34 protein-coding genes (1 of these 34 running past the window's edge) are annotated in these 44,164 nt (G+C 72.0%); 14 read left to right on the forward strand and 20 right to left on the reverse strand.

Translation table 11 applies throughout. The features are described 5' to 3' along the window. On the forward strand, positions 1-1,066 hold the 3' portion of the coding sequence (locus tag K7C98_RS14250; protein ID WP_224192189.1) for a three-Cys-motif partner protein TcmP. Its footprint begins 50 nt before the window's first position; only the last 1,066 of its 1,116 coding nucleotides appear in the window; the start codon falls outside the window, past its left edge; it ends in the stop codon at positions 1,064-1,066. A gap of 149 nt (positions 1,067-1,215) precedes the next feature. Here the strand turns inward: K7C98_RS14250 and argH are convergent, their stop codons facing one another. From argH to K7C98_RS44780, 8 genes are all read right to left on the reverse strand, one after another. After that, positions 1,216-2,511 (reverse strand): argininosuccinate lyase, encoded by a 1,296-nt coding sequence (gene argH, locus K7C98_RS14255; protein ID WP_224192190.1) that lies wholly within the window; start codon positions 2,509-2,511, stop codon positions 1,216-1,218. 24 nt (positions 2,512-2,535) lie between these two features. Further along, complete coding sequence (argC, locus tag K7C98_RS14260) at positions 2,536-3,495, reverse strand: N-acetyl-gamma-glutamyl-phosphate reductase (protein ID WP_224192191.1); 960 nt, start codon at positions 3,493-3,495, stop codon at positions 2,536-2,538. A 112-nt stretch (positions 3,496-3,607) separates the two neighbouring features. Continuing rightward, positions 3,608-4,936, reverse strand: coding sequence for an acetylglutamate kinase (locus tag K7C98_RS14265; protein WP_224192192.1), 1,329 nt, complete (start codon positions 4,934-4,936; stop codon positions 3,608-3,610). Positions 4,937-4,949: 13 nt separating this feature from the next. Further along, entirely contained in the window at positions 4,950-6,101 is a 1,152-nt protein-coding gene (locus K7C98_RS14270; RefSeq protein WP_224192193.1) for an acetylornithine deacetylase, read from the reverse strand. Beyond that, the gene (locus tag K7C98_RS14275) at positions 6,098-7,324 is read right to left on the reverse strand and encodes an argininosuccinate synthase (protein ID WP_224192194.1); all 1,227 of its coding nucleotides are present in this window, start codon (positions 7,322-7,324) and stop codon (positions 6,098-6,100) included. The genes K7C98_RS14270 and K7C98_RS14275 overlap by 4 nt, the downstream gene beginning before the upstream one ends. A gap of 34 nt (positions 7,325-7,358) precedes the next feature. Next, positions 7,359-8,363, reverse strand: coding sequence for an N-acetylornithine carbamoyltransferase (locus K7C98_RS14280; RefSeq protein ID WP_224192195.1), 1,005 nt, complete (start codon positions 8,361-8,363; stop codon positions 7,359-7,361). Positions 8,364-8,721: 358 nt separating this feature from the next. After that, positions 8,722-9,021 (reverse strand): hypothetical protein, encoded by a 300-nt coding sequence (locus tag K7C98_RS14285; RefSeq protein ID WP_224192196.1) that lies wholly within the window; start codon positions 9,019-9,021, stop codon positions 8,722-8,724. Between the two features lie 348 nt (positions 9,022-9,369). After that, on the reverse strand, positions 9,370-10,359 hold the full coding sequence (locus K7C98_RS44780; protein WP_224192197.1) for a zinc-ribbon domain-containing protein: 990 nt from the start codon (positions 10,357-10,359) through the stop codon (positions 9,370-9,372). Positions 10,360-10,550: 191 nt separating this feature from the next. Here K7C98_RS44780 and carA point away from each other — a divergent pair, with 191 nt between their 5' ends. From carA to K7C98_RS14310, 4 genes are all read left to right on the forward strand, one after another. Further along, entirely contained in the window at positions 10,551-11,777 is a 1,227-nt protein-coding gene (carA, locus tag K7C98_RS14295) for a glutamine-hydrolyzing carbamoyl-phosphate synthase small subunit (RefSeq protein ID WP_224192198.1), read from the forward strand. Position 11,778: 1 nt separating this feature from the next. Continuing rightward, the gene (gene carB, locus K7C98_RS14300; protein ID WP_224192199.1) at positions 11,779-14,928 is read left to right on the forward strand and encodes a carbamoyl-phosphate synthase large subunit; all 3,150 of its coding nucleotides are present in this window, start codon (positions 11,779-11,781) and stop codon (positions 14,926-14,928) included. 114 nt (positions 14,929-15,042) lie between these two features. Beyond that, entirely contained in the window at positions 15,043-15,852 is an 810-nt protein-coding gene (locus tag K7C98_RS14305; protein ID WP_224192200.1) for a hypothetical protein, read from the forward strand. 535 nt (positions 15,853-16,387) lie between these two features. Then, complete coding sequence (locus K7C98_RS14310; RefSeq protein ID WP_224192201.1) at positions 16,388-17,143, forward strand: hypothetical protein; 756 nt, start codon at positions 16,388-16,390, stop codon at positions 17,141-17,143. Positions 17,144-17,270: 127 nt separating this feature from the next. Here K7C98_RS14310 and K7C98_RS14315 read toward each other — a convergent pair whose 3' ends face one another. From K7C98_RS14315 to K7C98_RS14325, 3 genes are all read right to left on the reverse strand, one after another. Next, positions 17,271-18,944 (reverse strand): hypothetical protein, encoded by a 1,674-nt coding sequence (locus K7C98_RS14315; protein WP_224192202.1) that lies wholly within the window; start codon positions 18,942-18,944, stop codon positions 17,271-17,273. A gap of 67 nt (positions 18,945-19,011) precedes the next feature. Then, positions 19,012-20,268, reverse strand: a complete 1,257-nt coding sequence (locus K7C98_RS14320; RefSeq protein WP_224192203.1) for an FG-GAP repeat domain-containing protein — start codon at positions 20,266-20,268, stop codon at positions 19,012-19,014. A 279-nt stretch (positions 20,269-20,547) separates the two neighbouring features. Continuing rightward, the gene (locus tag K7C98_RS14325; RefSeq protein ID WP_224192204.1) at positions 20,548-21,207 is read right to left on the reverse strand and encodes a hypothetical protein; all 660 of its coding nucleotides are present in this window, start codon (positions 21,205-21,207) and stop codon (positions 20,548-20,550) included. A 334-nt stretch (positions 21,208-21,541) separates the two neighbouring features. Here K7C98_RS14325 and K7C98_RS14330 point away from each other — a divergent pair, with 334 nt between their 5' ends. Next, positions 21,542-21,928: a DUF5335 family protein gene (locus K7C98_RS14330; RefSeq protein ID WP_224192205.1), complete on the forward strand. Its 387-nt coding sequence runs from the start codon at positions 21,542-21,544 to the stop codon at positions 21,926-21,928. After that, positions 21,925-22,689 (forward strand): hypothetical protein, encoded by a 765-nt coding sequence (locus tag K7C98_RS14335; RefSeq protein WP_224192206.1) that lies wholly within the window; start codon positions 21,925-21,927, stop codon positions 22,687-22,689. The genes K7C98_RS14330 and K7C98_RS14335 overlap by 4 nt, the downstream gene beginning before the upstream one ends. A 98-nt stretch (positions 22,690-22,787) precedes the next feature. Here K7C98_RS14335 and K7C98_RS14340 read toward each other — a convergent pair whose 3' ends face one another. The 6 genes from K7C98_RS14340 to K7C98_RS44785 form a co-directional block, all read right to left on the reverse strand. Beyond that, positions 22,788-23,738 carry a hypothetical protein gene (locus K7C98_RS14340; protein ID WP_224192207.1) on the reverse strand — a complete coding sequence of 317 codons (951 nt, stop codon included), beginning with the start codon at positions 23,736-23,738 and terminating at the stop codon, positions 22,788-22,790. Positions 23,739-23,741: 3 nt separating this feature from the next. Next, entirely contained in the window at positions 23,742-25,304 is a 1,563-nt protein-coding gene (locus tag K7C98_RS14345; protein ID WP_224192208.1) for a hypothetical protein, read from the reverse strand. 2 nt (positions 25,305-25,306) lie between these two features. Then, positions 25,307-27,103, reverse strand: coding sequence for a YncE family protein (locus tag K7C98_RS14350; RefSeq protein ID WP_224192209.1), 1,797 nt, complete (start codon positions 27,101-27,103; stop codon positions 25,307-25,309). A gap of 20 nt (positions 27,104-27,123) precedes the next feature. Continuing rightward, positions 27,124-27,261 (reverse strand): hypothetical protein, encoded by a 138-nt coding sequence (locus tag K7C98_RS14355; RefSeq protein ID WP_224192210.1) that lies wholly within the window; start codon positions 27,259-27,261, stop codon positions 27,124-27,126. A gap of 2 nt (positions 27,262-27,263) precedes the next feature. Next, entirely contained in the window at positions 27,264-29,018 is a 1,755-nt protein-coding gene (locus K7C98_RS14360) for a hypothetical protein (protein WP_224192211.1), read from the reverse strand. Positions 29,019-29,332: 314 nt separating this feature from the next. Beyond that, on the reverse strand, positions 29,333-31,234 hold the full coding sequence (locus K7C98_RS44785) for a CASTOR/POLLUX-related putative ion channel (protein WP_224192212.1): 1,902 nt from the start codon (positions 31,232-31,234) through the stop codon (positions 29,333-29,335). Between the two features lie 638 nt (positions 31,235-31,872). Between K7C98_RS44785 and K7C98_RS14370 the strand changes: the two genes are divergently transcribed. Then, positions 31,873-33,684 (forward strand): hypothetical protein, encoded by a 1,812-nt coding sequence (locus tag K7C98_RS14370; RefSeq protein WP_224192213.1) that lies wholly within the window; start codon positions 31,873-31,875, stop codon positions 33,682-33,684. A 26-nt stretch (positions 33,685-33,710) separates the two neighbouring features. Continuing rightward, positions 33,711-34,613, forward strand: coding sequence for a crotonase/enoyl-CoA hydratase family protein (locus tag K7C98_RS14375; protein WP_224192214.1), 903 nt, complete (start codon positions 33,711-33,713; stop codon positions 34,611-34,613). A 245-nt stretch (positions 34,614-34,858) separates the two neighbouring features. Here the strand turns inward: K7C98_RS14375 and K7C98_RS14380 are convergent, their stop codons facing one another. After that, a complete protein-coding gene (locus tag K7C98_RS14380) occupies positions 34,859-35,578 on the reverse strand; it encodes a hypothetical protein (RefSeq protein ID WP_224192215.1) in 720 nt (239 codons plus the stop codon). A 467-nt stretch (positions 35,579-36,045) separates the two neighbouring features. On the opposite strand from K7C98_RS14380, the gene K7C98_RS14385 reads away from it, so the two are divergent. The 4 genes from K7C98_RS14385 to K7C98_RS14400 all read left to right on the forward strand — a co-directional run bounded on the left by K7C98_RS14385 (position 36,046) and on the right by K7C98_RS14400 (position 39,859). Then, complete coding sequence (locus tag K7C98_RS14385) at positions 36,046-36,666, forward strand: DUF4331 family protein (RefSeq protein WP_224192216.1); 621 nt, start codon at positions 36,046-36,048, stop codon at positions 36,664-36,666. A 9-nt stretch (positions 36,667-36,675) separates the two neighbouring features. Beyond that, on the forward strand, positions 36,676-37,458 hold the full coding sequence (locus K7C98_RS14390) for a DUF4331 family protein (protein WP_224192217.1): 783 nt from the start codon (positions 36,676-36,678) through the stop codon (positions 37,456-37,458). Between the two features lie 79 nt (positions 37,459-37,537). Continuing rightward, on the forward strand, positions 37,538-38,845 hold the full coding sequence (locus tag K7C98_RS14395; protein ID WP_224192218.1) for a tetratricopeptide repeat protein: 1,308 nt from the start codon (positions 37,538-37,540) through the stop codon (positions 38,843-38,845). A 270-nt stretch (positions 38,846-39,115) separates the two neighbouring features. Then, complete coding sequence (locus K7C98_RS14400) at positions 39,116-39,859, forward strand: hypothetical protein (RefSeq protein ID WP_224192219.1); 744 nt, start codon at positions 39,116-39,118, stop codon at positions 39,857-39,859. 98 nt (positions 39,860-39,957) lie between these two features. Here the strand turns inward: K7C98_RS14400 and K7C98_RS14405 are convergent, their stop codons facing one another. Further along, positions 39,958-41,382 (reverse strand): phospholipase D-like domain-containing protein, encoded by a 1,425-nt coding sequence (locus K7C98_RS14405; protein WP_224192220.1) that lies wholly within the window; start codon positions 41,380-41,382, stop codon positions 39,958-39,960. Between the two features lie 193 nt (positions 41,383-41,575). Here K7C98_RS14405 and K7C98_RS14410 point away from each other — a divergent pair, with 193 nt between their 5' ends. Then, positions 41,576-42,541 (forward strand): dienelactone hydrolase family protein, encoded by a 966-nt coding sequence (locus K7C98_RS14410; RefSeq protein WP_224192221.1) that lies wholly within the window; start codon positions 41,576-41,578, stop codon positions 42,539-42,541. Positions 42,542-42,591: 50 nt separating this feature from the next. Here K7C98_RS14410 and K7C98_RS14415 read toward each other — a convergent pair. Next, the coding region (locus tag K7C98_RS14415; protein WP_224192222.1) for a hybrid sensor histidine kinase/response regulator at positions 42,592-44,164 on the reverse strand (1,573 nt) is incomplete at its 5' end.

Here is a 44,164-nt window from a genome sequence, read left to right on the forward strand (position 1 = left end):
CGAGATCGTCCGAAAGTATTTCGATGCGTGGGCAGGTATTATTTCTGGAGCGCAGAGACAATATAGCGGCGCGGTGCAGAAGTTAGGGTATGTGGATCTTTTTGCGGGTCCAGGTCGATACAAAGACGGAGCAGTGTCGACGGCGCTTCAGGTCTTGGACCTGGCGGTCAAGAAATACGCTGATCGCATGGTTACGGTGTTCAATGACCGAGATTCCGAAAATGTTAGTACCCTGCGCCAGCAGATAGATGCTCTTGATGGGATTCAAACGCTTCGCTTCCCTCCGCTTCTTTGGAATGAAGAGGTCGGCGACAAGATCGCAAAGCAGTTCGCCGAGATGCGTACCATCCCGATTCTCGCCTTTGTGGATCCCTGGGGCTATAAGGGGCTTACGCTGAAACTTGTGGATGCGTTCCTCAAAGACTGGGGGTGCGATTGTATCTTCTTTTTCAACTACAATCGCATTAATGCGGGACTTTCGAATCCGCTTGTGCGTCAACATATGCAGGCGCTCTTTGGCGAAGTCAAGGCAACTGAGCTTGAGCGAGAGCTCAGTGGCATGAAACCACATGAGCGAGAGGCTACAATCGTCGAGGCTTTGACGCAGTCGCTGAAACGCTCGGGACACCGATATGTGCTGCCTTTCTGTTTCAAGAATGAATCAGGAAAGCGCACGACTCACCATCTTATTCTGGTTACAAAGCATTTTAAGGGCTATGATGTGATGAAGGAAATCATGGCTAAGGCGAGTTCTTTGGTGGAGCAAGGCGTCCCGTCGTTTTCGTACTTCCCGGCAGCGAGCCAACGCCAAGAACTGTTGTTCGAGCTCAATCGCCCCCTCGACGATCTCAGTGATATGCTGCTCCTGCATTTCGCGGGTAAGTCCGTAACGGTCGAACAGATCTACAATGATCATAGCGTAGATCGTCCCTACTTGCGCAGAAATTACAAGGATGTTCTGCTTCAATTGGAGCGGACCGGGAGGGTGAGATGTGAACCTGCAAAGCGCAGGGCGGGGACGATGGCTGAGCACGTTACTGTGAGTTTTCCCCGCGAGGCCTTGTAGAGCCTCGGCGGAGGCCGGTCACGACGCACTACGTCGGACGGATACAGTTTTCCTTGAAGCTGGCTGCACGCGCCGCGCCGCTCAGCGCAGCGTGTCCAGGCGGACGCGCTGGCGGTCGGGGCCGAGGTTGCCGGGGTGTGCGCGGCGATTCAGCGCAGGGCGTCGAGGCGGGCGCGCAGGCGGTCGAGGCCGAGGTTGCCGGGGCCGCCGAGGCTGACGCGGGCGCGCAGGCTGGCCTCGGGTGACCTGTCCTTCAGGTCATGCATCTCGGCGGCGGCCTGGCGGTAGGCGTCGCGGAACGGGACGCCGGCGCGGGCGAGCTCGACGGCGCGGTCGGTGGCGTACAGCTCGGGGTCGATGGCGGCGCGCATGCGGGCGACGTCGAGCTCGAGGGTGTGGACGAGCGCGGGGACGAGGGCGAGGCCGGCGAGGCCGCGGGTGAAGGCGCGCAGGACCGGGGCCTTGGTGGCCTGGAGGTCGCGGTGGTAGCCGCTCGGCAGCGACAGCAGCGACGACAGCTCGGACATGGCGCCCTCGGTGACCGAGGGGACGGCGCGCAGCAGCTCGACGACGTCGGGGTTGCGCTTGTTGGGCATGATCGACGAGCCGGTGGTGTAGGCGTCGGGCAGGCGCACGAACGCGAACTCGGCGGTCGAGAACAGCGAGAGGTCCCAGGCCAGGCGCCGGACGTCGAGCAATGCCTGGTGTAATGATTGGACCGCCAGCAGCTCGAGCTTGCCGCGGCTGTTCTGGGCGTAGATCGGCGAGACCTGGACGCGCGAGAAGCCGAGCTCGCGGGCGACGCCGTCGCGGTCGAGCGGGAGGTTGACGCCGTAGCCGGCGGCGGTCCCGAGCGGGCTGCTGTCGAGGGTGCGGGCGGTCGCGCGGGCGGTCTCGGCGTCGTCGAGGAAGGCCTCGGCGTGGCCGGCCAGCAGGGCGGCGAGCGAGGAGGGGACGGCCCGCTGCAAATGCGTGTAGCCGGGCAGGGCGACGTCCTGCGTCGATTCGGCGCGCTGCAGGCAGGCGTCGGCGCAATCGAGGCAGCGGTCGCGCAATGTGGCCAGCGACGATTGCAGGTAGAGGCGGACCGCCACGAGGATCTGGTCGTTGCGGCTGCGCCCGGTGTGGACCTTGCGGCCGACGTCGCCGAGCCGCTCGCCGAGGTACCACTCGATGGCGGAGTGACAGTCCTCGAAGCGCTCGTCGAGCACGAAGGTGCCGGCGCGCACGAGGCCGTCGAGGTCGGCGAGGCCGGCGACGAGCGCGTCGGCCTCGGCGCCGGTGAGGACGCCGATCCGCTGCAGGCCGCGCACGTGGGCGGTCGAGGCGCGGATGTCGTGGCCGATGAGCTGGCGGTCGAGGACGACGTCGTCGCCGGCGCAGAACTCCTGGGCGGCGGCGTCGAGCGCGGCGTGGCCTTTGTCCCACAGCGGTCGGGTGGTCATGCGGGCTCCTTGAGTGCCGTGCGGTCAGGCGGCGGCGAGCGGGGGATCGTGCGGGAGGCCGTGCCGCTCGGGCAGGCCGAGGGCGAGGTTCAGGTTCTGTACGGCCTGCGAGGCGGCGCCCTTGAGCAGGTTGTCGAGGGTGACGACGACGACGGCGTGGCGATCGTCGACCTGGAAGCCGCCGATGGTGACGTCGTGGCGATCGGCGGCGGCGCGGACCTCGGGGACGTCGGCGACGACGCGCACGAGCGGCTCGTCGGCGTAGGCGTCGCGGTAGCGGGCGAGCAGCGCGGCGCTGCCCTCCGGCTGCGCGAGCGGGAGGGTGATCGTGAGGGTGATCCCGCGGAAGAACGGGGCGACGTGCGGGACGAAGCGGACGGGGTGGCCGAGGTGGTGGCTGGCCTCGCGCTCGTGCAGGTGGCCGGTGAGGGCGTAGGGCATGAGGTTGTCGCGCAGGCGCTCGGGGTCGTTGCGCGGCGAGGGGGTGGTGCCGGCGCCGCTGTAGCCGGACACGCCGAAGGCCTGCGGCGGGCCGGCGAGCAGGCCCAGGAGCGGGGCGACGCCGAGCTGGATGCCGGTGGCGTAACAGCCGGGGTTGGCGATCCGGCGGGCGCCGCGGAGCTGCTCGCGGTGGCGCTCGGGCAGGCCGTAGACCCACGCGGGATCGAAGCGGAAGTCGGCCGAGAGATCGACGAGGACGGGGGCGCGCGGGCGGGCGGCGAGGGCCCCGGCGTAGCCGGCCGCCAGGCCGTTGGGCAGCGCGAGCACGACGGCGTCGACCGGCCAGGCGGCGATGGTCTCGGGGGACATGTCCTCGAGGACAATGTCCGCGGGGGCATGCGCGAGGTGGGCCCGCAGCGGCTCGCCGACGCCCTGACGCGAGGCGGCGCGGGCGAGGCGGAGGCCGGGGTGGCCGGCGAGCAGGCGCGCGAGCTCGCCGCCGGCGTGGCCGCGGGCGCCGACGAGGCCGAGGGTGTAGGTCATCGCGGTCCTCCGGTGTGTACGAATGGACATGTCCGAGCGGGCATGGCGAATGCGACCTGTTCGATGCGACATGCCCCGTGAGCCAGGCGCGGGCGAGGCGGCACCGGGGCGCTCACGCGGCGCCTCCGATGGTGTGGGCCGCCTCGAGCGTGGGCGGGGCGGCGAGGGCCCGCTCGACGCACTCCTGGATGGTCGGGAATTCGGTGACGCCGGTCCAGAACACGGTCCAGGTGCCGCCGGTGTAGCTGCCGTCGGCGCGCTGGAAGTACCAGGGGTTGATCGGGTTGTCGACGCGGGCCCGCCAGAACAGCTTCGGCGTCTCCCGGGTCATGCGCAGCCACAGCGAGCCGCCGATGCCCTCGCCCTGGGCCTCGCCGGTGACGGCGAACTTGTCGAGGTAGGGGATCGGGCCCTCGTCGGTGAGGATCGCGGCGGCCCGGTAGCTGTCGGCGAGGTAGATCCGGCGGAACGGCTTGCGCGTGAAGTAGTCGGCCACGGGCGGGCGGCCGAACGCGGCGGTGAGCAGGTCGGCGAGCCGCGGCAGGTCGACGCTGGCCAGCGACTGGTGGAGGATGATGCGCTCGCCGCGGCGCACGAGGGTGCCCGAGCCCTTGTGGGTGAAGAGCTCCATGGCCAGGAGGTCAGGCGAGGTGATCGAGACCGAGGAGGCGCGCGGGAGCTTGCCGAGGAGGTCGTGGATCAGCTCGAGCTTGTGGCGGGTGGCGGCGGACAGCCACGGCTCGGCCAGCAGCGGCTCGTAGTCCTCGGCGAGGTTGACGGCGGAGATCAGGTCGCCGTACTCGTCGCGCAGGCCGCCCTGGGCGCGCAGGAGGATGATCTTGTAGGGCTGGAGGCGGAGCGCGAGGGCGTGCGCGGCGAGGTCGGGGCCGAGGTCGAGGATCTGGCCGCCGGCGGTCTCGCCGATGCTGGCGAGCACGGGCATCGAGCCGGCCTTGAGGCTCGAGTCGATGGCGTCGGTGTCGACGCGGACGATCCGGGCCCGCTGCTCGCCGCCGCGCCCGCCGTCGTCGAGCTCGGCCGCGAACACGCCGCCGACGACCGGCCGACCGCGCGCGCCCATCTCCTCGAGCATGTCGACGAGGCGCAGGTTCTCGGCGCGGAACACCCGACGCACCTGCTCGAGCGCCCGCGGCGAGGTGCGCTGCTGCCAGTCGGTCGGGTCGACGCCGGCGGCCTCGAAGGCGGCCTGCAGCTGCGGCCCGACGCCGTGGACGACGACCGGGTGGAGGCCGACCTGGTGGAGGAAGTTGAGCGAGGAGGCGAGGCTCTCGAGGTCGTCGGCGAGCAGGCCGCCGCCGACCTTGATGACGGCGAAGCGCTTGTGCTCGACGCTCGAGAACTGCTTGAGGTACTGCTCGACCTCCTTGCGGCCGCCGAGGTTGCGCAGGAGCTTGACGATCAGCTCGCGGGGGTGGGGCATGGGCGTGTGAACTTCAGGACAGGATGGCGCGGTAGCGGGTCGCCGCCTCGACGAGGTCGGCCAGCGGGACGTACTCGCCCGCGGTGTGGGCCTGGTCGATCGAACCTGGCCCGTAGACCAGGACGTCGCGGCCGGCGGCGGAGAACAGGGCGGCCTCGGTCCAGAAGTCGACCGGGTCGCCGGGCGGCAGGCCGAGGCGCGCGGCCAGGGCGGACGCGGCGGCGCGGGCGTCGGCGAGGCGCGCCGGGCCGCCGGCCGGCAGCGGCGGGGCGAGGAAGCCGGGGGTGAAGCGGACGCGCGCGGGGTCGGGCGCGAGCGCGTACAGCTCGGCGAGGGCGAACTCGGGCGGGAGCTCGGGCGGCGGCCGCACGCCGAAGCGGACGGTGGCGGCGCTGGCGATCATGTTGGCCTTGAGGCCGCCCTCGACGGCGCCGAGGTTGAGGCGCAGGCCCCGGAGCGGCCCGGCGGCGGCGTCGGCCTCGCTCTCGCCGGCGCGGGCGAGGGCGAGGCTGGCCCAACGGACAGCCTCGTGCACGGCGCTGTCGCGCAGGGCCCGGGCGGCCGAGGCGTGGCCGCCGGTGCCGGTGAACAGGGCGGTGGCGGTGCCGATCCCGCGGTGCTCGAGGACGGCGCGGCAGCGGGTCGGCTCGGCGACGACGACGCTGCGGAGGGGCGGATGAGATGTCCCGGAGGACATGTCGGCTGTCTGGGCGGACAGGTCGGAGCGAGCCAGGAATTCGCGGACGCAGCGGCTGCTGCCGGCCTCCTCGTCGGACGAGAAGAGGACGGCGGCGGGGCCCTGGGTGGTCTCGAGCACGCTCAGGAGGCAGGCGGCGGCGCCCTTGATGTCGCAGGCGCCGAGGCCGATCGCGCGGTCGTCCTCGACGCGCAGGCGGTGCGGGTCGGCGGTCCAGCCGGGGTCGGCGGGGACGGTGTCGACGTGGACGTTGAAGAGCACCTGCGGGGCGCCGCGGACCGCCAGGAGGTAGACGCAGCCGTCGCCGAGGTCGACGGTGTCGCAGCGCAGACCTGTCCCCTGGAGCATGTCCCGGAGGTAGGCGAACAGGCCGGCGTCGCCGGCGATGGCGCGCGGCGGGTTGCGGGTGTCGAACGCGACGAGGCGCTCGAGGTGCTCGAGGGTGCGCCGGAGCGTGGCCTCGGTCATCGCTGTCCGGGGCGCCGGCGCGGGTTGACGCGCGCGGACAGGGTCGAGCTCATGCCGAGCAGCTTGATGAAGCCCTCGGCCTCGCGGGCGTCCCAGTCGGCCGACTGGGCGTAGACGGCGCCCTTGTTGCGCAGGATGTGCTCGGAGCGGACGGCGACCGGGGTGACGACGCCGCCGGCGGTCTCGAGCGTGACGGTGCCGCTGACGAAGGTCTGCGACGAGCGCAGGAACGCCTGCAGGTCGTCCTTGAGCGGCTCGAAGAAGAAGCCGCGGTAGACCAGCTCGACCCACTTCTTGGCGACCAGCGGCTTGAAGCCGTTCTGGTGGGCGGTGAGGATCGCCTCCTCGAGCGCGCGGTGGGCCGTCATCAGCCCGGTGATGCCGGGGCACTCGAACACGATCCGGCCCTTGAGGCCGATCGTGGTGTCGCCGGTGTAGATGTTGCGGCCGACGCCGTAGGCGCCGAGCTGGGCGTTGAGGCGGCGCAGGATCTCCGGGCCGGGCAGCGCCTCGCCGTCGAGCTTGACGGCGACGCCCTGCTGGAACTCGATGTCGACGCGCGCGGGCTGCTTCGGCCAGCTCTCCGGGCGCGCGCACATCTGCCAGGTCTCGGGGCCGGGGGCCTCGAACTCGTCGATCTCCGAGCCGGAGGCGGTGACGCCGAGCAGGTTGACGTTGATGCTGTACTTGGCGGTCTTGGGCCGCACGTGGTGGCCGAGCTTCTGCAGGTACTCGGCCTCGTAGGCGCGCACGGCGTGGTGCTCGTGCTGGATGTCGCGGATCGGCGCGAGGATGTCGTAGTCGCCGAGCGAGCGCACGGTCTGGTCGAAGCGGACCTGGTCGTTGCCCATGCCGGTGCAGCCGTGGGCGAACGCGCGGGTGCCGAGCGCGTCGCACAGGGCGAGCGCCCGCTCGACGATGATGTAGCGGTCGCTGACGAGCAGCGGGTAGACGTCCTGGTAAAGCTGGCCGCCGATGACCAGCGGGACGACGACGTCGTCCCAGATCGGCTGGGCGCCGCTCTCGGTGACGTGCTGCACGGCCCCGAGGTCGCGCGCGCGCTGCTCGATGTAGGCCCGCTCGGCGTCGTCGACCCCGCCGGTGTCGACGAACAGGGTGACGACGTCGTAGCCGCGCTCGCGCAGGTAGGGCACGCAGAAGCTGGTGTCGAGGCCGCCGGAGAAGGCGAGCACGACCTTGTTCGAATCTGTACTTTTGGACATGGCTTTTGAAGCTCCTGGGAGCGGAGCGAGCGAGCTACAGGACGCCGCGCAGGAGGGCGTCCATCAGGGCCTTCTGGACGTGCAGCCGGTTCTCGGCCTCGTCGATGTGGATCGCGCGCGGCGAGTCGAGGACCTCGTCGGTGACCTTGACGTTGCGGCGGACCGGGAGGCAGTGGCTGAACAGGGCGTCGGGGGTCAGCGCCATCTTCTCGGCGTCGACCATGAAGCGCCGGCTGGCCTCACGGACCGGCCTCTCGTCGTCCCAGCGGCCGAAGTACGGCAGGGCGCCCCAGCTCTTGGCGTAGACGATGTCGGCGCCGCGGTAGCCGGCCTCGATGTCGTGGGTGACGGTGAGGGTGCGGCCGGCGGCCCTGGTGTACTCGGCGGCGGCGTCCATGTAGCGGCGGTCGAGCACGTACTCGGGCGTGGGGCACAGCAGCGTGACGTCCATGCCGAGCTTGGCGGCGATGATCAGCGCCGAGTTGGCGACCGCGGTGTTGAGCGGCTTGGGGTGGTACGTCCACGTCAGGCACATCTTCTTGCCCGCGAGGCTGCCGAGCTTCTCCTGCAGCGTGAGCGCGAGGGCCAGCTCCTGGCACGGGTGCGTGATCGTCTCCATGTTGATCACGGGCACGGTGGCGTGGCGCGCGAACGACTGGATCACGCGGTCCTCGCGGTCGACCTCCCAGCGCTGGAACTTGGGGAAGGCGCGCACGGCGATGGCGTCGACGTAGCGCGACAGCACGCGCGCGACCTCGCGGACGTGCTCCTCCGGCTCGCCGTCCATGACGACGCCGTCGTCGAACTCGATCGGCCAGGCGCCCTTGCCCGGCTCGAGCACGATGGCCTTGCCGCCGAGCTGGTGCATGCCGAGCTCGAAGCTGGTGCGCGTGCGCAGCGACGGGTTGAAGAACACCAGAGCGATCGACTTGCCGGCGAGCGTCTGGGCGTGCGGCCCGGCCTTGAAGGCGCGCGCTGCGGCGAGCAACGCTTCGATCTCGGCGCGGCTGAAGTCGAGGGTCGAGAGGAAGTGGCGCACGCGCGCTCCTCTAGCACAGGGGGGCGGTCGGCCAAATAGGCGCGGGGGCCGACGAGGGGCGCGGGGGTCGAGCCGGTCGTGAACTTCCTCTCGCGTTCGGCGCGGGCGAGGGCGGCGTGGCAGCGGCGCAGGCGCCGTGGGGCGGCGGTCGGGACCGGCGGTCGAACGCGTCGAGCTGCGGCGCCGCCGGGCGCAATGATGATACGCGTGGAGGCGGCCGCGCGGCGAACGGGGCCGGGGAAGATCAGCCGATTGCTGCGCTGTCGCTATTGACGGCGATGGCCCCGAGGTCGCGGCGCGCGGTGGCGGTGGCATCGTTCGCGCCGGCGAGCCTCGGGGATCGGCGAGCCGCAGGCGGCTACTTGTTGCCCGGGCAGCCCGGCGGCTCGTTGACCTTCTTCTTGCAGGGCTTCGAATTCGGCGGGGGATGGTGCGGGTTGTCGCGCTCGACGAGGCCGTCGTCGCGCGACTCGAAGGTCTTGAAGTCGGGGTCGGCGGGCTCGAACTCGTCGAACTCCGCGTCCCAATCGGCGGGCTCGAGGGCGAGCGGGGCATCGAAGGGACCGCGCGGGCCGGCGTACTCCGGGGCGGCGAGCGCGGCGAACACCGCGAAGAGCGAGGTCGGAAGCATGACGAGGCCATTGTTCTTGAATCGCATCACTGTCTCCTTGCACCCCGGACTCAGGTCGGGGCGGCGTCGGAAACATGGTTCCGAGGCGGGGTGCCGTCGAGCGAGAGACCGCACGAGATCGGGGCCCGCCCGGGGACATGTGCGGCTCGTCGGGCCGCTGCCGGCGCCGGCACGGTGTGGAGCGAGGCGCACATGCGTATTCGTGGCCGAGGGCGTATCGCGGCTTCGATCGCCCGAGGCGAGCACGAATGCGGTCGGTGACTCGCGAATGTATGTAGGGATGTCGCGCTGGGCGAGCTCGTGAATGTGCCGAGTCGAATGGAGCTCGATTCGTCGCACGCCGCCGGGGATGGCCAGACGAACACGTCGTCGGCCTCAGCGGCGGTCCTTGGCCATGGACTTGAGGTGGGCGCGCCGGGCCTCGTGGGCGCAATCGGGGCACCAGGTGTCTTGATAGCGGATGTTGCCGGGGCGGGCCCACCAGCGGTGGCCCTCGGCGCACTCCCACTGCAGGGGGGTGTTGCGATTGACGTAATGGGTGGAGATGCACTTGCCGGCCCGGGCGGCGGCCATCCGGCGCATCTCGTCGATGCCGAGGCGGGTGTCGGCGCAATGCGGGCACCAGCGATCGTTGAGGATGTTGCCGGCGGTGCTGCGCCACTCGTGGCCCCGGGCGCAGCGCCACAGCAGCTTCTTGTGCGACTGGAGGTTGCGCTCGCTGAGGAGGGCGCCGCCGCGGCTGGCGGCGATCTCGCGGACGGCGGCGACCCAGCCGTCCTCGCGGCGACACGCCCGACACCAGGTGCCGAGCCGGATGTTGCGCGGGCGCGAGGTGAAGCGGTGGCCGCGCGCGCACTCCCAGCGCAGGGGCGTGTCGAAGTCGACGTATTTGGTGGAGACGCAGCGGCCCCCGCGATCGGCGACCATGGCGTCCATGTCGGCCAGCGAACGGCGGCAGCGCGCGCACCAGTGGCCCTCGCGGATCTTCCGCGCCTCGGCCTCCCACTCGTGGCCGCGCTCGCAGCGGAACTTGAGCTTGTCGCCGTGCCAGGGGTACTCGCTGGACAGACAGCGGCCGCCCCTGTCGCGCGCGATGGCCTGGATCGCGGCGAGCTTGGCAGGGTTGCGGTAGCGACAGTCGGGGCACCAGCCGCCGCCGAGGATGATCGCGGAGGTGGTGGTCCAGCGGTGGCCCAGCTTGCACACGTAGTCGGCCCGGCCCTGGTAGCCGGGATAGGCGCGCGCGAGGCAGCGGCCGCCGCGCTCGCGGGCGATGGCGCGGAGGGCGGCGAGGCGCGCGGCAGGGTCGTTCCGCGGCGGACGCGGGGGCCTGGGCCGGGCGGCGGAGCGAGTCGCGGTCGCCACGACTCGCGACCGTATCACCCGCGAGCGCAGGCGCGCAAGCGCGCGCGACGCTGCGTGAAGTGTCCTTCAGGGCAGGTGCGCGTGGCCGGCGAGGCGGGCGCCCGCGTGGCGAAGCGCGCGAGGCGAGGGGGAGGCGGCCGCTTCCCCTCCGGGCGGGAACGCGCTAGCTAGCGTCCCCGACACGGAGGCCCATGGCTGCAGCACTGGCGAGGATCGACCCACCGAGCACCCCGGGCCTCTTGGCGCTGGCCGACGGGACCCTGTTCCGCGGCCGCGCGCTCGGAGCCCACGGCCGGACGTGCGGCGAGGTGGTGTTCAACACGGCGATGACCGGGTACCAGGAGGTCGTCACCGATCCGAGCTATCACCAGCAGATCGTGACGCTGACGGCGGCCCACGTCGGCGTGGTCGGGGTCAACCCCGACGACGAGGAGGGGCGCGGGCCGCAGGTGGCGGGGCTGGTGGTCCGCGACGCGCCGCGCATGTTCGCGTCGTGGCGCGGGCGCGAGAGCCTCGACGCGTACCTGCAGCGGGCGGGGATCGTGGCGGTGTCGGAGATCGATACGCGCCGGCTGACGCACCTGCTGCGCGAGCGCGGGGCGATGGCCGGCTGCGTGGCGGCCGGCGAGGCGGCCCGCGACGAGGCGGCCTGCGTGGCGCTGGCGCGCGCGTTCCCGGGGCTGCAGGGGGCGGCGCTGGCCGAGGCGGTCAGCGTGCCGGAGCCGGCCGGCTGGGCCGCGGGCTCCGTGCGCTGGCTGGAAGGACAGGGCCCCGAGGGCATGTCGAAGCAGGCAGGTCTCGAAGGGCAGGTCCCGGGGGACATGTCGAATCGGGCAGCTCCGCACGTGGTCGCGTTCGACTTCGGGATCAAGCGCAACATCCTGCGCCTCCTGGTCGACCGCGGGCTGCGGGTGACGCTGGTGCCGGCGGCGACGACGGCGGACGAGGCGCTGGCGCTGCGGCCGGACGGGATCTTCCTGTCGAACGGGCCCGGCGACCCGGAGCCGCTGGTCGCCCAGCAGGCGGCCATCCGCGCGCTGGTGGCCGCGGGGCTGCCGGTGTTCGGGATCTGCCTCGGGCACCAGCTGCTGTGCCTGGCCCTCGGGGCGCGCACGTTCAAGATGAAGTTCGGCCACCACGGGGCCAACCACCCGGTGCGCGAGCTGGCGACGGGGCGGGTGCTGATCACCAGCCAGAACCACGGGTTCGCGGCCGACCCGACGACGCTGCCGCCCGCGCTGCGCCCGACCCACGTGTCGCTGTTCGACGGGTCGCTGCAAGGAGTCGAGCTCGCCGGCGCGCCGGTGTTCTCGTTCCAGGGCCACCCGGAGGCGTCTCCGGGGCCGCGCGAGCTGGCAGGTCTTTTCGACAGGTTCGCCCGCGAGGTTCGGGCGGGCCGGGCGACGAGGAGCGAGTGAGATGCCCAAAAGGACAGATCTGAAGTCGATCCTGATCCTCGGCGCGGGCCCGATCGTGATCGGCCAGGCGTGCGAGTTCGACTACTCGGGGGTGCAGGCCTGCAAGGCGCTGCGCGCCGAGGGCTACCGGGTGGTCCTGGTCAACTCGAACCCGGCGACGATCATGACCGACGCCGAGACGGCCGACGCGGTCTACATCGAGCCGGTCGAGTGGGAGACGGTGGCGCGGATCCTCGAGCGCGAGCGACCCGACGCGCTGCTGCCGACGATGGGCGGCCAGACGGCGCTCAACTGCGCGCTCGACCTGTGGCGAAACGGGGTGCTGCAGCGCCTCGGGGTCGAGCTCATCGGCGCGAAGGTCGAGGCGATCGAGAAGGCGGAGGACCGCGAGCTGTTCAGCAAGGCGATGCGGGCGATCGGGCTCGAGATGCCGCAGGCGGTGTTCTGCCGCTCGGTGGCGGAGGCGCTGGCGGCGGGCGAGAGGGTCGGCTTCCCGGCGATCGTGCGCCCGTCGTTCACGCTCGGCGGGACGGGCGGCGGGATCGCGATGGACGCGGCGGAGCTGGCGGCGGTGGCCGGCCGCGGGATCGAGGCCAGCCCGATCGGCCAGGTGCTGGTCGAGCAGTCGGTGCTCGGCTGGAAAGAGTTCGAGATGGAGGTGGTCCGCGACCGCGCGGACAATTGCGTGATCGTGTGCGCGATCGAGAACGTCGACCCGATGGGCGTGCACACCGGCGACTCGATCACGGTGGCGCCGGCCCTGACGCTGACCGACAAGGAGTACCAGCGGATGCGCGAGGCGTCGTTCGCGGTGATCCGCGAGATCGGGGTCGAGACCGGCGGGTCGAACGTGCAGTTCGCCCTCGACCCGAAGACCGGGCGGATGGTGGTGATCGAGATGAACCCCCGGGTGTCCCGCAGCTCGGCGCTGGCCAGCAAGGCGACCGGGTTCCCGATCGCCAAGGTCGCGGCCCGCCTGGCCGTCGGCTACACGCTCGACGAGCTCGGCAACGAGATCACGCGCGTGACGCCGGCGTCGTTCGAGCCGGCGATCGACTACGTGGTGGTGAAGTGCCCGCGCTTCGCGTTCGAGAAGTTCAAGGGCGCGCAGACGCGGCTCGGGACGCAGATGAAGTCGGTCGGCGAGGTGATGGCGATCGGCCGCACGTTCCAGGAGGCGCTGCAGAAGGCGCTCCGCGGGCTCGAGATCGGGGCGGCGGGGCTCGAGCGGCGCGGGCCCGAGCTCGACGAGGCCGGGCTGACGGCGGCGCTGGCCGAGCCGGGGCCGGAGCGGCTGTTCGCGGTGGCGGAGGCGCTGCGGCGAGGCTGGTCCAAGGGACAGGTCGAAGGGCTGACGGGGATCGACCCGTGGTTCGTCGACCAGCTGGCGGAGCTGGTCGAGGTCGAGCAGGCGCTGGCCGGGCGCTCGCTGCAGGAGCTCGACGCCGGGCGGCTGCGCCGGCTGAAGCGGATGGGCTTCGCGGACCGCCGGATCGCGCAGCTGGTCGGCGCGAAGGAGGCGGCGGTGCGCGAGCACCGGCAGGCGCTCGGGGTCCGGCCGGTGTTCCTCCGCGTCGACACGTGCGCGGCCGAGTTCGCGTCGGAGACGCCGTACCTGTATTCGAGCTACGAGGAGCAGTGCGAGGCGCGGCCGACGACGCGCGAGAAGGTGATGATCCTCGGCGCGGGGCCGAACCGGATCGGGCAGGGCATCGAGTTCGACTACTGCTGCGTGCACGCGGCGCTGGCGCTGCGCGCGGCCGGGATCGAGACGATCATGGTCAACTGCAACCCGGAGACGGTGTCGACCGACTACGACACGGCCGACCGGCTGTACTTCGAGCCGCTGACGCTCGAGGACGTGCTCGAGGTGATCGCGGTCGAGAGACCCCGCGGGGTGATCGTGCAGCTCGGCGGGCAGACGCCGCTGAAGCTGGCGCGCGGGCTCGAGGCGGCCGGGGTGCCGATCCTCGGCACGTCGCCCGACGCGATCGACGTGGCGGAGGACCGGGCCCGCTTCCAGGCGCTGCTGCACGCGCTCGGGCTCAAGCAGCCGGACAACGCGACGGCGACGACGATGCCGGAGGCGATCGAGAAGGCGGAGGCGCTCGGGTTCCCGCTGGTGGTCCGGCCGTCGTACGTGCTCGGCGGGCGGGCGATGGCGATCGCGCGCTCGCGCGAAGAATTGACGGGGTACCTGGCGGAGGCGTTCGCGGCGGCGGAGGAGCAGCCGGTGCTGCTCGACCGCTACCTGCGCGACGCGATCGAGGTCGACGTCGACGCCCTGTCCGATCGGACAGACGTGGTGATCGGCGGGGTGATGGAGCACATCGAGCAGGCGGGGGTGCACTCCGGCGACTCGGCGTGCGCGCTGCCGCCGTACTCGCTGCCGCCGACGATCCAGGCGGAGATCCGGCGCCAGACGGTGGCGCTGGCCCAGGCGCTCGCGGTGGTCGGGCTGATGAACGTGCAGTTCGCGGTCGCCGGCGGCGAGGTCTACGTGCTCGAGGTGAACCCGCGCGCGGCCCGGACGGTGCCGTTCGTGGCCAAGGCCACGGGACGACCGCTGGCGAAGCTGGCGGCCCGGGTGATGGCCGGGGCGACGCTGCGCGAGCTCGAGGTGACGGAGGAGCGGCTGCCGACGATGGCGAGCGTGAAGGAGGCGGTGCTGCCGTTCCGCCGCTTCCCCGGCGCGGACCCGATGCTCGGCCCGGAGATGAAGTCGACCGGCGAGGTGATGGGCAGCGGCGAGAGCTTCGCCGAGGCGTACGCGAAGGCGCAGCTCGGCGCAGGGGTGCGGCTGCCGCTGGAGGGGCGCGTGGCGATCGAGGCGGCGGAGGAGGACGCTCCCGGGCTGGTGCCGGTGGCGGACCACCTGCGCCTGCTCGGCTTCGAGGTGCTGGCCGGGGCGACGACGGCCGAGGCACTGGCGGGGATCGGGTACCCGATCGGGAAGGTGGCGCCGGACCTCGAGGGGGTGACGCTGGCCCTGGCCTCGGGGACAGGTGCGGCGGAGCTGCGCGCTGCGGCGACGGGCCGCAAGATCCCGTGCTACACGACGATCGCGGGGCTGGCCGCGGGGGCGCGGGCGATCCAGCGGATGCGCGAGGGGCCGCTGCCGCCGCGCTCGCTGGCCGAAGTCGCGGGGTGAGTCCAGGGCGAGCAGCGTCGCCGGGCGACCTGCTCGTCGCGCCCGCTGGCCCGGGCCACCCTCGCGTTTTCGCGCGAATGTGTATTTTCGCGCGAGATGGTGCTAGCGGGGGGCATGCAGGACAGCCGGGCGCCGCAGTCGATCGATCCCGAGGTGTTGTCAGCGGCATTGGCCGAGCCGGAGCGGCTGGCGGTGTATGTGTCGCAAGGGACAGGTCTGGGAGGACAGGTCCAGGGGGAGCAGCCCGAGTTCGTGCGTGTGGCGGTGCTGACGCGGGCGGCCCCGGCCGCGGTGCAGGCGGCGGGCGAGGCGTGGCTGGCGGCCGCGGAGGCGCTCGGGGTCGGGCCGCTGCAAGGGATCGAGGCGATCGAGCTGGTGGCGCCGAGGACCGGGACGGCGTGGGCCGGGGTGCCGGCGGACCGCCGCGCGGCGCTGCTGCGTCGCGGGCTGACGTCGCTGGTGGCGCTGGCGCCCGAGGTGGGGGTGTTCCACATCAACGACGAGTTCGGGGCGGGCATGCTGCTGCGCCTGCAGTCGGGGGCGGCCACCGGCGAGCCGCGCCTCGACGCGCGGCTGCTCGAGCACATGGTGTTCGCGGCGCTGACGTACCGGCTGCTGACGCACGCGGGCGAGGCGGTGGTGGTGACGGCGGCGAACGATGGCACATGGTCTTCGAGACAGGTGTTTCCGGAGCACGCGGCGGTGTGGCGGCGCGCGCTGATCTCGGCGCCGAGCGAGGCGGTGGTGGGGATCGGCCTCGCCGGTTTGGCCGAGGCGCTGGTGTGGGCGACGGCGACGCGGCGCGGTCGGGCGGAGGTGGCCGCCGGACCGGGAGTGATCGCGACGGCGATCGCGGAGGCGGAGGCGGAGCTGCGGCCGCGGTCGACGAACCTGCTGCGCGAGCGGCCCGGCGGCGGGAACTGAGGCGAGCGAGAGGTCGCGCTCCGTCGCTCTCGCGAGCTGCCTGCGAGCAGCGCGGTCGCGGTGTGGATCAGGAGCACGTGGCCGGGACGGTCGTCGCGGCGCGTCGCCGCGGCAGGTCGCATGCTCCGTCGCTCTCGCAGGAGCACGTGGCCGGGACGGTTATCACGACGCGTCGCCGCGGCAGGTCGCATGCTCCGTCGCTCTCGCAGGAGCACGTGGCCGGGACGGTTATCACGGCGCGTCGCCGCGGCAGGTGGGCATGCTCCGTCGCTCGCGTCGTCGTTCGCTGCCCGCGGCGCGAGGTCGTCGGCATCGTCGAGCGCGGCGCAGCACGCGGAGCACGATGCTCGTGCTGTCGGCCGGCATGACAGGGTGTTCATGGCGAGGGCGACAATGTGTGGCGTTCGCGGGCGTGCGGGAGATCGATCTGCGAAAGCAGCGTCCGGCGCGGCTTCGCGGGCGAGCGCGGGTCTCGGCGAATTCGCGCCGTGGCCGCCGCTGGACGGGGCCTGGTGGGGCAGGTAGCCTGACGATGATGGATGCGCGACTCGGTCAAGGCTTCGGATGGGCGGTGGCGTGTCCGGCGACGGCCGAGGAGGCGGCTGCACGCCACGTCGAGGGGCTGTGGGCGTCGTTCTTCCCGGCGGCGGCAGGCTACGCGGTGACGCGCTCGGAGGTGGTGTCGGTGCCCGAGCCGTCGCCGTCGCGGACGCGCGCGCAGCAGCCGGGGATGCGGCTGCTCGTCCGGCGCGGCGACTTCTGCGGCGAGGTCGAGGTGGCGGCGACGGCGGGGGCCCGGCGGTCGCGGCTGTGGCTGCGCGGGTACGCAGGCTCGCAGCGGCTGGCGGCGGTCGAGCTGCGGGCCGCGCGGGCGACCGAACGCCTGCGCCTGGCGGGGTCGATGGCCGGCGCGGCGGCCCTGCTGGCGCTGTGCGTCGAGCTGCTGACGCACCCGCCCGGGTTCACGGTCGACATGATGTTCTTCCTCGGCGGGCTGCTGGTGGCGGTGATCATGGTGGTCGGGCTGGCGATCGGCTCCAACGTCGGGGCGTGGTTCGGCGAGCGTCAGGCCGTCGTCGGCTGGGTCCGCGCGCTGGCGCTGGTCGAGCGCGACGCTGCCCTGCACGAGGACCTGCGCCGCTGGCGTGCGCTGGTCAAGAACCTGGCCCACTACCGCGACGCGCTGGCCGGGTCGAGCCGCCGCCAGCCGTTCCGCGCGCTCAGCCCGGGCGCGGAGGATGATGTAGAGGACATGGCGGAAGAGACAGGTGCGCTCGGGGCGGCTGGGTGAGCCCGCGTAGGCGGGGAGCCGGCAGGGGCAGGCGCGAGGGATGATAGGGCTGTAAGGACATGTCGACACAAACATGTCGATACAAACATGGCGACGCGGACATGTCTGTTCAGACATGTCCTGGAGGTCATGGGCCGAAGGGCTGGGGGGTGACCTTCAGCTGGACGTGGACGACCGGCAGGAGGCCGGTGGATTGCCAGCGCTGGCCGTCGTGGCTGGTGTCGGGGCCGGGGACGATGTCGACGACCTCGACGAGGTGGTCGTCGAGGGTGTAGGCGAGGTTCGTCGCGTCGGGGCGCAGCTGGTTGGAGTAGTAGGCGTGCTCGCTGCCGAGGGCGAGGCTCGGGCCCGAGGGGCTGACGTGCAGCTGTAGCGACAGGGGAGTGGTGCCGCTGCCGGGGACGGTGACGTAGGTGCGGCCGAGAGCGCTGAGCCAGAGGTAGACCGGGGTCTGAAGCGCGGGGAGATCGTGCTGGTGCGGACACGCGAGGGTGGCGTGGCGCAGCCGGGCGTGGGGGCCGGGGCCGTCGGCGTCGACGCGTACGAGCTCCTTGCCGAGCCGGACGACGCCCGGCCCGGTGCGCGGCTGGAGGGTCTGGCCGCCGAGCTGGCCGCCGAAGACCTGCAACATGGGGATCTGCTGCGCTTCCTCGCGGTAGGGGCCGCGGCCGCGCTCGGGGATCTCGAAGGTGATGTACTTGAAGGCGAGCGGGCCGAGCACGAGCTCCTTGCCGAGGGCGAGGGTGCGCGGGGCGGCGACGGCCGGCATCTTCGTCACGGCGGCGGGGACGAGGGTGCGGACCGGCGAGTCGCCGCACTCGCCGGTGGCGGCGACAGGGGCAGGCTCGGGGGCCTGGGCGGCCGGGTCGAGGCGTACGCGGGCGTGCAGGCGGGCGGCGCCGCTGGCCTTCCAGGCGCCGTCGAAGCGAGTGTCGGGGCCGGGGATGACGCGGTCGACGGTGACGAGGTGCCGGCCGACGCGAAAGCGACGCACGCTGTCGGGGCGCGGCTCGAACCAGTGGCGATAGCCGAGGGTGGTGACGTCGAGCCGCGGGACGTCGCCCGTGGCGTCGAGGTTGAACTGCAGGAGCTCGCCGGAGAGGTCGTAGGTGTGCGTGCGGATGCCCTCGGTGCTGACCCACAAGGAGCGGCTGGCGTCGGTGCGGTCGAACTGGGCGGCGGCGGGGCAGACCTCGCGGCTGACGGTGACGGCGACGGTGGCAGGTGGATCGCCGGCGTCGGTGCGGATGTCGAAGCGGTAGGGGCCGACGAAGGTGTGAAGCTCGCGGTCGGGGTGCAGGTCCTGATGCGTGCCCCACGGATCGTGCGGGCCGACCTCGGCGCGATCGATCTCGACGATCAGGGCGGGGCCGCGGTGACCTGCGCGACGGGTGCCGATCCAGGCGTCGCGGTCGTAGTGGAGCTGGGTCTTGCCGATCGTTCGCCTGTCGCCGGGGCGCAAGGTGGTCTTGCCGGCGGGAGCACGCCCGCGGGCGAGGTCGGGCGGCAGCTCGGTGGGCTGCTCGCCGGCCTCGCCGCAGCGGCGCTCGGGCGGGATGGTGGTCAGGGTGGGCAGCGGCGCCGGGACGGGCGCGGGCGCGGTCGCGGTGCCGGGGTTCGCGGCGGGGTCCTGTTCGGGGACGGGGTTCGCAGCGGGATCGGCGATGGGGGCAGGATCGGACGCGGGCGTGGCACCGGGCGGAGGCGTCGGGTCGGCGGTGGCGTACTCGAGGTCGCCGCCGTCGCGCCGATCGCAGGCGGCGACGATCGCAAGGCCGAGGAGGAGCGGACGAGCGGACACGTTCGGGTCCGGTGCGGAGGGCGAGAGGCGGTTCGGGTGGCGGCGAGCGCCCGGATCTTCCGGCAGGTCAGAGGGAGATGGGGTTGAGGAGGATGGTGACCTGGCCGGCGTCGAAGGTGGCGACGGCCAGGTCGAGGGCAGGGTCGGGGTCGAGCTGGGCGGCGTGCACGCGGACGGCGCCGCTGGGCAGCTCGAGCGCCTGGGCGGGGCCGAGGCCGCCGTGGCCGTCACCTGTCCAATAGAACAGGAGCGGGGTGACGGCGTCGACGGCGACGACGTCGAGGTGGCCGTCGCCGTCGAGGTCGTCGAGGTCGAGGGCGTGAGGGGTGAAGGGGGCGTCGATGTCGACCGAGCCGGTGTGCTCGAAGCCGCCGGCGCCGTCACCTGTCACGAGGGACAGGCGCACGGGGAAGTGCTCGACGGCGAGGATGTCGGTCCGGCCGTCCTCGTCGAGGTCGCCGAGGACGGCGCCCCAGGGGCGCAGGTGCTTGGCCAGGAAGACGGGCTCGACGAACTCGCCGTCGGGCCGGCCGAGCACGCGCAGGAAGCCGCGCGGGGCGTCGGACTCGAACAGGAGGGCGTCGGGGACGCCGTCGGCGTCGAACTGGCCGAGCAGGAGGCCGGCGGGGGCGAACTCGTCGACGAGGCCGAGGACGGTGGTGGTGGCGGTCCAGGCGGCGGCGTCGCTGCCCCGGTGGACGGTGAGGCCGAACTTCTGGGCGCCGTGGCAGAGGGCGACGACGTCGTTGCGACCGTCGCCGTCGACGTCGGCGACGACGTGGTTGCGCGGGGTCGGCGGGCTGGTGAGGGTCTTGTAAGCGGTGAACTCGGCGACCGACCAGCGGTAGATCCGGGCGGCGTCCTGGAACTGGCCGACCATGACGTCGACGCCGGCGCCGCCGTCGAGCTGGCCGATCGCCGGATAGGCGCTGGCTCCCTGGAGCGCAGGGGCGAGGTCGGCGGTGAAACGGCCGTCGCCGTGGCCGCGCGCGATCCAGCCGGTGATCAGCTCGGCGTCGTCGAGGCCCATGACGAGGAGGTCGTGGTGACCGTCGCCGTCGAAGTCGGCGACCTCGAGCGAGTAGGGCTCGAGGGCAGGGCTGAGGGGGTCGTGCTCGGGCGGGGCGGTGGTGATGCCCTCGGTGGGATCGGGGTCGGGGTCGTGGCCGCCGGTGGGGGTGGCGGTGTCGCTGGCCGGGCCGGCGCTCTCGGTGAGGCCGATGGTGCCGTCGCTGGCGCCCTCGCCGGCACCGTCGGTCTCGCCGAGCGGGCGATCGGTGCAAGCGACGAGCAGCGTCAACGCGGACGCCAGGTGGGGCCTCATTGGCCAACGCTGCCACGGGCGCCCGGCCGCGGCAAGCGCCGGCCCGCGAGGGCGGGAGGGGCGAGGCTGCGCGGTTTCCGCGGTGGGCGCGGGCGCGCGGGAGTGCGGCCCGGTCGGCAGGGGCAGGGGCGCGCTTCGGCTGGTCGAGGAGACATGGCTTAAGAGCCATGTGAGAAGGGAGGCCCGGCGCGGCGGGCGAGCGATCACGCGGAGCGGCTGTCGCGAATGTCCTCGGGGACATGTCCCTTGCCGCAAGTTCGACGGGCTCGCTCGCTCGCGTCAATCGTCGTAGAGGAAGGGGATGTCGAGGTGGCCGAAGCGCTCGGCGGTGACGGGGTCGACGAGCTCGGCGAGCAAATTGATGTGGCGGACGTCGGCCAGCTTCTCGAAGTAGAGGAAGCCGGTGATCCGTCCGCCGGGGCTGAGGACACCCTCGGGCAGGGCTTGCTGCAACATGTCGCCGGTCGGCAGGGGGAATTGCTCGCAGGCGGTGTAGCAGTTGCCGTAGTAGTCGGCGCGGAACGGGAAGCTGCCGCCCCACACGGAGACGCCGGGGTACCAGGGCGAGAGATAAGGGGCGAGGCCGAAGCCCATGGGCGGGTAGACCAGCTCGACCGGCGAGTAGGCGACTCCGGTGACGACGAGCGGCGGCAAGGCGGCGAAGCGCACACCCGCGGGGGTGACGAGGGCGAAATGCTCGTAGCGCAGCTCGAGCGAGCGCGGGCCGCTGTTGGTGACGGTGACGAGCAAGGGGGTGACGAGGTCGTCGAGCTCGGGCGGATAGCCGTGCCAGGCCCCGGGGACGGCGATGACCTCGATGCCGGCGTCGGCCGCGACGGCCGAGTTGGCGATGCCGGGGACGCGGCGCGACTCGGGGGCAGGCTCGAGGGTGCCGGCGCAGCCGAGCAGCGCGGCGCCGACGAGGAACAGGCGGCTCACAGTCGCAGCGATGGTGGGCGGCATGGTTCGTGCTCGCCGCTATCGTTGACGCGTTCGCAGGCGCGGCCATGCGGCGCGGACCCGCGCAGGCAGACGCAGGCGCCGTGGCGCGAGGCGGAGACGCAGCACGAGCCGCGGCGCGAGCGCGACGGCCGATCACAGGCCCGTGACGGCGCGGCGCGAGGGTCGAGGTGCGGGGGCCGCGATCGCGTGCGCGGCGGCCCCTCGCGCCCTCCGGACCGCTTGCTCGCCCTCGCGCCGGTGCTATCAGCCGACGGGAGCGGCGCGGCGGAGACGGACGCGCGAGCAGGCGAACGAAGCGAGAGGAGACGCGATGACGACGACGACCAGGCAGCTACCGGCGCACGAGTGGAGGACGTACTTCGACGCGTTCACGCGCAAGCACTTGCGACCGCAGGCGGAGTCGGCCGGGATCGTGACGATCCAGGCGGTGTCGCTGCGGATCGGCGACCAGGTGTTCGCCGAGAACGCGCGCCTGCTCGGCATCAGCTACGACCCCCACGGCAAGGCGCTCGAGGTGCAGCTCGAGGGCGACGATCACATGGTGTTCACGCCCTCCGAGGTGTGGGTGCTCGAGGGCGACCGCGACGATGTGATCGCTACGTTCGAGCTGGTCCGGCCCGACGGGATCAAGGAGATCCTGCACGTGCGCGGCGGCGGGCCGATGGAGCGCGTGCGGGCGGCCGGAGGCTTCCGGTGACGCTGGACAGGACGCAGCGGTTCGCCGGGGCGGCGCTGGCGGTGTCGGCGTTCAGCATCGCGCTGGCGCTGTTCGCCTACTGGCGATCGGGCGGCAAGCAGGACGCCGAGCGGATGCACGCGGAGATCCGGGCCGACATCGATTCGCTGCGCGAGAAGCAGACGGAGCTGGTGCAGCGGACGCGGGCGTCGCTCGACTCGGCGTACGCGGCCAGCCACGATCGCCTGACTCGCCTGCGCGAGACGCTGCGGATCGAGAAGGACCGCGTGGAGGCGGGGATGCGGGCCCAGCTCGAGCGCGCGGACGCCGATGTGAACCGGCTGGTGAGCGCGGTCGAGACGGCGGCACGGACGGCCCGCGACTCGACGATCGCGGCGGCCGAGCAGACGGAGCAGGCGATGACCCGCCGCTCGCGCGCGCTCGAGGGCCGGGTGGCGCTGCTGCGCGCGAAGTACAAGGTGCGCCGGGCGCAGGTGCTGTCCGAGGGCCGCGAGTACGTGGAGGCGACGCGCGCCCTCTCCGACGCGGCGAACCTGCTCGACGTGGCGGAGGAGCGGCTGACCCGCGACCACGACCCGGCGCTGGGAGCCCTGCGCGTGGCGCTGCACGAGGCGGCCGCGTCGGTGCAGCGGCACGCGATCGACACCCGCGAGCGCCTCCAGGAGGTGCTGCGCAACACCGACGGGCTGGTCAAGACGCTCGAGGACGAGGAGGACGCGGCGGCCGGACGCGTGGCCGCGCCGGGCCGGCCGTCGACCTGAGGTGATCGGGGGGGAATCTCCGGTGTGATGATTCGCCCGTGATGGATGGCAGGCCGGCGGTGGCGTGAATCGCGAGGAATCACGCCACCGCGCGTCCGTCACTGGAAGCGGACGAACAGGCCGAAGCGCCACTGGAAGCCGCGCACGGCGACGTCGCCGAATTCGCTGGTGTGGGTCGGGATCGGGTCCTCGTCGACGTTGAGGGCCGGGCGGACGGCGAGCTTGCTGCGGAAGGTGTAGCCGGCGGCGAACTCGAGGCCGGCGGTGGCCCGCGAGGCGCCGCGGCGCGGCAACCACTTCTTCGGCAGGTACAGCGCGAGGCCGGCCTGGCCGTCGCCCATGCCGAGGACGTTGCGCTGGTAGGCGCTCGAGCCGCCGTAATACGCGTCGTAGGCGTCGTAGCTGCCGTAGGTGTGGGTCGAGAGGCTGGCGAAGCTGGGGCCGCCGCCGGCCTGCACGAACACGTCGACGCCCTCGACGGCGACGATCGAGAGGCGCAGGAAGGCGAGCACGTCGCGCACGGTGATGTCCATGTCGATGGCGTCGTAGATGCCGCCGTAGCTGCCGAAGCGGCGGAAGGTGGCGCCGCCGCCGAGGAACACGCGACCCTTGCCGAGGCGGAAGTCGCCGCGCACGCCGCCGCCGGCGTTGAAGGCGCTGCGGTTGTCGTCGAAGGCGCGCCAGGCCGGGTCGCGGATGACGCTGGTGCCGATCTCGCCGGCGATGTCGAGGCGCCAGCGGATCGGCCGATCAGGCCAGGTGCGCTTGCGGCTGGGCGGCGGGATCGGGGCACTTGCGGGCGGCGGCGGCGGCGGGCCGGCGGCGGCGACGGGCGGCTGCTCGGGCGCGGGCGCCGGGACGGGCATCGGCAACGGCATCGGCGTGGGCGCGGCGGCGGCGGGCGCAGGCGCAGGGGCGGGCGCAGGGGCGGCCGACTCGGCGGGGGCCGGCGACCAGGCCTCGACGGCGGTGGGAGCTTCGGCGGCGCCGCTGCGATCGGCGGGAGCCGGGGCGAACGACAGGACGAGGGCGAGCGTAAGCGAAGACATGTCTCACTCCTGATCGAGCACGCCCTGCAGCAGGAAACCCCAGTGCACGTGGCTGGTGGAGCGCGAGGGGTCGGCCGGATCGACGACGGTGAGGTGACCGGCAGGATCGTCGTGGGTGACGACGATCCGGTCGGGGCCGGGGAGGTAATGGAAGTCGCCGATGAAGTCGTCGAGCAGCATCGACTCGGGGTTCAGGGTCTGCAGGTCGACGGTGCTGACCCACTGCTGGCCGGCGGTGCCGAGCAGCAAGCGGTCGCCGACGAGGGCGCTGCCGAGCGGGTCGTAGGGGACCTGCGAGGACAAGGGGGTGACCTGTTCTTCTGGGAAGGCGACGACGTAGAGCTTGTTGCCGCTGCCGATCAGGACGCGGTCGTTGTCGAGGACGACGAGCTGGTCGACGCCGGTCTCGATCTTGAGGTGCTTGGGCTTGCGGCCGAGGCTGTCCTCGATGCCGCCGAGGTCGAGGGTGCTGAGCTGGGTGCCGCCGGGCGCCCAGGCGACGGCCTGCTTGGCGAGGACGCCGCCGTCGTCGATGTCGCGCAGGAACAACTTCTGCGCGGCGTTGCCGAGCGGGACGCTGAAGCCGCCCTGGGTGCGGATGTCGGTGAACACCAGCGCGCCGGCCTGATTGTCGACGGTGATGAGGTAGGGGACGCTGGCGCTGTCGTAGTAGATGAAGTCGCTGCTGGCCTGGCCGACCGGGATCAGGCTGATCTGGGCGGTGAAGCCGGTGCCGTCGCCCTCGGCGACGAGGGTGAGCATGCCGACCTCGCTGCCCTGGGCCGACAGCACGAACAGCGCGGGGTCGGGGAAGAGGTCGTTGCCGGGCCGCAGGAGGGTGGTCCGCGGCGCGAAGCCGATGTCGGCGCCGAGCGGGATGGCGACCTGATCGAGGGCGGGATCGTCGAGGTCCATCAGGACGACCTCGCTGTCGGCGAGGAAGGCGGCGATGTCGTGGGCGACGCCGCCGATGATGACGGGGACCTCCTCGCCCTCGACGATCTGGCCGGGGAACTCGACCGACTTCAAGGTGCCGCCGAAGCCGTTGAGGGTGACGTTCTCGACGCCCTTGCCGCCGAGGTCGACGATGGCGATCTGGTTGGCGTTGTGCAGCTGCTCGGAGCTGCCGTCGCCGCCGAAGTAGAGGACGGCGCGCCGGTGATCGGGGCTCAGCGCGACCGAGGTGAAGGGCGCCTGGACGTCGTAGGTGACCGGCTTGCCCTTGCCGTGGGCGGCGAGGCGGTGCAGCTGCTCGTCGACGTCCTCCTCCTTGGCGCTGGCGGGGATGGTGAGCGCGAGGACGGACTTGCGATCGCGGGTGGCGGCGCTCCACGCGACGACGGTCTCGTCGCCGTCGCCGATCTCGACCCGCCGCGTGGTGACGCTGTCGCCCTTCGGCAGGACGAAGACGACCTCGTCGCGCGCGGGGTCGACCCACACCAGGCTCTCGCGCGTGGTGACCGGCGGCAGCAGCTCGAAGGTGCCGTCGTAGAGGCTCGGCGATCCGCAGGCCGCGGCCAGCAGCGCGCAGGGGAAGAGGGAGCGGAGGCGAATGGGTAATTGCATGATCAATCCTTCACCGAGTCGTTGAGGACGTAACCGGTGACGGTCTGGACGTCGCCCCTGGGGTCGACGAAGGTGATGCGGCCGGTCGGGTGCTGTTGCGAGACGAAGACCTTGGCGGTGGCGTCGACGTAGCCGGCGCCCTCCGGCGGGGAGCCGAGCCGCAGCGGCTCGACGATGAAGGTGCCGAGGTCGACGAGGTCGGCCTTGCGCACGCCGGCGCCGTCGTCGCGCAGCAGCACGGCCGCGCGGTCGCCCTCGGGGGTGAAGAGCACGGGGCCCGGGTAGGCCTCGGTCTTCTGCCGCTTGAGCAGCGGGAACGCCGGCGTGAGGTCGAACAGGCTGTACGACCAGCGGTCCTCGGACAGCTCGGGGTGGCCGTCGTGGACGAGGATGGCGTTGCGGCTGTCGGGGGCGATGCCGACGCTGATGATGGGGACCTCGACGAACAGGGTGACGAGGTCCCAGCCGTCGCCGTCGCGCCGGGCGAGGGTGACGCGCTTGCGCGGATCGGGCGGCGGCGGGCCGTCGTCGCCGGTGGTGGTGGTCGTCGTGGTGCCGTCGGTGCCGGTGCCGGCGTCGGTGGTGGTCGAGTCGTCGCCGGTGCTGCTGCCGCTGCTCGAGCTGTCGGTGGTGCTCGTGCCGAACACGGCGTCATCATGGTCGTACAGCGGGAGATCGGAGGCGGGGCCCTCGGTCAGCGCGTACGGCTGGACGGTGGTGTAGAGCAGCATGGTGTCGCCGTCGGCGGCGACGCTGGCGAGGCCGACGTACTCGCCGGGGACGTCGTGCTGCTTGTACATGCCGGGGCCGAGCGGGAGCGGGACCTCGAGGACGCTGCTGCCGCCGGGGCTCGGGAGGGTGAGGACGGCGAACTCGCCGTCGGGCGCGACGTCGAGGTCGGTCGGCACGCCCGGGAGGTCGAGGACGGTGAGCTCGCCGCCGGGCAACTGCGTGACCGCGAGCCACGGCTCGCCGTCGACGCGCGCGAGGGCGATGCCGAGGCTGGCGACGATCTGGACCTCGAGGGTGGCGGGATCGATGCCGGGGTCGGCGACGACGGGCAAAAGCGGCGGCTTGCCGACGGTGCCGAGCTGCGAGAAGGTGATGACGTTGACGCCGGCGGCGGTGATGACATACGCGGTGCTGTCGTCGGGCGCGAACACGATCTCGCGCGGGTGGGCGCCGACGGTCATCTCGTAAGGGGTGCCGCTGGCGACGTCGAGGACGGACAGCTCCTGGTCGCTGCCGGCGCCGAGCTGCTCGGGGCCGTCGACGTCGTGGTAGACGAACACGTAGTTGCCGCCCGGCGAGACGGCGAGGTTGTTGGCGCCGGGGGTGACGGGATAAATGGTGACGCTGGTGGCGCCGGCCTCGCTGGTGCGCACGAGGGCGACGTCGTTGCTGCCCTGATCGAGGACGACGACGCTGCCGGCGTCGCCCGCCTGACCCGGCACGGGCTCGACGACGGTCGGTCCCTGGCCGACCTCGACGACGTCGATGGAGAGGTTGGAGGTGTCGATGACGGCGACGGAGTCGGTCGTCTGACTGGCGCTGTAGACGTACTTGCCGCTGGCCCGCGGGACGCGGAAGTCGCCCTCGTCCTCGGTCTCGGGCGGGGGGTCGCCGGTGGTCGGGAGTGAGCCGGTGCCGCCGCCGTCGGTGCCGTTACCGGTGATGCCGGTACCGTTGGTGGCGCTGCCGTCGGTGGAGTAGTCACCGCCGATCTTGCCGCCGTCGTCACCGCAGGCGACCACCAGGCCGAGACAGACGGGCCACATCGATGCGAGGTGCCGGGACATGCTGCGAGTCTCCATGGGGCTCAGGGTCGGCGCGGCACCGCGTGGGGGCGCCGCTCCGGGGGGAAGTAACCGCGGCGCGGGGAAAAATTGCAGGCGGCGAAACTGTCGTGGGCGCGCGAGCTCTCGGCGCCCGCGCGCAGGCGGGCGAGGGCGCGCATGGTCAGTCCTTGACCGAGTCGTTGAGGACGTAGCCGGTGACGGTCTGGACGGCGCCGACGGGGTCGATGAAGGTGATCCGTCCGGTCGGGTGAGCCTGCGAGACGAAGATCTTCTCGGTCGGATCGACGTAGCCGGCGCCCTCCGGCGGGGAGCCGAGCAGCAGCGGACGGACGATGAAGTTGTCGAGGTTGACCATGTCGACCTTGCGCACGCCGGTCGCGTCGTCACGCAGGAGGACGGCGGCGCGGCCTCCGTCGGGCGTGAAGAGGATCGGGCCCGGGGCGGCGAGGGTGTTCTGCCGCTTGAGCAGCGGGAACGCCGGGATGAGGTCGAACAGGCTGTACGACCAGGCGGCCGACTCGGCGGCCGGGTCGGCGCCGTGGACGAGGATGGCGGTGCGGCTGTCGGGCGCGAGGCCGACGCTGACGATCGGGACCTCGACGAACAGGGTGACGAGGTCCCAGCCGCCGCCGTCGCGCCGGGCGAGGGTGACGCGCTGGCGCGGGTCGGGCTGCGGGCCGCCGTCGTCGCCACCGGTGGTGCCGGTGGTCGTGGTCGTGTCGCCGGTGGTGGTGCCGGTGCTCGAGGTGCTCGAGAGGAACAGCGGCTCGGGGAGCTCGAGCGCGAGCTCGCGGCCAGGGGCGCCGGGGCGCGCGAACGGGTCGACGGTGGTGTAGAGCAGCATGGCGTCGCCGTCGGCGGCGACGCTGGCGAGGCCGACGTACTCGCCGGGGACGTCGTGCTGCGTGTACATGCCGGGGCCGAGCGGGAGCGGGACCTCGAGGAAGCTGCTGCCGCCGGGCGCGGGGAGCGTGACGATCGCGAACTGGCCGCCGGGGGCGACGTCGAGGTCGGTGGGGATGCCCGGGAGGTCGAGGACGGTGAGCTCGCCGCCGGGCAACTGCGTGACCGCGAGCCACGGCTCGCCGTCGACGCGCGCGAGGGCGATGGCCTCGCCGGCGACGATCTGGACCTCGAGGGTGGCGGGGTCGATGCCGGGGTCGGCGACGACGGGCAGGAGCGGCGGCTTGCCGACGACGCCGAGCTGCGAGAACGCGATGACGTTGACGCCGGCGGCGGTGACGATCCAGGCGTTGCTGTCGTCGGGGGCGAACACGACCTCGCGCGGGTGGGCGCCGACGGTCATGCGGTGGGTCTCGCCGGCGGCGACGTCGAGGACGGTGAGCTCCTGATCGCTGCCGGGGCCGAGCTGCTCGGGGCCGTCGACGTCGTGGTAGACGAACACGTACTTGCCGCCCGGCGAGACGGCGAGGTTGTTGGCGCCGGGGGTGACCTCGTGGATCGTGACGGTGGTGGCGCCGGCCTCGCTGGTGCGCAGCACGGCGATGTCGTCGCTGCCCTGGTCGAGGACGACGACGCTGCCGGCGTCGCCCGCCTGGCCGGGGATCGGCTGGACGACGGTGGGGCCCTGGCCGACCTCGACGACGTCGATGGCGAGGCTGGCGGTGTCGATGACGGCGACCGAATCGGTGGTCTCGCTGGCGCTGTAGACGTATTTGCCGCTGGCCCTGGGGACGCGGAAATCACCCTCGTCCTCGGTCTCGGGCGGGGGAGCGCCGTCGCTGGTGGGGGTGTCGTCGCCGGTGCCGGCGCCGGGGCTGCCCTCGGTGGAGCCGGTCGACCAGCCGCCGTCGGTGGCGCTGATTCCGTAGCCGCCGGCGCCGTCGGCCATGCAGGCGGCGAGGCCGACGGTGAGACACACGGGCCACGTCCACGCGGATCGCAGGTACGTCATGAGCGGCTCCAGCTTTCCAGTCAGGTCAAGGTCAAGCGAAAAGGGTCAAGGTAAAGACAAGGAAGAGCTTCGATGCTAGCCCGGGGTAAGGCGGGCAGCAAGAGGGGCCCCGAACGCCGCTCGCGGCCGCCCGCGAGCGGCGGACGGCGGGAGGACGGCCGGGGCTTGCGCCATGAGCGGGCGGACGGACGTCCCCGGCGAGCGCGCGCGGGACGGCGGGGCGGGAGCTCACGGGGTGACCGCGAGGACATGTCACGGAGGATATGAAAAATCGGGCATGTCTGGATGGACATGCCCATCAGGACAGATACGGGTCAGCGCTCGGCGAGCACGACGACGCGGTCGCCGGCGCCGAGGCGCAGGCGGGTCGACTTGCGCGGGTTGAGGGCGACGCCGTAGGCCCGCTCGGGGTCGTGCGCGTGGGCGGCGAGGCGGTAGCCGAGAGCGACCTCGCCGCGGCGGGCGGCGGCCTCGACGACGGCGTAGAAGTCGACGTCGGCGCCCGTCTGGACGTAGTCGCGGGCCGGCTTGAGGTAGATCTCGTGGCCCTCGGGCGACAGCAGGTCGTCGAGCACGGCGGCGATCCGCCGATTCTCGCTGATCTGCGACACGACCAGCGAGACGAGCGTGTTGCTGATGATGAAGTCGTCGGCCTCGGTGACGGCGGCGAGCTCGCGGTTCTGCCCGTCGAGCATCTCGCTGGTGATCGGGACCGCCTTGCCCTGGCGGCGCAGGATGTCGCGCAGGTGCAGGAGGGTGATCATGGTCCGCGAGTCGGCCATCTCCTGGGTGCGCCCCTCGGTCTCGGCGAGCACGAGGATGTTGTCGAAGCCGGGCACGTCGAGGCCGTCGAGGACGCCGCGGTCGGTGACGTCGCCGACGCGCACCTGGATGGCGGTGTTGGCGAGCTCGCCGCCCTCGGTGAGCCGCGCGTCGAGGTGCCGCGCCTCGCAGACGACCAGGACGGTCGAGCCGGGCGCGACGTAGGCGTCGAGCTCGCGCAGGACCTGCTGCAGCAGCTGGCTCTCGCCGAGCACGAGCGTCCGCTCGGGCCTCGGGGTGGCGTGCGGGTGGAGCGGCGCGAGCGTGTCCTCGGCGACGGCGGTGGGCCGGCCGTTGACGACGACGGTGTCGTCGTCGCGGCTGATGACGATGACCTGATCGTCGGCCTCGAACCGCCGGTCGAACGGCGGCGGCATGAGCCGCTCGCCGCCGGCCGTGTAGACGCCGAACAGGGCGCTGTCCTCGTAGGCGAACAGCGCCTCGCGGAAGGTCTTGCCGGCCAGCTGCGGCTGGGTCTGGATGTAGATCTCGTCGCCGCTGAACGACAGCAGCTCGGTGTAGACGACCGAGAGCCCCGACTGCCGCCCGGTCTGCACGAGGACGCGGCTGATCAGCGGCGGGGTGAGGATGAGGCCGGCGGCGTCGCCGACGACCATGCGCGCGACCGAGAGGGTCTTGTCGCTCTTGAGCTCGGCGACCACGTGCGGCTGCTTGCCCGCCTGCGCGCCGGCCTTCGACACGGCGAGCAAGGTCTTGAGGACGACGGTGTCGGCCTCGGGCCCGTCGGGCGACATGACGATGACGGAGCGCGCCTCGCCGAGGTTGACGAGGTCGAGGTCGCGCCGCACCAGCGGACTGCCGGTGCGCGTGACGACCCGCATCGGCGCGTCGCCGAGGACGGCCCGGACCTCGTCGTCCATGGCGACCTTGTCGTGCTCGGCGAGGATGACGACCGAAGCGCCGGGCCGGTTGGCGTTGGCCTCGGCGAGCTCGGTGAGCAGGGCGTGGATCTTGCCGGTCCAGCCGAGGATGACGGTGTGGTCGCGCTCGATGACCATGCTCCGCCCCTTGCGCAGCCGCTCGAGGATCTCGCCGAAGCCGCCGGTCAAGACGCCGATCAGGGCGGAGAACACGAAGATCCCGCCGAACGAGACGGCGAGCATGATGAACAAAAAGGCCCAGTCGCCGACGTCGCTGCCGACCGCCCCGGGGTCGATGGCGTGCATCAAACCGACCCACACGAGCCGCCCGAAGGAGACAGGCTCGCCGTCGGCCCCGTGCGGGCTCAGGCCGCTGACGGTGAGCACGGTCGAGGTGACGAGGATCAGGACGAGGGTGACGATCGCCAACATGGCGATCTGCGAGCCGACCCCGCGCGCCATGGCGTTGTCGAAGCGATAGCGCAGCTTATTCTTGAATGTCGCGCGTGGCACGGTCGCGGCGCGTTCTATCACGACACCCGAGGGGCGCCGGGGTGATCTTTCCGTAAGGTGCCCGCAGGGCGGGCTCCTCGCCGAGGAGAACGGTGATCCTGTCCGGGGTGAAAGTTTGCAGGCGAGGCGAGCCGAGGCCACAAGGCGGCTGGACGCGGTGCGCCGGCGCAAAGTCGAGGGGGCGTTGCGAAGGGCCGGCGTGTCTCGGCTGCAATGGTTGCGAGCCGTCCGCCAACGTGGAGCCCGGCGACGATGTCCCCGGCTCCGCGCCGGATCCCGGCGTTGCGAGCCATCAGCGCGGCGCTTCGATCCGTCCGCGTCGCAGAGGATGTCGACAATCGGACAGCCTCGGCGCGCGGCGCCGGCGCGAGAGGCATCAATGTCCATAAGGACATGTGATGAGAATCTAAGAGAGGCGCGGTATCGCCGTCCCGGCGGCGGCGGGCGCGGCAATCGCCGGAGCGGGAACGCCCGCGATGTTCGCCGCCCCCAGGGGGCGCGCGGCGGCGTGCGCCAACATACGAAATGCGGGGTCAATTGATCGGAGGGCTCGGATCACTGGTGTTTCGCTTCGGGGCGAACCACGTGCGCGCGCGAGCGCCGGCGCGCGGCGCCGCCGAATTTCGGAGGATCTCAGTATGTCCAATCCGTTCCGTCCCTCGTCCGTCCAGCAGTGCGCCGCCGCGCTCGCCGTCTCCGGCCTCTTCGCCGTCGCGCCCACCGATGCGGCGGCGGCGGGCAAGTCGGTGCGCGTCCACGTGCAGGCGCCGGTCGACTTCCACAACCCCCTGGCCACCCGCCTCGACTCGCTCGAGAGCTATGGGCCGGCGCTGTTCAGTCAGAGCTTCGAGATCCCCTACGACACGCTCGAGGGGCTGATCGACGACAAGCTCGACGAGATGGTGCCGAATTCGATCGGCGGCACGGTGGTGTGCACCGATCCCTGTCCCGACGTGACGTGGAGCATCCGCCTGTCGCCGACGTTCAAGTTCACGAAGAAGAACCAGCCGGTGGTGACGAAGATCGGGCCGTCGGGCGACGCGCGGGTCAAGGTCGAGCTCAGCGCGCAGGCGAAGGTGGCGATCCACGCCGACGTGCACGCGGAAACGTGGTTCGACAGCGCCGACGTGCCGGTCGACGTGTTCGTGATCATCGGCGTGAAGGCGTCGGTCGAGGTCGGGCTGTGGCCGAAGATCGATCCGAAGCCGGTCGCGCTCGAGTTCACGCTCGACGACAAGAACATCGACCTCGAGCTCAACGGCACGGCGGCGGCGCTCGGCGCGAAGTGGGGCACGATCATCGGCCTGTCGCCGGTCGGGCTCCTGGTGGGCGGGCCGATCCTGGGGCCGATCCTGGCGTTCCTCGGCGACGAGGCGGCCGACGTGGCCGAGCAGAAGGTCAGCGAGGTGTTCTACGACCGCGCGGAGAGGCTGTTCGCCGAGGCGACGCGCGGGCTCGAAGACATGGTCAACGACCACATCGAGCCGTACGTCAACCAGGCCAACGACATCAAGGACAAGCTGCTGAACAAGCCGATCAAGGGGGTGAACAAGTCGGTCGGGCAGCTGCTGTCGCAGCTCGGGGCGTCGATCGAGCTGCACACGGTGACGCCCGACGGCGGGCTGGCGGCGTCGGCGGTGGTGCGCATGACCGGCGCGGCGGCCGGCGGCAAGATGTTCGGCACGGTCCGCATGCCGACGAAGACGTGCGAGTACGCGAAGGTGAACGGGGGGCCGCTCAAGGGGGCGACGATCCCGCTGGGGCTGGTGCCGGCCAACGAAGACCTGAAGTCGAAGGTCGGTCAGCCGTGCTCGGCGGTGCTCGGGGCCGACGGCATCGCCCGTCAGGTGTACCTCGGCGCCAATCCGCGGACGGCGCTGGGACCGACGGCGCAGAGCCTGCCGACGTGGAAGTCGAGCGGGTCGCTGACGTGGAAGGGCAACCTGGTCGCCGAGGCGGACTGGTACGCGTGCAAGTTCGAGATCGGCGGGCTGCCCGGCGCGGCGGTGGTCGAGCTGGCGACGGGCGGGGCGGTGGCGGCCCACCTGGTCGATCAGAAGCACCGCTACTTCGAGCTGTCGGCCGCCGGCAAGAGCCTGGTGTTCGACAACTTCCTCGCCCCGCTGAAGCTCGAGGGCGGCAATGCTCAGGTGATCCTCGGCGGGGCCGGGAAGTGCGGCGGGGGCGGCGGCGGCGGGGGTCTCGCGCCCAACAAGCTCAAGGAGCTGAAGGACATGCTCGATCCGTCGAAGTGCCCGCAGTGCGGGATCCTGCGCAAGCCGGGGTCGGAGCACATCATCGAGGTGACGAACGGCGACGCGTTCGCGAAGACGAAATTCGGCAAGGAGCTGGTGCAGCAGGTCAACACGGCGCGGGCGAGCAAGCTGACGCCGAAGGCGGGGGCGCCCGCGGTCAAGCCGGGGGCGGTCAAGCCGGGGATGAACCGCTGAATGTGCTACGCCTGGGGCGAGGACCCATGCCCGTCTTCTCGACCCTCCGCATCGCACCCGATCCCGTCAATCCCCGCGTGGCGCGCCTGCTCCTCGACCGCCCCGAGCGTCTCAACGCGATCGGGGAGGCGACGCCGCGCGAGCTGCGAGCGGCGATCGAGTGGGCCAACGCCGAGCCCGAGATCCACGTGATCGTCGTCGAGGGCGCCGGCAAGGGCTTCTGCGGCGGCTACGACCTGGCGTTCTACGGCCAGGGGGAGATCGATCACCCCTGTCAGCAAGAGCGCCACCCGTGGGACCCGCTCGAGGATTACGCGTACATGCGGCGCAACACCGACGACTTCATGTCGCTGTGGCGCAGCCCCAAGCCGACGATCGCCAAGGTCCACGGGGCGGCGGTCGCGGGCGGCAGCGACATCGCCCTGTGCTGCGATCTGCTGCTCATGGCCGAGGACGCGCGCATCGGCTACATGCCGACGCGCGTGTGGGGCTGCCCGACCACCGCGATGTGGACGTTCCGGCTCGGGCCCACGCGGGCCAAGGAGCTGATGTTCACCGGCGACACGATCGACGGCGTCACCGCGAAAGCGTGGGGCCTCGCCAACGACGCGGTGCCGCTCGAACAGCTCGAGGCGCGCACCCGCCAGCTCGCCGACCGCATCGCCGCGGTGCCGCGCAGCCACCTGGCGATGCACAAGATGGTCGTCAATCAGGTGATGCTGACGATGGGCCTCGAGCAGACCCAGAGCCTGGCGACGCTGTTCGACGGCATCACCCGCCACAACCCCGAGGGCCTGTGGTTCCGCCGCTACGCCCAGGCGGAGGGCTTCAAGGCGGCCGTCGCCTGGCGCGACGGGGGCGAGCCGATCCCCGAGGGCGACGAGGCGCGCGAGCTCGTGCGCGAGCTCGAGGCGCGTCGCAAGGGCTGAGCGCCGCCGGATGAAGCGAGGGTGACGCGTGCCGTCGGCCGAGGCGGCGAAGGTCGCCGGCTCGTGACGAGCGCTCCGGCGGCGAGAGCGACGAGCTTCACGGCGGAAGGGCCAGTGAGCATCCCGAGCGAGCCGGCGAGGACCGCCGCGAATCGGCGGTGCGCACAATGACGCGAGCGCGACGGCGTGGCCGTCGCGCTCGTATCATTCGTCGTGCCGCGCGAAGTGGCCCGCGCGGCCTGCGATCATTGCACCACGCAGACGCCGGCGCCGCCGGGGCCGGCGTGCGGGCAGTGCGTCTCGGCGTCGGTGAGCGCGACGCCGGCGTGGTAGAGGCGGCAGCCGACGGTGTCGCCGTCGACGTCGGCGGCGGTGCCCGGGTACCAGTGGCTGCACTGATCGAGGCAGTCCGCCTCGTCCTTGTAGAGGTTGAGATCGGCGGTGCAGTTGGCCAGGTAGTCGGTGCAGTAGTCGGCGCAGGTGGGCGCGTCGGCGGCGACGCACACGCCGGAGCCGTTCGGGCTGGCGTGCGGGCAGTGGACGTCGGCGTCGACGGTGCTGGCGACCGTCACGTGGTAGAGGCGACAACCGAGGGTGTCGCCGTCGACGTCGGCGGGCGTGCCGGCCGGCCACTGGCCGCACTGGTCGAGGCAGGCCTGCATGTTGTCGTACTCGGCGAAGTCGGTGCACGCCTGCGCGTAGGTCCCGCAGTACGCCTCGCAGGTGAGCTCCCCGCCGTTCGTCGTCGTGTCGTCGGTGGTCGCGTCGGTGGTGGTCGTCGTCGGGCTCGTGGTCGTCGTCGGGCTCGTCGTCGTCGGGCTCGTCGTCTCGGTGGTCCCCTCGGTGCCCGTCGTCGTCGTCGTGTCGTCGGTGGCGGTGCCGGTGGCGGTCCCTTGAGTGCCGTCGGAGGCGGCCTCGGTGGTCATGTTCCCGCTGTCGCCGCAGGCGGCGAGACCGAGAGCCAACGGGAGAGTGAAAATCCAAGCTGCCTTTCGCATCAGGAGCATCCTTCGTAGGTGTGGTCCGGGAGAATATCGCAACGAGCCGACGGAAGTTACTCGCTCCGCACCGGCCCGCCGGCCGCGCCGACGATTCAGGTATGTGCGATCGAATGCTCGTATTCGGCCGGTGATTGCTCGCAGAAAATTTGTCGAGCCCGCCGTCGATCCGATCGGCGGTCTCGTTCGTACCGCCTTGTTACTCCGCATCGGCTGATGCGGCGTGCTCGGCGCGAGCCAGGACGATTTCGCGACTCATCACATCACAGCGCGCGATCGCGTCACCGGCGAGCCGGAATTTCGTCGGTGTCGCGTCGAGCGAAGATCCAAAGGACTCGCGGAGGAGTAGGATGCTCCGACACGACGACGGTCGCGGTCTTTTGCAGTACCCGACCGGACGAGGAGGCTCGATGTACAGAAAAATTGGAGCGAAAATGGGGCTGGCGGTGGTCGCCATCGCTGCGATCTGCGGGGGGAGCTGGTGGACTTCGACCGTCTCCGCGTCGGACCACGACGAGTCGCCGCTCGTGAAGCAAGACGCCGCGCAGGACATCACCGACCTGTACGTCTTCAACAGCGGCACCAACAAGACGACCATCATCGTCTGCTGGGCCGGCTTCAACGACAGCCGACCGCAGCCGGACGACGCGGCGGTGTACGACGGCAAGGCCCTCTACACCATCTGGGTCGACAACGACCTCGACAACGAGGCCGACCTCAAATTCTACTGGCGCTACGGCGCGAACGCGAAGGACGAGATCGGCATCCAGTGGGAGGGCATCCCCGGCGCCGACGCGCCGGTGTCCGGCCCGGTCGAGACGGTCTTCGACGCCGGCCCGTTCGCGCGCGTGTGGACGGGCCACGCCGACGACCCGTTCTTCTTCGACGCGCAGGGCTACCTCGAGGGGCTCGACACCGGGAATGTGTCGTTCATGAGCAACCGCGACTTCCTGGCCGGCTTCAACGTCACCGCCGCGGCGATCGAGATCGACACCGACGTGCTGACCGCGGGCAACAAGATCCAGGTGTGGGCCACCTCGGCGAGGAAGATGTAGGAGGTCGCCATGACGAACAACGCATCCAATTATGCAGTCCTCGCGGCGGCGCTGCTGTTCGCGCCGCTCTCCGCGTGCGGCGACGACAAGGGCACCACCGACACGGACACGACCGCGTCGACCATGCAGACGACGGAGCCGCCGTCGACGACGTCGACGGCGACGACGATGGACACGCCCACCACGGACGACGCGACGACGGTGGAGCCGACCACCACGACCGTCACGCCGACGACGACCGGCACGACCGAGACCACCGGCGACGACAACGGGTTCGTGTTCCCGAGCGATCCGCCCGAGGCGTACACGCAGATCGACCGCCACGGCGCGGTCGAGGCCGGCACGGCCGGGATCGCGGCGGCGCAGGGCCTGGGCCTCAACCCGGGCTCGGACATCGCGATCCGCGACGACTACAACGCGAGCAACCCGGCGGAGGACGCCGCAGGGATGTGGCTGGGGGAGATCGGCGCGAGCGTGACGTTCTTCCACGACGCGTTCGACGACGACATCACGGGCCTGGGCCTGGTGCCCGCGACCGTCGACGAGACCGTCATGCAGGCCGGGCCGGTGATCGTGCCGGACACGATCAAGTACGATCCCAACATGCCGACCGGGTACCCGAACGGTCGCGCGCTCACGGATCCGGTGGTCGACATCACCCTGGCGGCCGTGCTGCTCAAGCTCGGACCGCAGCAGCCGCTGACGTTCTTCGCCGATCTGCCGCTCAACCCGCCCGCGAACGACGTGCCGTTCCAGGCGGAGTTCCCGTTCCTGGCGCCGCCGCACCTGTAGCCCCGCCAGTGCCGATGGCTCCCCGGGCGTGCGAAGCTCCCGGAGAGCCCCTCCAGGTTCTCGAGGCCCTCGCACCGTCATGGACCGCAAAACGATCCTCGTCTCGGCCGTCCTCGCGTTCGGCGTCTCGGCGCTGGTGTCGCGGATCGATCTCCGCGGCGAGACGTCGCCGCCGTCGCGGGCCGCACCGCGAGCCGCCGCGCCGGCGACGGGCCCGGGCTATGCGTCGCTGCTGGCCGAGCTCGACCAGCGCATCGCCAGCCTGCAGGCGCGCGCGAACGGTCGCCCCGGCGACTGGTTGACGCGGATGCACCTCGGCTCCGCGCTGCTCGAGCGCGCCGGCCTGACGAATCAGGTGGAGGACTTCGCCCGGGTCGAGGCCGTCCTCGACGAGGCGTTCTCGATCGCCCCCGCGGGCAGCGGTCCGCTGTTGCTGGCCGCCCGCTTCAACTACTCGATCCACCGCCTGGGCGCGGCCGAGGCGTACCTCGCGAAGATCGAGCGCCGCGCGGTGCCGCGGCGCGACGAACAATGGATGGCACGCGTGCTGCGGGCGGAGATCGCGATGCAGCGCGGCCAGTACGAGGATGCATTCGCGGAGCTCACCGCGCTCGCCGCGGCCGCGCCGGTCGTGGCGACCGCCGAGCTCGCGCTCTACCACGCGAAGACCGGCCAGCCGGGCGAGGCCGAGGCGCTGCTGGAAGGCGCGCTGCGGTCGACCGGCACCAACGATCCGCGGCGCCGGGCGTGGATCAGGCTGCAGCTCGGCATCGTGGCGATGGAGCGCGGGGAATTGGGGATCGCCTTGAAGCACCTGCAGGAGGCCGACGCCGAGCTCCCGGGCTGGTGGCTGGTGCAGGAGCACATCGCCGAGATCCACAACCGGCGCGACCGGCACGCCGAGGCGATCGCGATCTACGAGGAGCTGGTCCGCACGGCCGATCTGCCGCAGCACATGGACGCGCTGGCGGGCCTGTACCGCCACACGGGCGCGCCGCAGGCCGAGGAGCTGATCGCGCGCGCGGCCGCGAGGTGGGACGAGCAGCTGGCGCGCTTCCCCGAGTCGGCCATGGGCCACGCGCTGCAGCACTACCTGCAATTCGGCCCGCCGGAGCGGGCGCTCGCGCTCGCCCAGGCCAACCACGCGGCGCGCCCGGGCGGCGACGCGCAGGTGTCGCTGGCGCAGGCGCATCTGCAAGCGGGCCAGGCCGCCGAGGCGCTGGCGCTGGTGGAGCGAGCGCTGGCCTCGCCGTACCGCACGGCGCGGCTGCACGACGTGGCCGCGAAGGCCCATACCGCGCTCGGGCACGCGGCGGCCGCCGAGGAGCAGATGTCGCTGCTCCTGGCCGTGAACCCGCGCTACTCGAGCGACGACCACTCGCATTGATCGGGGCCCAGCGGCCCGGTGACCCCGCCGCGGGCGCGCATGCACGTGGACGCGGTCGTCGCTCCCGCGAGCGCGGGCGAGGGTCGCGGCTGCGGTCGCGGCGATGGGTGTGCGTGCCGGGCGAGCGGGCGACGCGCATCGGCGCGGCGGAGGGGGTGATGAGATGTCCTTGGAGACAGATCGTGCGGCGGTGAGGGCGGCTGAAGCGAGCGGTCGGCGAGGGTGATCGACGTCTCAGGAGCGGCGCGGCCGCGCGTACACGGTGTGGGGATGCGAACAGACGCGGCTCCTGGGGCGATGGCGCGGGCGACCGCCGGCATCGATGCGATCGAGGTGAAGAAGACGGTGGCGGCGCACGCCCACGCGCGCGCGCTGGCGGTGCTGGCCCTGCGTCCGCAGGAGGCGCTGTGGCGCAGGCTGTACTTCTACGACACGCCCGGGCTCGACCTGTTCGCGCGCGGGGTGGTGCTGCGGGCGCGGGCGACGACGGGGGCGCCGGACGATTCGACGGTGAAGATCCGCCCGGTGGACCCGGCCCGGATCGAGCGCTGGCGCGGGGTGCCGGGCTTCAAGGTCGAGGCGGACATCATCGGCGCGGCGGTGATCCGCTCGGCGTCGTTCACGACGGTGCAGGGCCGCGACGAGATCGAGAAGGTGGCCCGCGGCGAGCGGTCGCTGGCCAAGCTGTTCTCGCAGCCGCAGGAGGCGTTCCTGCGCGCGCTCGCGCCGACGCCGGTCGATCTGTCGCAGCTGCTGGCGCTGGGCCCCGTGCACGTGCGCCGCTGGCGAGTCCGCCACCCCGGCCTGCCGTACCGCGTGTGCGCGGAGACGTGGCGCATGCCGGACGGACGATCGCTGCTCGAGCTGTCGATCAAGGCCGATCCGGCGGCTGCGGCCTCGGCGTCGGCGGGGTTCGCCGGCTTCCTCGCCGAGCTCGGGATCGCGGCCGCGGAGGCGCCCGAACCGAAGACGCGCACGGCGCTGGTGTCGCTGGTGGCGGCGGCGCACCGGTGAGTCGCGGGTGTGCGATGAATGACTGAATGGACATGTCGTTATAAGCATGTCTATTCGCCAATGTCCGTAGGGGCATGTCCGAACGGGAATGATGGCAGTCAGCGGGTGAGCGGCGGCCGCACGGCGTAGGTGGCGGGGTCGAGGGCGTAGCAGCCGCCGAGGACCGGGCCGCCGCCGAGGAGGCTGTCGCGGCTGGCGCGGGCGTGGGCGGCGAAGCGGTCGAGGGCCTCGAGGTCGTCGCCGGCGTGGATGTCGGTGTGCTCGGCGACGAGCTGGAGGAGCAGCGGGAGGCAGTGCTCCCGGCCCCACCAGGCGGCGTTGAGCTCGGTGTGGTCGCGGTCGAGGCTGAGGTCGACGAGGTTGGCGGAGCCGAGCGTGGCCCAGGCGCCGTCGACGATGCACAGCTTGGCGTGGGTGTAGATGTCGCGGTGGCCGTCGCCGTCGCTGCGGGCGAGGGCCGCGAGGGTGAAGCCGGGGTGCGCGGCGAGGGCGGCCAGGCGCTCGAAGGTGGGGCCGTAGCGGTGCTCGTGCGCGCGACCGTGGCGGGCGAGCTCGGCGACCTCGCCGGCGGCGCGCCAGATCGCGGGCATCGGATCGGCAGGCACGACCATGACGACGCGGACGCCTCGCCGCAGCGCGGCGTCGAGGGCGACGAGCAGGGCGTGCTGGCCGGGGTGCTGATTCTCGATGTAGATGGTGCGGCGGGCCGCGGCGAAGGCGGCGAGGTAGTGGGCGAGGACGGTGGCCTCGCCGCCGGCGCTGTCGAACTCGCGGGCGCCGACGATCGGGGTGGGGCCGCGGTAGCAGTCGGGGGCGAGGCTGCGTGCGAGCTGGACGCGCACGTCGCCGCGCGCGGGCGGGAGGCGAGCGGGCCAGGCGAGCGGGCCGGCGCGCAGCTCGTCGGGCCACGGGGGCGCGGCCGGATCCTGCCGCGCGAGGTTCCACCGCTGGACGAAGTTGTGCTCGGCGTCGGCGACGACGGGGCCGTGCAGCTCGAGGAAGGCGTCGTGCTTGTGCAGGCCGCGGTGATGCCCGGGGCGCGCGAGGGTGGCGGTGCTGAGGACCATGCCGCCGACGAAGGCGATCGCGTCGGGCTCGCCGGCGTCGACGACGAAGGCCTTCTGGTGGTGACAGTGGGCGGCCGCGGCGGAGCTGTCCCAACGGGCAGCCCAGGTGGAGCCGCGGCGGGCGAGGAACTCGCGCTCGGCGGGGCCGCCGAGGAAGACGTGCCTCGTGCTCGAGAACCGCGGGTTGCGCCAGAACAACACCCGCACGTCGAGGCCGCGGGCGCGGCTGCGGTCGAGCAGGTCCCACCAGGCGGTGCCGTCGGGGAAGCAGAAGCCGGGCTCGATGAACGAGACGATCGCCCACACGCGCGCGCGCGCGGCCGCGATCGCGGCGGCCAGACGGTCGTAGAAGGGGACGCCGTCGATCCACGGGACCACCCGGTTGCCGCTGCGCAAAGGGTACGGTCCGCGGTCGCAGGCGATCGCCAACAGGCCATCGTCGTCGTCGGCGGGCACGCGTGGAGGATGCCCGCGCGCGCACCCGGTGTCGAGTCGATGCGCGCGCATCGGCAGGGACGCGCGCGCATGCGGAGCGGGCCGCGGCGGTGAGGCGAGGGCGCGGCGCAAGCGTCCGCGCCGACAGTGGTTTTGCCGTGAGTCACGGGACCCGGCGCGAGGCGGGCGTGGGAATTGCTCACGCCGGCGAATCATGCATACGCGCATTGTCCTCCCCGTCGTCGCTGCCGCGCTCGCCTGGATCGCCGGGCCCGCGCGCGCGCAGGCCGATACGTACACCAATATCTCGTTCGACTCGCTGACGCCCGGGCTGCAGCTCGACGGCCGGCTGTACCTGCCCGATTCGCCGGTCGAGAACCCGCCGGCGATCATCATGGCGCACGGCTGCTCGGGGATGTGGTCGTATAACGACCCGTCGACGGGGGTGGCGCAGCTGCACATCGAGAAGTGGGGCATCGAGCTGGCGGCCCAGGGCTACGTGGTGCTGGCGGTCGACAGCTTCACGACGCGCACGCCGACGGGCGAGGACGAGGTGGAGTTCCAGAACCAGTGCGCGGAGGACGACTGGGAGGGCGAGGTCGATCCGTACACCAAGCGGGTCGACGATCTGGCGGCGGCCCGGGCGTTCTTGATCGACGAGTACGAGGTGAACGCGGCCGGGGGGATCGGGCTGCTCGGCTGGTCGCAGGGGGCCCAGGCGCTGCTGGTGGCGATGGCGGCGACGCCCCGCACGAGCGACGTGGCGTACACGACCGAGCTGCCGTGGGCGGCGGCGACGGCGTTCTACCCGGGCTGCGGCTCGCTGTTGGGGTACGGGCTCAAGCACACGCTGCCGGTCGACGGCTACTGGCGGCCGGCCAACCCGGTGCGGCTGCACATGGGCGAGGCCGACCCGCTCCACGGGCATTGCAAGCGCCGCGTCGACAACGCGTGGGACGTGTACGACGCCGACCCGGGCACGGCCGACGAGCTGGTGTGGCGGCCGTACCCGCTCGTCGGGCACAGCTTCGACCGCGGGGTCGACACGAGCTTCCCGACCAGCAAGTGCTCGCCGGAGGAGGCGGCCGTCGCGTCGAGGCGGGCCGAGTGCGCCATGCGCGACGCGGACGTCGACTCGCTGGCGTTCTTCCTGGCGCGGGTGCAAGGACCCGCGACATGACCTTGGAGACAGGTTGACGATCGGCGGGCGCGAGATGTCCCGGGGGACATCTACGGCGATGGAACGGGGGCCGCGAGCGCCTGCTCGAGGTCCTGCAGGTTGACGGGCTTGACCAGGTGGCTGTCGCAGCCGGCTTCGCGCGAGCGCTCGCGGTCGGCGTCCTGACCCCAGCCGGTCAGGGCGATGATGGTCATGTCCCGGCCCCACGGCTGCTCGCGGATCTGCCGGGTGGCGTCGAGGCCGTTGAGCCGCGGCATGCCGACGTCCATGAGGATGACCTGCGGGCGGAATCTGTCGGCGGCCTCGATCGCCTCGAGGCCGTCGTGGGCGGTGTGGACCTCGTGGCCGAGCATCTCGAGCATCAGGGCCATGGCCTCGGCGCCGTCGCGGTTGTCGTCGACGACGAGCACGCGGCGCGTCGGCCCTTGCGGCGCGTCGGGCAGCTCGTCGGGGACGCCGGCCGAGACGCGCTCGACGTGGACCGGCAGCCGCACGGTGAAGGTGCTGCCGCGGCCCTCGCCCTCGCTCGCGGCGGTGACGCTGCCGCCGTGCATCTCGACCAGCCCCTTGACGAGCGCGAGGCCGACGCCGAGGCCGCCGGCGCTGCGCTCGATGCTGCGGTCGACCTGGCTGAACATGTCGAAGATCGCGGCCAGCGAGCCGGCCGGGATGCCGATGCCGTCGTCGCGCACGGTGATGACGACGTCGTCGCCGCGGCGCTCGGCGGCGAGGTAAATGTGGCCGCCGGGGCCGGTGTACTTGGCGCTGTTGGTGAGCAGGTTGCTGAACACCTGGGCGAGGCGGGTGTGGTCGGCGTCGAGGAAGATGCACCCCGCCGGCAGCGCGACCTGCAAGTCGTGGCCGGCGGCCTCGATCTGCGGGCGCGCGGTCTCGACGGCGCTGCCGATCACGTCGGCAAGCTGGACGCGCTCGCGCCGGAGCTCGAGCTTGTTGCGGCTGATCCGGCTGACGTCCATGAGGTCGTCGATCAGCCGGACCATGTGCGACAGCTGGCGGTCCATCATGGCCTGGGCTCGCGCGGCGACGTCGACGTTGCCGCCGGCGAGGCGCATGACCTGCAGGCCGGTGCGGATCGGCGCCAGCGGGTTGCGCAGCTCGTGGGCGAGGAGGGCCAGGAAGTCGTCCTTCTTGCGGTCGGCGTCGCGCAGCTGCTCGACCATCCGCTCGCGCTCGGCCTCCGCCCGCACGCGGCCGGTGATGTCGGTGAAGAGGATGGCGACGTGCTCGCCGAGCTTGATGGCGTAGACGTCGAACCAGCGCTCGCCGAGCGCCCTGGCCTGGTTGATGAAGCGGACCGCCTCGCCGGTGCGCGCGACCCGGCCATAGGTCTCGAACCAGTGCGGGTCGAGGTCCGGGATGAGCTCGCGTATGGTCTTGCCGGCGGCGTCGCGCAGGCCGGTGTGCTTCTCGAACGCGGGGTTGACCTCGAGGAAGCGGTAGTCCACGGTTCGGCCTTCGGCGTCGAAGATGAGGTCGATGACCGAGAAGCCCTCGTCGATCGAGGAGAAGAGGGTCCGGTAGCGCTCCTCGCTGTGGCGCAGGGCCTGCTGCGCCAGCGCGGCCTCGGTGACGTCGAGGGCGATGCCGTCCCAGGCCAGCTCG

The organism is Nannocystis pusilla (assembly GCF_020073745.1).
GTDB lineage: Bacteria > Myxococcota_A > Polyangia > Nannocystales > Nannocystaceae > Nannocystis > Nannocystis radixulma.

What these genes read in the sequence shown, in the direction of transcription:
- argH (WP_224192190.1), bottom strand. Translation starts at nt 2,511, where the DNA reads ATGACCACCCGACCGCTGTGGGACAAAGGCCACGCCGCGCTCGACGCC.
- argC (WP_224192191.1), bottom strand. Translation starts at nt 3,495, where the DNA reads ATGACCTACACCCTCGGCCTCGTCGGCGCCCGCGGCCACGCCGGCGGC.
- K7C98_RS14265 (WP_224192192.1), bottom strand. Translation starts at nt 4,936, where the DNA reads ATGCCCCACCCCCGCGAGCTGATCGTCAAGCTCCTGCGCAACCTCGGC.
- K7C98_RS14270 (WP_224192193.1), bottom strand. Translation starts at nt 6,101, where the DNA reads ATGACCGAGGCCACGCTCCGGCGCACCCTCGAGCACCTCGAGCGCCTC.
- K7C98_RS14275 (WP_224192194.1), bottom strand. Translation starts at nt 7,324, where the DNA reads ATGTCCAAAAGTACAGATTCGAACAAGGTCGTGCTCGCCTTCTCCGGC.
- K7C98_RS14285 (WP_224192196.1), bottom strand. Translation starts at nt 9,021, where the DNA reads ATGCGATTCAAGAACAATGGCCTCGTCATGCTTCCGACCTCGCTCTTC.
- carA (WP_224192198.1), top strand. Translation starts at nt 10,551, where the DNA reads ATGGCTGCAGCACTGGCGAGGATCGACCCACCGAGCACCCCGGGCCTC.
- carB (WP_224192199.1), top strand. Translation starts at nt 11,779, where the DNA reads ATGCCCAAAAGGACAGATCTGAAGTCGATCCTGATCCTCGGCGCGGGC.
- K7C98_RS14305 (WP_224192200.1), top strand. Translation starts at nt 15,043, where the DNA reads ATGCAGGACAGCCGGGCGCCGCAGTCGATCGATCCCGAGGTGTTGTCA.
- K7C98_RS14310 (WP_224192201.1), top strand. Translation starts at nt 16,388, where the DNA reads ATGGATGCGCGACTCGGTCAAGGCTTCGGATGGGCGGTGGCGTGTCCG.
- K7C98_RS14320 (WP_224192203.1), bottom strand. Translation starts at nt 20,268, where the DNA reads ATGAGGCCCCACCTGGCGTCCGCGTTGACGCTGCTCGTCGCTTGCACC.
- K7C98_RS14330 (WP_224192205.1), top strand. Translation starts at nt 21,542, where the DNA reads ATGACGACGACGACCAGGCAGCTACCGGCGCACGAGTGGAGGACGTAC.
- K7C98_RS14340 (WP_224192207.1), bottom strand. Translation starts at nt 23,738, where the DNA reads ATGTCTTCGCTTACGCTCGCCCTCGTCCTGTCGTTCGCCCCGGCTCCC.
- K7C98_RS14345 (WP_224192208.1), bottom strand. Translation starts at nt 25,304, where the DNA reads ATGCAATTACCCATTCGCCTCCGCTCCCTCTTCCCCTGCGCGCTGCTG.
- K7C98_RS14350 (WP_224192209.1), bottom strand. Translation starts at nt 27,103, where the DNA reads ATGTCCCGGCACCTCGCATCGATGTGGCCCGTCTGTCTCGGCCTGGTG.
- K7C98_RS14355 (WP_224192210.1), bottom strand. Translation starts at nt 27,261, where the DNA reads ATGCGCGCCCTCGCCCGCCTGCGCGCGGGCGCCGAGAGCTCGCGCGCC.
- K7C98_RS14360 (WP_224192211.1), bottom strand. Translation starts at nt 29,018, where the DNA reads ATGACGTACCTGCGATCCGCGTGGACGTGGCCCGTGTGTCTCACCGTC.
- K7C98_RS14370 (WP_224192213.1), top strand. Translation starts at nt 31,873, where the DNA reads ATGTCCAATCCGTTCCGTCCCTCGTCCGTCCAGCAGTGCGCCGCCGCG.
- K7C98_RS14375 (WP_224192214.1), top strand. Translation starts at nt 33,711, where the DNA reads ATGCCCGTCTTCTCGACCCTCCGCATCGCACCCGATCCCGTCAATCCC.
- K7C98_RS14385 (WP_224192216.1), top strand. Translation starts at nt 36,046, where the DNA reads ATGGGGCTGGCGGTGGTCGCCATCGCTGCGATCTGCGGGGGGAGCTGG.
- K7C98_RS14390 (WP_224192217.1), top strand. Translation starts at nt 36,676, where the DNA reads ATGACGAACAACGCATCCAATTATGCAGTCCTCGCGGCGGCGCTGCTG.
- K7C98_RS14395 (WP_224192218.1), top strand. Translation starts at nt 37,538, where the DNA reads ATGGACCGCAAAACGATCCTCGTCTCGGCCGTCCTCGCGTTCGGCGTC.
- K7C98_RS14400 (WP_224192219.1), top strand. Translation starts at nt 39,116, where the DNA reads ATGCGAACAGACGCGGCTCCTGGGGCGATGGCGCGGGCGACCGCCGGC.
- K7C98_RS14410 (WP_224192221.1), top strand. Translation starts at nt 41,576, where the DNA reads ATGCATACGCGCATTGTCCTCCCCGTCGTCGCTGCCGCGCTCGCCTGG.